The sequence below is a fragment of the Cellulomonas endophytica genome, assembly GCF_004123805.1.
GTDB lineage: Bacteria > Actinomycetota > Actinomycetes > Actinomycetales > Cellulomonadaceae > Cellulomonas > Cellulomonas endophytica.
The window spans coordinates 55,434-110,556 of sequence record NZ_RWJX01000004.1 but is presented as its reverse complement, the minus strand read 5'-3'; the positions used below and the strand labels follow the sequence as shown (position 1 = coordinate 110,556).

Annotated in this window: 55 protein-coding genes (1 of these 55 running past the window's edge); 23 read left to right on the top strand and 32 right to left on the bottom strand. The window is 76.5% G+C overall.

Annotation, left to right across the window (positions count from 1 at the left end; genetic code table 11):
* From EJA20_RS02555 to EJA20_RS19020, 6 genes are all read left to right on the top strand, one after another.
* Positions 1-171: the final stretch of an SDR family oxidoreductase gene (locus EJA20_RS02555; protein ID WP_129336606.1), read on the top strand. The gene continues 603 nt to the left of window position 1, outside the view; 171 of the gene's 774 nt are visible here — the last part of the coding sequence; the start codon falls outside the window, past its left edge; it ends in the stop codon at positions 169-171.
* A gap of 130 nt (positions 172-301) precedes the next feature.
* Complete coding sequence (locus EJA20_RS02550; protein WP_129336605.1) at positions 302-1,198, top strand: urea amidolyase associated protein UAAP1; 897 nt, start codon at positions 302-304, stop codon at positions 1,196-1,198.
* On the top strand, positions 1,195-1,866 hold the full coding sequence (locus tag EJA20_RS02545) for an urea amidolyase associated protein UAAP2 (protein WP_129336604.1): 672 nt from the start codon (positions 1,195-1,197) through the stop codon (positions 1,864-1,866). Before EJA20_RS02550 ends, EJA20_RS02545 begins: the two co-directional genes overlap by 4 nt.
* Entirely contained in the window at positions 1,866-5,516 is a 3,651-nt protein-coding gene (gene uca, locus EJA20_RS02540) for an urea carboxylase (RefSeq protein WP_129336603.1), read from the top strand. The genes EJA20_RS02545 and uca overlap by 1 nt, the downstream gene beginning before the upstream one ends.
* The gene (gene atzF / locus EJA20_RS02535; RefSeq protein ID WP_205687325.1) at positions 5,513-6,868 is read left to right on the top strand and encodes an allophanate hydrolase; all 1,356 of its coding nucleotides are present in this window, start codon (positions 5,513-5,515) and stop codon (positions 6,866-6,868) included. The genes uca and atzF overlap by 4 nt, the downstream gene beginning before the upstream one ends.
* Positions 6,865-7,290 (top strand): allophanate hydrolase-related protein, encoded by a 426-nt coding sequence (locus EJA20_RS19020; protein WP_205687324.1) that lies wholly within the window; start codon positions 6,865-6,867, stop codon positions 7,288-7,290. The genes atzF and EJA20_RS19020 overlap by 4 nt, the downstream gene beginning before the upstream one ends.
* A 33-nt stretch (positions 7,291-7,323) precedes the next feature.
* On the opposite strand, the gene EJA20_RS02530 is transcribed toward EJA20_RS19020, so the two are convergent.
* From EJA20_RS02530 to EJA20_RS02520, 3 genes are all read right to left on the bottom strand, one after another.
* Entirely contained in the window at positions 7,324-7,836 is a 513-nt protein-coding gene (locus tag EJA20_RS02530) for an ATP-binding protein (protein WP_205687323.1), read from the bottom strand.
* A 111-nt stretch (positions 7,837-7,947) separates the two neighbouring features.
* The gene (locus EJA20_RS02525) at positions 7,948-8,934 is read right to left on the bottom strand and encodes an aldo/keto reductase (RefSeq protein WP_129336602.1); all 987 of its coding nucleotides are present in this window, start codon (positions 8,932-8,934) and stop codon (positions 7,948-7,950) included.
* 167 nt (positions 8,935-9,101) lie between these two features.
* On the bottom strand, positions 9,102-10,736 hold the full coding sequence (locus EJA20_RS02520; protein WP_164983806.1) for a methyl-accepting chemotaxis protein: 1,635 nt from the start codon (positions 10,734-10,736) through the stop codon (positions 9,102-9,104).
* A gap of 130 nt (positions 10,737-10,866) precedes the next feature.
* Here EJA20_RS02520 and EJA20_RS19015 point away from each other — a divergent pair, with 130 nt between their 5' ends.
* Positions 10,867-11,910 carry a response regulator transcription factor gene (locus tag EJA20_RS19015; protein WP_205687322.1) on the top strand — a complete coding sequence of 348 codons (1,044 nt, stop codon included), beginning with the start codon at positions 10,867-10,869 and terminating at the stop codon, positions 11,908-11,910.
* Positions 11,911-12,035: 125 nt separating this feature from the next.
* Here the strand turns inward: EJA20_RS19015 and EJA20_RS02510 are convergent, their stop codons facing one another.
* Positions 12,036-12,467, bottom strand: coding sequence for a VOC family protein (locus EJA20_RS02510; protein ID WP_129336600.1), 432 nt, complete (start codon positions 12,465-12,467; stop codon positions 12,036-12,038).
* 106 nt (positions 12,468-12,573) lie between these two features.
* Here EJA20_RS02510 and EJA20_RS02505 point away from each other — a divergent pair, with 106 nt between their 5' ends.
* The 3 genes from EJA20_RS02505 to EJA20_RS02495 all read left to right on the top strand — a co-directional run bounded on the left by EJA20_RS02505 (position 12,574) and on the right by EJA20_RS02495 (position 15,063).
* Complete coding sequence (locus tag EJA20_RS02505) at positions 12,574-13,623, top strand: helix-turn-helix transcriptional regulator (RefSeq protein ID WP_129336599.1); 1,050 nt, start codon at positions 12,574-12,576, stop codon at positions 13,621-13,623.
* Positions 13,624-13,714: 91 nt separating this feature from the next.
* Complete coding sequence (locus EJA20_RS02500; protein ID WP_129336598.1) at positions 13,715-14,584, top strand: trypsin-like serine protease; 870 nt, start codon at positions 13,715-13,717, stop codon at positions 14,582-14,584.
* A 98-nt stretch (positions 14,585-14,682) separates the two neighbouring features.
* Entirely contained in the window at positions 14,683-15,063 is a 381-nt protein-coding gene (locus EJA20_RS02495; protein ID WP_129336597.1) for a VOC family protein, read from the top strand.
* A 136-nt stretch (positions 15,064-15,199) separates the two neighbouring features.
* On the opposite strand, the gene EJA20_RS02490 is transcribed toward EJA20_RS02495, so the two are convergent.
* Complete coding sequence (locus EJA20_RS02490; RefSeq protein ID WP_240674916.1) at positions 15,200-15,559, bottom strand: DUF202 domain-containing protein; 360 nt, start codon at positions 15,557-15,559, stop codon at positions 15,200-15,202.
* On the bottom strand, positions 15,556-15,945 hold the full coding sequence (locus EJA20_RS02485) for a YidH family protein (RefSeq protein ID WP_129336596.1): 390 nt from the start codon (positions 15,943-15,945) through the stop codon (positions 15,556-15,558). Before EJA20_RS02485 ends, EJA20_RS02490 begins: the two co-directional genes overlap by 4 nt.
* Before the next feature lie 158 nt (positions 15,946-16,103).
* On the opposite strand from EJA20_RS02485, the gene EJA20_RS02480 reads away from it, so the two are divergent.
* On the top strand, positions 16,104-16,757 hold the full coding sequence (locus tag EJA20_RS02480; protein WP_129336595.1) for a class I SAM-dependent methyltransferase: 654 nt from the start codon (positions 16,104-16,106) through the stop codon (positions 16,755-16,757).
* Positions 16,758-16,803: 46 nt separating this feature from the next.
* Here the strand turns inward: EJA20_RS02480 and EJA20_RS02475 are convergent, their stop codons facing one another.
* On the bottom strand, positions 16,804-17,493 hold the full coding sequence (locus tag EJA20_RS02475) for a hypothetical protein (RefSeq protein ID WP_129336594.1): 690 nt from the start codon (positions 17,491-17,493) through the stop codon (positions 16,804-16,806).
* Between the two features lie 125 nt (positions 17,494-17,618).
* On the opposite strand from EJA20_RS02475, the gene EJA20_RS02470 reads away from it, so the two are divergent.
* Entirely contained in the window at positions 17,619-18,482 is an 864-nt protein-coding gene (locus EJA20_RS02470) for an AraC family transcriptional regulator (RefSeq protein ID WP_129336593.1), read from the top strand.
* A 43-nt stretch (positions 18,483-18,525) separates the two neighbouring features.
* On the opposite strand, the gene EJA20_RS02465 is transcribed toward EJA20_RS02470, so the two are convergent.
* Positions 18,526-19,803, bottom strand: coding sequence for a cellulase-like family protein (locus tag EJA20_RS02465; RefSeq protein ID WP_129336592.1), 1,278 nt, complete (start codon positions 19,801-19,803; stop codon positions 18,526-18,528).
* Between the two features lie 252 nt (positions 19,804-20,055).
* On the opposite strand from EJA20_RS02465, the gene EJA20_RS02460 reads away from it, so the two are divergent.
* Positions 20,056-20,355, top strand: a complete 300-nt coding sequence (locus EJA20_RS02460) for a DUF4287 domain-containing protein (protein WP_129336591.1) — start codon at positions 20,056-20,058, stop codon at positions 20,353-20,355.
* 14 nt (positions 20,356-20,369) lie between these two features.
* Here the strand turns inward: EJA20_RS02460 and EJA20_RS02455 are convergent, their stop codons facing one another.
* From EJA20_RS02455 to EJA20_RS02440, 4 genes are all read right to left on the bottom strand, one after another.
* The gene (locus EJA20_RS02455) at positions 20,370-21,290 is read right to left on the bottom strand and encodes a carbohydrate ABC transporter permease (protein WP_420836396.1); all 921 of its coding nucleotides are present in this window, start codon (positions 21,288-21,290) and stop codon (positions 20,370-20,372) included.
* Positions 21,287-22,222, bottom strand: coding sequence for a carbohydrate ABC transporter permease (locus EJA20_RS02450; RefSeq protein WP_129336590.1), 936 nt, complete (start codon positions 22,220-22,222; stop codon positions 21,287-21,289). Before EJA20_RS02450 ends, EJA20_RS02455 begins: the two co-directional genes overlap by 4 nt.
* Before the next feature lie 88 nt (positions 22,223-22,310).
* Positions 22,311-23,687 carry an ABC transporter substrate-binding protein gene (locus EJA20_RS02445; RefSeq protein ID WP_129336589.1) on the bottom strand — a complete coding sequence of 459 codons (1,377 nt, stop codon included), beginning with the start codon at positions 23,685-23,687 and terminating at the stop codon, positions 22,311-22,313.
* Between the two features lie 139 nt (positions 23,688-23,826).
* Entirely contained in the window at positions 23,827-25,377 is a 1,551-nt protein-coding gene (locus EJA20_RS02440; protein ID WP_129336588.1) for a glycosyltransferase family 39 protein, read from the bottom strand.
* 136 nt (positions 25,378-25,513) lie between these two features.
* Between EJA20_RS02440 and EJA20_RS02435 the strand changes: the two genes are divergently transcribed.
* Positions 25,514-26,392, top strand: coding sequence for a class I SAM-dependent methyltransferase (locus tag EJA20_RS02435; protein ID WP_129336587.1), 879 nt, complete (start codon positions 25,514-25,516; stop codon positions 26,390-26,392).
* A 30-nt stretch (positions 26,393-26,422) separates the two neighbouring features.
* Here EJA20_RS02435 and EJA20_RS02430 read toward each other — a convergent pair whose 3' ends face one another.
* From EJA20_RS02430 to EJA20_RS02420, 3 genes are all read right to left on the bottom strand, one after another.
* Complete coding sequence (locus tag EJA20_RS02430; protein WP_129336586.1) at positions 26,423-27,103, bottom strand: hypothetical protein; 681 nt, start codon at positions 27,101-27,103, stop codon at positions 26,423-26,425.
* Between the two features lie 96 nt (positions 27,104-27,199).
* Positions 27,200-28,690: a mannitol dehydrogenase family protein gene (locus EJA20_RS02425; protein ID WP_129336585.1), complete on the bottom strand. Its 1,491-nt coding sequence runs from the start codon at positions 28,688-28,690 to the stop codon at positions 27,200-27,202.
* 81 nt (positions 28,691-28,771) lie between these two features.
* Positions 28,772-29,470, bottom strand: coding sequence for a nucleoside/nucleotide kinase family protein (locus EJA20_RS02420; protein ID WP_240674914.1), 699 nt, complete (start codon positions 29,468-29,470; stop codon positions 28,772-28,774).
* A gap of 238 nt (positions 29,471-29,708) precedes the next feature.
* On the opposite strand from EJA20_RS02420, the gene EJA20_RS02415 reads away from it, so the two are divergent.
* On the top strand, positions 29,709-30,437 hold the full coding sequence (locus EJA20_RS02415) for an SDR family oxidoreductase (protein ID WP_129336583.1): 729 nt from the start codon (positions 29,709-29,711) through the stop codon (positions 30,435-30,437).
* A gap of 62 nt (positions 30,438-30,499) precedes the next feature.
* Complete coding sequence (locus EJA20_RS02410) at positions 30,500-31,474, top strand: LacI family DNA-binding transcriptional regulator (protein WP_240674918.1); 975 nt, start codon at positions 30,500-30,502, stop codon at positions 31,472-31,474.
* 121 nt (positions 31,475-31,595) lie between these two features.
* On the opposite strand, the gene EJA20_RS02405 is transcribed toward EJA20_RS02410, so the two are convergent.
* From EJA20_RS02405 to EJA20_RS02350, 12 genes are all read right to left on the bottom strand, one after another.
* Positions 31,596-32,498 (bottom strand): tagatose-bisphosphate aldolase, encoded by a 903-nt coding sequence (locus EJA20_RS02405; RefSeq protein WP_129336581.1) that lies wholly within the window; start codon positions 32,496-32,498, stop codon positions 31,596-31,598.
* 118 nt (positions 32,499-32,616) lie between these two features.
* Positions 32,617-33,981: an FGGY-family carbohydrate kinase gene (locus EJA20_RS02400; RefSeq protein ID WP_129336580.1), complete on the bottom strand. Its 1,365-nt coding sequence runs from the start codon at positions 33,979-33,981 to the stop codon at positions 32,617-32,619.
* A 189-nt stretch (positions 33,982-34,170) separates the two neighbouring features.
* The gene (locus EJA20_RS02395) at positions 34,171-35,175 is read right to left on the bottom strand and encodes an ABC transporter substrate-binding protein (protein ID WP_129336579.1); all 1,005 of its coding nucleotides are present in this window, start codon (positions 35,173-35,175) and stop codon (positions 34,171-34,173) included.
* Positions 35,176-36,288, bottom strand: coding sequence for an ABC transporter permease (locus tag EJA20_RS02390; RefSeq protein ID WP_129336578.1), 1,113 nt, complete (start codon positions 36,286-36,288; stop codon positions 35,176-35,178).
* On the bottom strand, positions 36,285-37,052 hold the full coding sequence (locus EJA20_RS02385; protein WP_129336577.1) for an ATP-binding cassette domain-containing protein: 768 nt from the start codon (positions 37,050-37,052) through the stop codon (positions 36,285-36,287). Before EJA20_RS02385 ends, EJA20_RS02390 begins: the two co-directional genes overlap by 4 nt.
* A 136-nt stretch (positions 37,053-37,188) precedes the next feature.
* Positions 37,189-38,202, bottom strand: coding sequence for a LacI family DNA-binding transcriptional regulator (locus EJA20_RS02380; RefSeq protein ID WP_164983805.1), 1,014 nt, complete (start codon positions 38,200-38,202; stop codon positions 37,189-37,191).
* Positions 38,203-38,462: 260 nt separating this feature from the next.
* Positions 38,463-39,017 (bottom strand): P-loop nucleotide/nucleoside kinase family protein, encoded by a 555-nt coding sequence (locus EJA20_RS02375; protein ID WP_164983804.1) that lies wholly within the window; start codon positions 39,015-39,017, stop codon positions 38,463-38,465.
* Between the two features lie 65 nt (positions 39,018-39,082).
* Positions 39,083-39,724: a DivIVA domain-containing protein gene (locus tag EJA20_RS19285; RefSeq protein WP_129336574.1), complete on the bottom strand. Its 642-nt coding sequence runs from the start codon at positions 39,722-39,724 to the stop codon at positions 39,083-39,085.
* A gap of 316 nt (positions 39,725-40,040) precedes the next feature.
* Complete coding sequence (locus tag EJA20_RS02365) at positions 40,041-40,853, bottom strand: DNA polymerase beta superfamily protein (RefSeq protein ID WP_129336573.1); 813 nt, start codon at positions 40,851-40,853, stop codon at positions 40,041-40,043.
* A 97-nt stretch (positions 40,854-40,950) separates the two neighbouring features.
* Positions 40,951-43,566, bottom strand: coding sequence for a polynucleotide kinase-phosphatase (locus EJA20_RS02360; RefSeq protein ID WP_129336572.1), 2,616 nt, complete (start codon positions 43,564-43,566; stop codon positions 40,951-40,953).
* Positions 43,563-45,050 carry a 3' terminal RNA ribose 2'-O-methyltransferase Hen1 gene (locus tag EJA20_RS02355; RefSeq protein ID WP_240674911.1) on the bottom strand — a complete coding sequence of 496 codons (1,488 nt, stop codon included), beginning with the start codon at positions 45,048-45,050 and terminating at the stop codon, positions 43,563-43,565. The genes EJA20_RS02360 and EJA20_RS02355 overlap by 4 nt, the downstream gene beginning before the upstream one ends.
* A 177-nt stretch (positions 45,051-45,227) precedes the next feature.
* Positions 45,228-45,674: a MarR family winged helix-turn-helix transcriptional regulator gene (locus tag EJA20_RS02350; RefSeq protein WP_129336571.1), complete on the bottom strand. Its 447-nt coding sequence runs from the start codon at positions 45,672-45,674 to the stop codon at positions 45,228-45,230.
* Positions 45,675-45,740: 66 nt separating this feature from the next.
* Here EJA20_RS02350 and EJA20_RS02345 point away from each other — a divergent pair, with 66 nt between their 5' ends.
* Complete coding sequence (locus EJA20_RS02345) at positions 45,741-46,133, top strand: VOC family protein (protein WP_129336570.1); 393 nt, start codon at positions 45,741-45,743, stop codon at positions 46,131-46,133.
* 58 nt (positions 46,134-46,191) lie between these two features.
* A complete protein-coding gene (locus EJA20_RS02340; protein WP_129336569.1) occupies positions 46,192-46,755 on the top strand; it encodes a GNAT family N-acetyltransferase in 564 nt (187 codons plus the stop codon).
* Positions 46,756-46,824: 69 nt separating this feature from the next.
* Here EJA20_RS02340 and EJA20_RS02335 read toward each other — a convergent pair whose 3' ends face one another.
* The 3 genes from EJA20_RS02335 to EJA20_RS02325 all read right to left on the bottom strand — a co-directional run bounded on the left by EJA20_RS02335 (position 46,825) and on the right by EJA20_RS02325 (position 48,789).
* Positions 46,825-47,313, bottom strand: a complete 489-nt coding sequence (locus EJA20_RS02335) for a MarR family winged helix-turn-helix transcriptional regulator (protein ID WP_240674910.1) — start codon at positions 47,311-47,313, stop codon at positions 46,825-46,827.
* A 4-nt stretch (positions 47,314-47,317) separates the two neighbouring features.
* The gene (locus tag EJA20_RS02330) at positions 47,318-48,076 is read right to left on the bottom strand and encodes an FMN-dependent NADH-azoreductase (protein ID WP_129336568.1); all 759 of its coding nucleotides are present in this window, start codon (positions 48,074-48,076) and stop codon (positions 47,318-47,320) included.
* A gap of 95 nt (positions 48,077-48,171) precedes the next feature.
* The gene (locus tag EJA20_RS02325) at positions 48,172-48,789 is read right to left on the bottom strand and encodes a DUF4240 domain-containing protein (protein WP_164983803.1); all 618 of its coding nucleotides are present in this window, start codon (positions 48,787-48,789) and stop codon (positions 48,172-48,174) included.
* A gap of 201 nt (positions 48,790-48,990) precedes the next feature.
* Here EJA20_RS02325 and EJA20_RS02320 point away from each other — a divergent pair, with 201 nt between their 5' ends.
* The 5 genes from EJA20_RS02320 (at position 48,991) to EJA20_RS02300 (ending at position 53,848) form a co-directional block, all read left to right on the top strand.
* Positions 48,991-49,917 (top strand): ABC transporter ATP-binding protein, encoded by a 927-nt coding sequence (locus tag EJA20_RS02320; RefSeq protein WP_129336566.1) that lies wholly within the window; start codon positions 48,991-48,993, stop codon positions 49,915-49,917.
* On the top strand, positions 49,914-50,798 hold the full coding sequence (locus EJA20_RS02315; protein ID WP_240674908.1) for a hypothetical protein: 885 nt from the start codon (positions 49,914-49,916) through the stop codon (positions 50,796-50,798). The genes EJA20_RS02320 and EJA20_RS02315 overlap by 4 nt, the downstream gene beginning before the upstream one ends.
* Before the next feature lie 83 nt (positions 50,799-50,881).
* Positions 50,882-51,640 (top strand): hypothetical protein, encoded by a 759-nt coding sequence (locus EJA20_RS02310; protein ID WP_240674906.1) that lies wholly within the window; start codon positions 50,882-50,884, stop codon positions 51,638-51,640.
* Positions 51,641-51,716: 76 nt separating this feature from the next.
* Positions 51,717-53,165: a sensor histidine kinase gene (locus tag EJA20_RS02305; RefSeq protein WP_240674905.1), complete on the top strand. Its 1,449-nt coding sequence runs from the start codon at positions 51,717-51,719 to the stop codon at positions 53,163-53,165.
* Positions 53,162-53,848, top strand: a complete 687-nt coding sequence (locus tag EJA20_RS02300; RefSeq protein ID WP_129336563.1) for a response regulator transcription factor — start codon at positions 53,162-53,164, stop codon at positions 53,846-53,848. The genes EJA20_RS02305 and EJA20_RS02300 overlap by 4 nt, the downstream gene beginning before the upstream one ends.
* On the opposite strand, the gene EJA20_RS02295 is transcribed toward EJA20_RS02300, so the two are convergent.
* Together EJA20_RS02295 and EJA20_RS02290 are read right to left on the bottom strand one after the other, a co-directional pair.
* A complete protein-coding gene (locus EJA20_RS02295; RefSeq protein ID WP_129336562.1) occupies positions 53,806-54,621 on the bottom strand; it encodes a GGDEF domain-containing protein in 816 nt (271 codons plus the stop codon). The two genes, EJA20_RS02300 and EJA20_RS02295, sit on opposite strands and share 43 nt — an antisense overlap.
* 9 nt (positions 54,622-54,630) lie before the next feature.
* Positions 54,631-55,017 carry a DUF7793 family protein gene (locus EJA20_RS02290; protein ID WP_129336561.1) on the bottom strand — a complete coding sequence of 129 codons (387 nt, stop codon included), beginning with the start codon at positions 55,015-55,017 and terminating at the stop codon, positions 54,631-54,633.
* Between the last annotated feature and the right edge of the window lie 106 nt (positions 55,018-55,123).

Genomic DNA, 55,123 nt, shown 5'->3' with positions numbered 1-55,123 from the left:
CTCGACGCGTTCGTCGCGGAGGTGCTCGAGATCCTCGAGCGGGACCCGGAGCCGACCGAGGTCCTCGTCGAGCGCGTGGGGTTCCTGCGCGGGGCCGAGGCGCGCGGGGAGTACGCGCAGGTCGTCGCGGCCCTCAACGCCTCCGACCCGCACGCGTCCCCCGAGCGGTAGGCCGAGCGGCAGGCGTGCCGGCGACGAGGCGTCGGTCGAGCGGTAACGCGGTCGCAACACGCGCCTCATCCGCCCGACACAGCGGTGCGGTTCCCTCCTTTCTGTCACCGGACAGAAAGGGGCGCCGCCCATGACGGGAACGGCCATCGGCACCGGCACCACCGGCACCGGCACCGGCACCACCGCGGGGGCCCGTGCGCACGCCCGCGAGCAGGAGGGGTCGGCCGCCGCCGCGGCCGTCGCGGAGCGGCCCTGGCTGCCGGCGCCGGCCGCGCCCGTCGACGGGCTCGTCGGCGGCCTGCCCGACGGGGTCGGGCCGGCGGACCTCGTGTGGGCCGAGCGCGTGGCCGCGGGCGGGTACACGCACCGCGAGCTCGCCCGCGGCACGCACGTGCGCCTCACCGACGTGACCGGCGAGGCCTGCGCGTCGGTGCTGCTGTTCAGCGCCGGCCGCACGCACGAGCGGCTCAACGTCGCCGACACCGTCAAGGTGCAGTGGCAGGTCTACCCCGGCGCCGGTTACCTGCTGCTGTCGGACCAGGGACGCGTCCTGGCGTCGCTCGTCGAGGACACCTCCGGCCGCCACGACGCGGTGTTCGGCACCTCCACGGCCGCCCGCAACGCCGAGCGGTACGGCGACGGCAGCCTGCAGGGCCCCTCCCCCGCCGGGCGCGAGCTGCTCGTGCTCGCCGCCGCCAAGCACGGGCTCACGCGCCGGGACGTGGCGCCCTGCGTCTCCTTCTTCCAGGGCGTGCGCGTCGACGAGGCCGGCGCCGGCGTCTTCGAGGGCTCGGCCGGCCCCGGCGCGTCCCTCGTGCTCCGGGCCGAGATGCCGCTGGTGCTCCTCGTCGCGAACACGGCCCACCCGCTCGACCCGCGGCCGGCCTGGACGTGCGGCCCCGTGGAGGTGACCGCCTGGCGCGGCACGCCGACGACGCCGGACGACCCGCTGTGGGACGCCACCCCCGAGGGCCGCCGCGCCTTCGTGAACACCGCCGACCACCTCACCGCCCGGGGGACCGCATGAGCACCACGACCGTCCCGGCCGCCGGCACCCCCGCGGCCGGCGACGACCACCCCTTCGGCCCGGAGGTGCACCGCGCGACCGTGGCGCCGCGCGCCCCCTGGTCCTGGACGCTGCGGGCCGGGCAGGTCCTCACGATCGTCGACGTCGACGGCAACCAGGCGGTCGACTTCCTCGCGTACGACGCCCACGACACCGCCGACGCCTACAGCGCCCAGGCGACGGTGCAGGCGCAGGGCTCGGTGTTCCTCACCCTCGGGTCCGTGCTGCTCAGCGCCGAGGGGAACCCGCTGCTGACGGTCGTCGGGGACGACGTCGAGCGGCACGACACCCTCGGCGGCGCGTGCTCGAAGGAGTCGAACACGCTGCGCTACGGCCACCACACGTGGGCCCAGCACGCGTGCGCGGACAACTTCCTCGCCGAGCTGTCCCGGTACGGGATGGGCAAGCGCGACCAGGTCTCGAACGTCAACTGGTTCATGAACGTGCCGGTCGACCCCGACGGCGCCCTCGGCATCGTCGACGGCATCTCCGCCCCCGGCCTGTCCGTGAGCATCCGTGCCGAGCGGGACGTGCTCGTCGTCGTGTCGAACTGCCCCCAGGTCAACAACCCCTGCAACGGCTTCGACCCCAGCCGCGCGGAGATGGTCGTGCGGGCGGGGGCGCTCTGATGGCCCGCTTCGACACGCTCCTCGTCGCCAACCGCGGCGAGATCGCCGTCCGCATCCTGCGCTCCGCGCGCGAGCTCGGCCTGCGCACCGTCGCGGTGTTCTCCGAGGCGGACCGCGGCGCCCTGCACACGGAGCTCGCCGACGAGGCCGTCCCTCTGGGACCCGCGCCCGCCGCCGAGAGCTACCTGCGCATCGACGCGGTCGTCCGGGCCGCGCAGGCCACGGGTGCCGGCGCGATCCACCCCGGCTACGGCTTCCTGTCCGAGAACCCCGAGCTCGCCCGGGCGTGCGAGGCCGCCGGGATCGTCTTCGTCGGACCGACGCCCGAGCAGCTCGAGGTGTTCGGCGCCAAGCACACCGCCCGCGCCGCCGCGCACGCCGCCGGCGTCCCGATGCTCCCCGGCACGGGCCTGCTCGACACCCTCGACGAGGCCGTCGCCGCCGCGGACGCCATCGGCTACCCCGTCATGCTCAAGGCCACGGCCGGCGGCGGCGGCATCGGCATGCGGGCGTGCGCCGGCCCCGACGAGCTGCGGCTCGCCTGGGACGACGTCCGCCGGGTGGCCGGCGCGGCCTTCTCGTCGGGGGCGGTGTTCCTCGAGCGGCTCGTGCCGCGCGCCCGCCACGTCGAGGTCCAGGTCTTCGGCGACGGGGCCGGCCGCGTCGTCACGCTCGGCGACCGCGACTGCTCCCTCCAGCGCCGCAACCAGAAGGTCGTCGAGGAGACGCCCACCCCCGGGCTCCCCGAGGCCGTGCGCCGGCAGATCACCGACGCCGCCCGCGACCTGTGTGCCTCGGTGGCCTACCGGTCCGCCGGCACCGTCGAGTACGTCTACGACCCCGACCGCCAGGAGGCGGCGTTCCTCGAGGTCAACACCCGCCTGCAGGTGGAGCACCCGGTGACGGAGGCGACGCACGGCGTGGACCTCGTCGCCTGGATGCTGCGCCTCGCGCAGGGCGAGACCGCCGTGCTCGACGAGGTCCCCGCCGCGCCCGTCGGCGCCGCCGTCGAGGCCCGCGTCTACGCGGAGAACACCGACCTCGGCGGCCTGCCGAGCGCCGGCACGGTCACCCACCTCGCCCTGCCCGAGGGCGTGCGCGTCGACACGTGGCTCGAGGTCGGGGCCGAGGTCAGCACCCACTACGACCCGCTGCTGGCCAAGGTCGTCGTGCACGGCCCGGACCGCGAGGCGGCGTGGGCGGCGCTCGGCGCGGCGCTGGCCGCCACCCGCGTCGACGGCGTCGCGACGAACCTCGGCCTGCTGCGCACGGTCGCGGCGGACCCCTCGGTCGCCGCGGCGACGCACTCCACGCGCACCCTCGACGGCCTCGAGGACGCGACCCCGCGGTTCGAGGTCCTGCGCCCGGGCATGCTCACCACCGTCCAGGACCTGCCCGGGCGCGTGGGGCTGTGGCCCGTCGGCATCCCGCCGTCGGGGCCGATGGACGCCTGGAGCTTCGCCGCCGGCAACCGGGCGCTGGGCAACAGCCCGGGCGCCCCCGGGCTGGAGTGCACGATGACGGGCCCGGCGCTGCGCTTCCGCACGGCGGCCCGCGTGCTCGTCGCCGGGGCGCCCGTCCCCGTGGACGTGGACGGGACGCCCGTCCCGCAGTGGGAGCCCGTGGCCGTCCCCGCCGGGGGCGTGCTGACGATCGGCACGACGACCGCCGGGATGCGCGCCTACCTGCTCGTCGAGGGCGGGCTCGACGTCGTCCCCGTCCTGGGCTCGGCGAGCACCTTCGACCTCGGCGGCATGGGCGGGGTCACGGGCCGCGCGCTGCGGCCGGGCGACCTCGTCCCCCTGGCGACCCCCGCGCAGCCCCAGGACGTGCGGCCCGTCCCCGACGGGGAGCGGCCCGTCATCGGCGACCGCTGGGAGGTCGCCGCCCTCGAGGGCCCCCACGCGGCACCGGAGTTCTTCCTGCCCGAGGACGTGGAGGCCTTCTACGCCGCGGAGTGGGAGGTGCACTTCAACTCGGCGCGCACGGGCGTCCGGCTCACGGGGCCGCGCCCGCGCTGGGCCCGCCCCGACGGCGGCGAGGCCGGCCTGCACCCCTCGAACATCCACGACACGCCCTACGCCGTCGGCGCCGTCGACTACACGGGCGACCTGCCGATCCTCCTCGGCCCCGACGGCCCGAGCCTGGGCGGGTTCACCTGCCCCGCCACGGTCGCCAGCGGGCACCTGTGGAAGCTGGGCCAGCTGCGCCCCGGCGACCGGGTCCGCTTCGTGCCCGTGTCCGACGACGAGGCCGCGCGCCTGTCGGCCGACCGACTCGCCCCGGCCCTCGCCGACCGGCCGGCGGTGGGCGACGGCGGCATCCTCGGCGGCCGCCCGGCCCTCGACGGCGCCCCCGCGCTCACCCTGCGCCGCAGCGGCGACGCGAACCTCCTCGTCGAGTACGGGCCCATGCGCCTCGACCTCGGCGTCCGGCTGCGGGTGCACGCCCTCATGGAGGCGCTGGAGGCCCGCCGCGCCGCGGGCACCCTGCCCGGGGTCGTCGAGCTGACCCCCGGCATCCGCTCCCTGCAGGTGCACCTGGACCCGACGACGACGAGCGTCGCCGCCCTCGTCGAGGCCGTGCGCGACGCCGACGCGGCGCTGCCGGCCACGACCGACCTGCGCGTGCCGAGCCGCACCGTCTGGCTGCCGCTGTCCTGGGACGACCCCTCGACGCGCGAGGCCATCGAGCGGTACATGAACGGCGTCCGCGACGACGCGCCCTGGTGCCCCTGGAACATCGAGTTCATCCGCCGCATCAACGGCCTGGACTCGGTGGACGACGTGCACCGGGTCGTGTTCGACGCGGAGTACCTCGTCATGGGACTCGGCGACGTCTACCTCGGCGCGCCCGTGGCGACGCCGCTGGACCCGCGGCACCGCCTCGTCACGACGAAGTACAACCCGGCACGCACCTGGACGCCGCAGAACGCGGTCGGCATCGGCGGCGCCTACCTGTGCATCTACGGCATGGAGGGCCCGGGCGGCTACCAGTTCGTCGGCCGGACGGTGCCCGTGTGGTCCACGCTGCGGCAGAAGGGGGCGTTCGAGCCGGGGACCCCGTGGCTGCTGCGGTTCTTCGACCGCATCCGCTGGTACCCCGTGACGCCCGACGAGCTGCTGGAGCTGCGCGCCGACATGGCGGCGGGCCGGCTGCGGCTGCGCGTGGAGGACGGCGAGTTCGCGCTCGCCGACCACGAGCGGTTCCTGGCGGAGAACGCGGCCTCGATCGAGGCGTTCCGGGAGCGGCAGGCCGCGGCGTTCGGCGCCGAGCGCGCCGCGTGGGAGGCCGCCGGCGAGTTCGACCGCGTGCACGAGGAGCCCACGGCCGTCGGCGCCGGGCCGGCCGTGGAGCTGCCGCCCGGGGCGGTCGCGGTCGAGGCGGCCTTCGCGGCGAACGTCTTCCGCATCGACGTGGCCGTGGGCGACGAGGTCGCGGAGGGCCAGACGCTGCTGGCGGTGGAGGCCATGAAGATGGAGGCGCCCGTCGTGGCGCCGGCCGCTGGGCGGGTGCGGCAGGTCGTCACCGCGCTCGGCGCGCAGGTCGGGCCCGGCAGCGTGCTCGTCGTGCTGGACGGCCCCGGCGACGAGGACGGCCCCGAGGGGCCCGGGCTCCCCGACGACGCGCAGGACGAGAGGGCGGCATGAGCACGACGACGACCGCGGCCACCCCCGGGACGAACCGGGTGGTCCCGCTCCCCGACGACCCTCGCGCGCACGTGGCGGAGCGGTACGCGCGCCTGGCCGCCGCCGACCGGCCCGAGGTGTGGATCACCCTGCGCCCGGAGGCGGAGGTGGCCGACGAGCTCGTCGCCGTCGTGGGACGGGTCCGGGGCGGCGAGGAGCTGCCGCTGGCCGGCGTGCTCCTGGCGGTGAAGGACAACATCGACGTGGCGGGCCTGCCGACCACGGCCGCGTGCCCGGCCTTCGCGTACCGGCCGGGGCGCGACGCCGTCGCGGTGGCCCGGCTGCGGGCGGCGGGCGCGGTCGTCGTCGGCAAGACGAACCTCGACCAGTTCGCCACGGGCCTCGTCGGGACGCGCAGCCCCTACGGCGCGGTCCGGCACGCCACCCACCCGGACCGGGTCTCCGGCGGCTCGAGCAGCGGGTCGGCGGTGGCGGTGGCGCTCGGGCTCGTCGACGCGGCGCTCGGCACGGACACCGCCGGCTCCGGACGGGTGCCGGCGGCGTTCCACGGCCTGTGGGGCGTCAAGCCGACGAAGGGCACGGTCCCCGCGACGGGCGTGGTCCCGGCCTGCCGCACCCAGGACGTCGTCACCGCGATGGCGGCCGACCTGGACCTGGCACGGCTCGTCGCGACGACGATGACCGGCCCCGACGCCGGCGACCCGCTGTCGCGCCCGGTGCCCACCGGACCCCTGGGCTCGGTGCCGGGGACCGCGGTCGCGAGCGCCCCGCGGCTGGGCGTCCCGGCGACCACCGCGGACCTGGGCGAGCTCGCCCCGGGCTGGGCGGAGGCGTACGAGGCGGCGGTGGCCCGGGCCTTCGCCGCCGGCGCCGTCGCGGTGCCCGTGGACCTGGCGCCGTTCCTCGCCGTCGCGCGGATGCTCTACGAGAGCACCTTCGTCGCGGAGCGCTACGCCGCGGTCGGGGCCTTCGTCGACGCGCACCCCGACGCGGTGGACCCGACCGTCGGCCGCATCATCGGCGGCGCGCGGGACCTGCCGGCGTGGCGGCTGTTCGCGGACCTCGAGCGCCTCGACGCCCTCCGGGCGGTGGCGGACGGGGTGCTGGCGGGCCTCGACGCCCTCCTGCTGCCGACGACGACGCAGCACCCGACGCTCGCCGCCGTCGCGGCGGACCCCGTCGGCGTCAACACCGCGCTGGGCCGGTTCACGAACTTCGCCAACCTGCTCGACCTCGCGGCGCTCGCGGTGCCGGCGGGCAGGGTCGACGGCCTGCCGTTCGGCGTGCAGCTCGTCGGGCCGGCGTTCTCCGACGAGCGGCTCGCCGCCGTCGCGCGGACGGTGCTGGCATGAGCGCCGCCCCCGGGACCTACCCCGACGTGCTGCTCGCGGTCGCCGGGGCGCACCTGCAGGGGCAGCCGCTGCACCACCAGCTCCTCGACCGCGGCGCGGTCCTCGTCGGGGCGACGAGGACCGCTCCGACCTACCGCCTCCACGCGCTCCCGACGGACCCGCCGAAGCCCGGCGTCGTGCGGGTCGCGGACGGCGGCGCAGGGCTCGAGGTCGAGGTGTACCGCCTGACGGCGGCCGCCTTCGGGGACCTCGTGGCCTCCCTCCCGCAGCCCATGGCGATCGGGCGGGTCGACCTCGCCGACGGCACCGCGGTGGCGGGCTTCCTCGTCGAGCCCGTCGCGGTCGCCGGCGCCGCGGACATCACGGCCCACGGCGGCTGGCGCGCCTACCTGGCCTCCCTCGCCTCCCTCGCCTCCCGCTGAGGACCGGACCCGTCCCGGCCGGAGGACCACCGGTCAGCGGGACGGGCCCGCCGGCGTGACCTCCGGGACGGCGGGCGAGCCGGCCGGCGGGGTGATCGCCGGCAGCGTGAACAGCGCCCAGACGTGCTTCTCCCCCGGCGTCCGGTACCAGCCCACCTCGTCGGCGAGGAGCCGGGCGAGCCGGATCCCGAAGCCGCCGTCCCCGGCCGTCCGGTCGCCGGCCTCCTGGGGCTCGGACGCCGGGTCGTGGTCGCTGATCTCGAGCAGGAACGCGGCGCCGTCGCTGGACAGGCGGGTCGTCGTCGGGGGCGCACCGTGCTCGAGGGCGTTGGTCGCGAGCTCCGTCGCGACGAGCGCCATGTGCTCGGGCACGTCGTCGAGGTCGACGTCCTCCGCCCGGCCTGCGACGGTGTTGATCTCCGCCCGCAGCTCGCCGCGCAGCGCCCGCAGGGTCCGGGTGCTGTCGAGCAGCCACTGCCGCAGCACCGGCCACCGCACCGGCACCTCGGCATACCTCAGGACGGCGTCCTGCCCCTCCGCGACCACCGGACCCCCTGCGTCGACCCCTCGTCAGGCCGTTGCTGGGCCGTCCCGCCATCGTGCCCGCGCCCCCGGCGGCCCGCCAGCGCGGCGGCCGGCGGGACCGCGCGCGTGCCCTCAGAGCGGGGCGTCGAGCCACACCCGCGACGGCGGCAGCAGGGCCTCGAGCTCCGGCCACAGCGCGTCCGGCAGCTCCGCCGCGGCGGCCGCGACCACGTCGTCGACCCGTGACGGCCGGCTCATGCCCACCACCGTCGTCGTGAAGCGCGGGTCGCGCAGCGAGAACTGCAGGGCCGCGGTGGCCAGGTCCGTCCCGTGCGCGGCGCAGACCGCGTGCATCGCGGTGACCGCGTCGAGCACCTCCGGCGGCGCCTCCCGGTAGCCGTAGCGCGCGGGCATCCCCTCGGGGCCGCGCGCGTGGGGCCCGGCCGCGAGGATCCCGCCGCCGTAGATCGCCGCGTTGACGAGCACGAGCCCGCGCCGCCCCGCCTCGTCGAGCAGGTCCCCCGCGCTCCGGTCGAGCAGCGTCCAGCGGTTGTGCACGAGCAGCGCGTCGAACACGCCGAGCGCCAGGTAGCGCGCCATCTCCTGGACGCGCCCACCGGCGAGGCCGATGGAGCCGACCACACCCGCGTCGCGCAGCCCCACGAGCGCGTCGACCGCGCCCCCGGGCCGCGTGATCTCCTCGAACGGGAAGTTCTCCGGGTCGTGCAGGTGCACCAGCGGCAGGTGGTCGATGCCGAGGCGCTCGCGGCTCTCGTCGACGGAGGCGCGCACCCGGTCGCCGGAGTAGTCGCCGTCGCGGGGGTCGACCTTCGTCAGCACGACGACGCCCTCCGGCAGCCCGCCGGCCTGCGCCAGCGCGGTCCCGATGCGCCGCTCGCTCTCGCCGTCGCTGTATCCGTTGGAGGTGTCGATGGTGCGGACGGCGCTGGCCAGGACGGCGTGCACCGTCGCGACTCCCTCGTCCGCGCTCACGTCCCGGCCGAAGAGGTCCGGCATGCTGCCCAGGGGCGCACCGCCGGCGGTGACGGCGGAGACCTGCACGCCGGTGGTGCCGAGGGGGCGCATCCAGCCGGGGCCGCCGGGACGGGGAGAGGTCATGGCGGGCTCCTGGGCTCGTCGGGCACGTCGGCGGGCGCCCGGCCGGCACGGGGCCGGACGGACGCCCGCGAGTCTGCCCCAACGCCCGCCGCCCCGCCCCGCGCGGACGCGGGACGGGGCGGCGGGGCCGGCCGGGGCCGGGTCAGGGCCGGTCGGGGCTGGTCGGGTCAGACCCGGAAGCGCCCGACGAGGGACTGCATCTCCGAGGCCATCGACGACAGCTCCTCGGCCGCGCGGGCCGTGGACTCCGCGCCGTCGGTCGCGCCGCGGGCCGCGTCGGCGACCGCCGAGACGTTGCCGGCGATGCCCTGCGCGCCCGACGCCGCCTCCGCGACGTTGCGCGAGATCTCGTTCGTCGTCGCCGTCTGCTCCTCCACGGCGGCGGCGATCGTCGACTGGTAGTCGTTGATCCGCGAGACGGTCTCGGAGATGCGGCCGATGGCCGCCACCGCCTCCTCCGTGTCGCCCTGGATCGCCTGGATGCTGCGGGCGATGTCCTCCGTGGCGCGCGCGGTCTCCGACGCCAGCTCCTTGACCTCGGCCGCGACGACCGCGAAGCCCTTGCCCGACTCGCCCGCCCGCGCCGCCTCGATGGTGGCGTTGAGCGCCAGCAGGTTCGTCTGCTCCGCGATGGACGTGATGAGCCCGACGATGCTGCCGATCTGGGCCGACGAGGCGCCCAGGCGCGTGACCGTCTCCGTGGTGGCGCCGGCCTCGTCGACCGCCTGCCCCGCGACGCGCGCGGCCTCGGAGGCGTTCGTGGCGATCTCGCGGATGGAGACACCCATCTCCTCGGCGCCGGCGGCCACGGTCTGCACGTTGCCCGAGACCTGGCTCGCGGCCACGGACACGGACTGGGCCTGGCCGGAGGACTCCTGCGCGGCGCGGGTGAGGCCCGACGAGGTGCCGGTCAGCTGCACGGCGGCGCCGGAGAGCCTCGTGACGTTCCCGCCGATGGTCACCAGGGACTCGCGCAGGGAGACGCGGGCCTGCTCGAGGGAGGCGGCCATCTCGCCGACCTCGTCGCCGGAGCTCACGGTGGTGGGCGTGGCGAGGTCGCCGTCCGCGAGGCGGCGCAGGCCGTCCTGCAGGCGGCGGACCGACCCCGTCACCCCGCGGGCGACGAGGAGCGCCGTCCCGAGCGCGGCGGCGAGGCCGACGACGAGCAGCAGCGCGCTCGTCGTGCGCGCCGAGCGGTAGGCGGCGGCGGCGTCGGCCGCGCTCTGCGCCGCCTGGGCGTCCTCGCTCTCGACGAGCGCGCCGAGGGCGCTGCTCACGGCCTCGGCGAGCGGGGCCGCCTCGGAGTTGTTCGTCGCGAGCCAGCCCTGGCCGTCCTGGGTCTCGACGTAGGGCATGAGCAGCGTCTCGACGCCGTCGATGTAGGCGACGAAGCCGTCGCGGATCTCCTCGACGCGGGCCTCGTCCTCGGCCGTGACGCCCGTGGCGACGTAGGCGTCGAGCTGGTCGAGGAAGGTCGCCTGCAGGTCGGCGTACTCCTGCGCCGTCGCCCCCGCCTCGGGGCCCTCGCCCGCGAGGAACACGTCGCGCACGCTCAGCGAGATGCTCTTGCGCGTCACGGACAGGGCGTTGAGGGCCTTGATGCCCTGCAGGTTCTGGTCGTACATGTCCTGGCTGCGCTGCGCGCTCGCGCTGAGCGCGGAGGCGCCGGACAGGCCGACGACGAGCGCGACGCCGGCGCCGACGAGTGCGGGCGTGAGGACCTTGACGCGGACGGAGCGGCGCGACCACCAGCCGGCACGGGGGCCTGCCTCGTCGTGCCGGGGGTGCGGGAGCGGCGGCATGGGACACCTCGGGGACGCAGGGGCACACCCGGAGGACCCGGGCTCTCCCCCCTCTATCGGCCGCCGGGAGCGGGACTGGAGCCCGACCGGCGACCGGTGCCACTGCCCCGGCCGGTGCTCTACTGGACGCGTGCTCCCCGACGCGCGCTGGCGGACCGTGCAGGCGGTCGGCCTCGAGCTCCTCGAGGTCACCGACCCGCAGGAGCAGGCGACCGCCGCCCTGCACGCGCTGCTGCGCCTCGTGCCGGCGGACGTCGCCGGCGAGCTCGTCATCGACCCCGCCGCGGGCCGTGCCGTCGCGCGCGAGGTGCCGGACCTCCTCATGCCCGCCGCACCGGCCGAGGGCCTCGACGAGGTCCTCGCCACGAACCCCGCGGTCCCCCACCTCCTGCGGCACGGCACCCTGCCCGCCACCCGTGTCGAGGACCTGTGCGGCCCCGAGGCCTGGGCCCGCAACCCCATGCGGCGCGAGCTGCTCGACCCCCAGGGCGTCCCGCACGCCGTGCTCACCGCGCGGGTGGAGGCGCCCGCCGGCGGCCCGGGCGTCGTCCACGGCTTCGGGCTGAACCGCAGCAGGCCCTTCTCCGACGAGGAGCGCGACGTCCTCGGCGCCTTCGAGCCCTACCTGTGGCTCGCGCTGCGGCAGCGGCGGCGCCTGGGGCTCCTGCACGACCTGGAGCTGGCGGTGGCGGGCGGGGGCGGGCTCCTCGTCGTGCGGGGCGACGGGGGCCCGCCCCATCTCAACGCCCGGGCGGACGAGCTGCTGCAGCGCCACGGCCTGACGCCCGCCGACGTCGTGCGCCTGTGCCGGACGGCGGTGCCGCCCGGCGGGCAGGGGGCGCTGCGGACCCGGCACGGCGTCCTGCGGCTGCGGCGTCGCCCGGCGGAGGCGGGCCGGCTCGCGGTCGTGCTCGACGAGGTGCGGGCCGCGCCCGGCACCGCCGCCGGCGAGCCCCTGACCCGCCGCCAGCACGTCGTGCTCTGCCACGCCTCGCACGGGCTCACGGCCGCCGCGATCGCACGGCGGCTGGGGCTGCGTCCCCGCACGGTGGAGAAGCACCTCGAGCACGTGTATCGCGCCCTGGGGGCGAGCGACCGTCTCGACGCCGTACGACGGGCGCGCGAGCGGGGCCTGCTGCCCGTGCTCGACGGGTGCGACCACCTGCCGGGCTGACTACGTACTTCTACGTAACCGCTCGCCCGACGGGCCCGCGGGGGCGTGTACTCCTCCCGCACGACGGGTCGGGCCCCGGCGGGCCCGCGCGCAGGGGGCGCGGGCCCGTCGCCGACCCCCGCGGCTCAGGCCGCGGGCGCGGCCGCCACGTCGAGGACCCACGTGATGCCGAAGCGGTCGGTCACCATCCCGAAGAGCGGCGAGTAGCCGGCCGGCGCCAGGGGCGTGCGGACGGTGCCGCCCTCGGCGAGCCCCGCGAAGGCGCGGGCGATCTCGTCGGCGTCGTCCCCGCGCACGGAGACGAACACGGGGTCCTGGCCGCGGTCGAGGGGCCGGGCGGCCGGCACGTCGTAGGCCATGACGGCGAAGCCCGAGGGGGCGCTCGCCTGGCCCCACTTGACCTCGTCCGGGCGGGCACCGTCCGCGGCGTCGCGCTCGTCGCCGGCCTGCGCGAAGGGCAGCGCGACGACGCTCCCGCCGAAGGCGGCGGCGTAGTGCTCCAGGGCCTCGCGGGCCTGGCCGCGGAAGTTCAGGTGCGTGGTGGTCGTGATGCTCACGGTCGTGTCCTCTGCTCGTGCCCGACGGCGTGTCCGTCGGCGGCAGGGACGACTCTCGTCCGGGTTGCGGTCAGTTCCTGTCCGCGACCTCCACCACACTGCTCCCATGAGCGGAACCCCCGGCCGGCTGCTGTCCCTGCTCTCCCTGCTCCAGGCCCGGCGCGACTGGCCCGGCGGGGTCCTCGCCGATCGCCTCGAGGTGAGCGCGCGGACCGTCCGGCGCGACGTCGACCGGCTGCGCGAGCTCGGCTACCCCGTGCGCGCCACCACGGGCCCGGACGGCGGGTACCGGCTCGAGGCCGGCGCCCACTTGCCGCCCCTCCTCTTCGACGACGAGCAGGCCGTCGCCCTCGCGGTGGCGCTCCAGACCGCCGCCGGGGGTGCCGACGCCTCCGACGCCGCGTTCCGCGCCCTCGCGACCGTCCGCCAGGTGCTGCCGGCCCGCCTGCGCCGGCAGGTCGACACCGTGCGCGTGACCGCGGCGCCCACCCCGGGCGTCCCCGCGGCGGCCGTGGACCCGGCGGTGCTGCTCGCCGTCTCCGCCGCCGCCCGCGACCACCGGGTGCTGCGCTTCGCGTACGCGGCGACGGCCCGCGACCGCGCCACCGCGACGGACGACGGCGCGCCCGCGGAGCACCTCGCGAGGGACCCCGCGACGACCGCCGCGCCCCGACCGTCCCGCCGCGTCGAGCCCCACCACGTCGTGAGCCGCGGCGGTCGCCTCTACCTCCTGTGCTGGGACCTCGACGCCGACGCCTGGCGCACCTACCGGCTGGACCGGCTGTCCCCCGGCGTCCCGCTCGGCCCCCGCTTCGTCCCCCGGCCCGTGCCCGGCGGCGACCCGGCCGCCTTCGTCGCGGCGCTGTTCCGCGGCGCCGCCGACCCCGGCCGCGACGACCGCTGGCCCTGCCGCGGCGAGGTCGTCCTGCACGCCTCCGCGGCCTGCGTCGCGCCCCACGTCGAGGACGGCGTGCTCGAGCCGCTCGGACCCGACCGCTGCCGGCTCTCGGTCGGCGCCTGGTCGTGGCGGGCGCTCGCGGCGACGCTCCTGCGGTTCGACGCCGAGGTCGAGGTCGTCGGCCCGCCGGAGCTCGCCCGGGCCTTCGCCGACCTCGCGGGCCGCTGCGCCCGGGCCGGTGCCGGCGCCACGCCCTAGGTGGGTCCGCAGGTTCACCCGGAGGGCCGGCACCCTGCGGCATCCTGTGCTCCCGGCCGCCCCGGCCGGCCCTCGGACGAAGGACGTGCACATGAACGGACGTCTCCGCGCCACCGCCGCCGCCCTCGGGCTCACGGTCGCCCTCGGCATCGCCGCCGCCGCCCCCGCGACGGCGATCACGGGCGGCACCGTCGACGACGAGAACCTGTACGACAACGTCGGGATGCTCCTCTACTACACGGAGGACGGCCGCTTCCGGTGCACGGGCACCCTGGTCTCGCCGACCGTCGTGCTGACCGCGGCGCACTGCACCGACGGCACCCTCGGCCGCACGCTGGTGACCTTCGACCCGCTCGTCGACGAGGAGGCGCCGCTCGACGAGCTCCCGGCCGCCGAGGACCCCGCCGCCGGTTTCACGGACGGCACGGAGCTGCCGCCGCTCGCGGTGCTCGGCACGGCGTTCACGCACCCGGACTACAGCGACTTCACCGACCTAGCCACGTGGAACGACGTGGGCGTCGTCGTGCTCGACGAGCCGCTCGAGGGCATCGAGCCGGCGGGCGTCGCGCCCACGGGCTACCTCGACCGGTTCCGGCCGAACGTCCTCAACAAGACGCTCTTCACGGTCGTGGGGTACGGCACGGAGGTGCGCCAGGCGCTCACCGGGCCGCAGAAGCCGACGCCGATGTCCTACCCGATCGTCCGCCGCTACACCGAGGAGGTGGGGCAGAAGCTGACGCCGCAGATCCTCCAGGTCAACGGGAACGAGAACGACAACCGCGGGGGCGGCGGCTCGTGCTTCGGCGACTCCGGCGGCCCGTCCTTCACCGGCGGCTACCTCGTCACGGTGACGAGCTACGGCTACACGGACAACTGCCGCTACCTGGGCGGCCTGCAGCGGGTCGACATCCCCGAGGTGCAGGACTGGCTCGCCGGGTTCGGCGTGGTGCCCGCGGCCTGACCTGACGACGACGGGCCCCGTCCTGCGGGCGGGGCCCGTCGCCGTGCGCCGGTCCGGAGGTCTTCCGCGCACGGCTCGTGCGGTGGCACGCTCGCGGCGTGGGCAGCCCCGTCGTGCACGTGGAGTTCATCGGTCCCGACCCGGCGCGGCTGCGGGCGTTCTACTCCGCGCTCTTCGGCTGGGACGCGCCGCCGGGGGCGCCGGTCCACCCGGCGGTGTCGGACGAGGACCGGTACGCGTTCGTCGAGCCGGACCCGGACGCCGGGCCGGCCGCCGGCGGGATCGGCGGCGGGCCCGGCTTCGCCGCGCACGCGATCGTCTACGTCGGCGTGCCGGACGTCGGCGCCGCCCTCGCCCGCGCGGTCGAGCTCGGCGGCACCCTCGTCCTCGGACCCGTGCGCAACGAGGGCGGCGCCGTGACCGTCGGCCACCTCCGCGACCCCGCGGGCACGCTCGTCGGGGTGGCCGGCCCCCGCTGACGGCCGCGCCGTCGCCCGAGAGCCCCACGACGAGATGCCGCTCCCGGCCGCTGCCCGGAGACCCAGGGCGGCCGGGAGCGGCATCTCGTCGGAGGGGTTGCCTAGGAGGACCGTCCGGCGGAGGTGTCCGGCCGGGCTACTCCGTCCCGGCCGCGAGCGAGAGGGTGGCGACGAGCGCGAGCGCCGCACCGCCCGCGGCGAGCGTCGCGACCGCGGCGAGCAGCGCACCGGCGCCGGGCGGCGGCCGGTCGGCGCCGAGCGCCACGGCGACCGCGCGCTGCCGCCGGGACGCCAGCACGGCGAGCACGAGCCCCGCCAGCGTGCCCCCGACACCGAGGGCGACACCCCAGGCGCCGAGGACGGGCGGCAGGACCCGGAGCGAGAGGACGCCGCCGAGCGTGAGCGCCAGGACGGTGCGGCGCCAGGCCAGCACGGTCCGCTCCGGCTGCAGGCCGGCGTCGAGCACCCCTCGCGGGGGGCGCGGCGCGACGGTCACGGCCCCAGGAGGAGGGCGACGAGCACGAGCACGCCGACGACGGGCAGGCCCGCGGCGAGCAGGACGGTGAGCACCGGGCTGGGCAGGGGGTCGCCCCGCCGCATCGCCCGCTCGGTCCGCCCCCAGTGCACCCAGGCCGCGGGCGGCACGAGCAGCGCCAGGACGAGCAGCGCCACGCTCGCCGTCAGCCGGAGCCGGGCCTCCAGCGGCAGCGCGAGCGCCTCGAGCGCGACCCCCGCGGCGAGGAGGGCCAGGGACGTCCGGGTCCATGCGAGGAACGTCCGCTCGTTGGCGAGGCTGAAGCGGGGGTCCGGCTCGTCGCCGTGCCGGTGCACCCAGTCCGGGAAGCGTCGCCGCGGCGACGGTGCGGACGGGCCGGGGGTCATGGCGGTGGCCTCTCGTCGTGCGGGTCGTCGGCAGGTGGGGGCCGGTGTCGTCCCGTCGAGCCTGCCAGTCCCCCGCCACCCGGCGTGCGCGGTGCGGCGCACCCGGCCGGCGGGGGTGGTCCGACCTCTGCCCGGCACGTCCGTGCGAGGGTGGGGCGGTGACCAGCAGCACCGAGCACGGCCCGGGCGGGCACAGCACGGCCGCGCCCCTCTCCCCCGACGCCTGGGACGCGCGGTACGCCGGCGCGGAGCGCGTCTGGAGCGGCGACCCGAACGGCGCGCTCGTCGCGCTCGCGGGCGACCTGCCGCCGGGGACCGCGCTCGACGTGGGCTGCGGCGAGGGCGCGGACGCCGTCTGGCTGGCGGCCCGCGGGTGGCAGGTGACCGCGTGCGACGTCTCGGACGTGGCCCTCGACCGCGCCCGGGCGGCCGGCGCGGCGGCAGGCGTCGACGTGACCTGGCGCCGCGCCGCGCTGGAGGACCTGCCGCTGCCCGCGGACGGGTTCGACCTCGTCTCCGTGCACTACCCCGCGCTGCTGCGGACGCCCGGTCGCACCGCCGAGCGGGCGCTGACCGCCGCCGTCGCGCCGGGCGGGCTGCTCCTCGTCGTCCACCACGCCGGCGTGGACGAGGCCGCCGCGCGGGAGCACGGGTTCCGGCTGGCCGACTACGTGGCGCACGAGGACGTCGTCGCCGCGCTCGGCCCGGGGTGGACGGTGGAGGTCGACGAGGTGCGCCCCCGCACCGGCGGCGGCGGCGGCGGCGCGCACCACCGGGAGGACCTCGTCCTCCTCGCCCGCCGCGGGCGGTAACGGGCCCGTCCGCCGCCGACCCGGGCGACGTGCCGGCGCGCGACCCTCATCCGCCGGAGGGCGCGGTCAGCGAGGCGCCGAAGGCCACGAGGGACGCGACCGCCGCGAGGGCGACGGCTGCGGCCCCGCAGGCCAGCGCGACCCGGAGCCGCTGCTGCGAGCGCGCCGCGTGCCGCAGCTCCGCGAGCCGCATCTGCGAGGGCGTCCCGATCTCGCGGAACGACCGGGGCAGACCGACCGCCGCCCAGCCGGCGAGCGCGGTCGCGTCCAGGGCCAGCGCCAGCGCGAGCGACACGACGACGAGGAGTGCCACCTGCGGCGCCCCCTCGGGGACCGCCCTCGCCCCGCCGTTGCCCCCGGCCACGCCGAGCACGCCCCCGGCCAGCGCGGTGAGAGCGGCGAACAGGTCGCGCCACCGGCCCGCCGTGGCACGCGTGCGCTCGAGGTAGCTGCCGCGCAGCCCGTCGAGCCGCTCCGTCCACAGCCGCACCTGGTCCCCGTCCCAGTCGGGGATGAGCAGGTCGTCCGGCACCCTCTCCGGCGGGCGGCCCGGCCGTGACCACGGGGTGCCGTGCCGCCCCTCGGCGGTCGGGACGTGCCGCGTGATGAGGGCCCGGGCGATGTCGTACCGCTCGTCACGCTGACGCCGCTCGAGCAGCCGCGCCGTGCCCAGCGCGGCAGCGGTCACGACGACCAGCGCGCCGACCGGCACCCCCCACAGCAGCACGACGTCCACGTCCCGACCCTGCACCGCGCCGCGACCCCGCGCCAGGGTCCCGGCACCCGCCGTCCGGCCGTCACCCCGAGGCCGGGCAGGCCTGGACGTTCCGCCGACCTCTGCCGTCGCGGCATGATGGCGCCGTGCCCCTCGCCGACGGCTTCGACCACGAGCGCCTGTCCGTCGTCCCGCGGCCGGTCGTCGCCGAGGCGCTGACCCGCCCGGTGACCCGGCGGCTCGTCGTCACGGACGCGGGCTGGTTCCCGGAGGCCGCCCAGCACGAGCGCCGACGCCCCCAGGGCATCCCCGAGGCCGTCGTCATGGTCTGCGTCGCCGGTGGCGGGTGGGTCGAGCTCGGCGGCGTCCGCTCGCGGGTGGGCGTGGGCACGGCGGTGCTGCTGCCGCCCGGGCTGCCCCACGCCTACGGCGCCGACGACGACGCGCCCTGGACGATCTGGTGGCTGCACTGCCGCGGCGCCGACGTGCCGGACCTGCTGGCCGCCGCGGGGGTCGGGCCGGAGCGCTGCACGGTGGCGCTGCGCCACCTCGACCGCTGCGTGGCCCTGCTCGACGAGACGGTCGCCGCCGTGGAGCGCCAGCACGCGTCGGCGGGCCTGCTGCTCGCCGCGGGCGCCGCGTGGAAGCTCCTCACGCAGATCGCCGTCGACCGGCTGCTGCCGGAGCCGCACGACCCCCTGGAGCGCGCGATGCGCTACCTCGCCGACCGCCTCGACGCGCCCGTGCGCGTCTCGGAGCTCGCGGCCCTCGTCGGGGTGTCCCCCTCGCACCTCGGCGCGCTGTTCCGGCGCGCGACGGGCGGCGGCGTCCTCGCCCACCACACCGCCCTGCGGATGGCCCGCGCCCGCCAGCTCCTCGACCGGACCCGGCTCACCGTGCAGCAGGTGGGCGCCGAGGTGGGCTACACGGACCCCTTCTACTTCTCCCGGCACTTCCGCCGCACCCACGGGGTGAGCCCCCAGCAGTACCGCGAGCACCGCAAGGGCTGACCCGCGCCCGACCGGCCGGCCGGCCGGCCCGACGGTCCGTCCGTCAGGCGGACGTGACCAGCGCGTTCACCCGCCGCTGCCACGCGACGTCCGCCCACAGGGGGTGGTGCGGCGCGGCGTTGGAGGTCGGCACCACGCCCCACGCCCCCAGCCTCAGCGCGCGCCGCACGCCGCGCTCGGCCAGCGCCCGCCCGACGGGCCCCTCCTCGAACGTCCCGTGCAGCGGGGTGTACCCGATCCAGCCCTCGCCCACGACGAACGGCACCCCCTGCCGGCGCGCCCACGCGGCGACCGCGCCCAGGCGCGCGTCGATCGCCTCCTCCATGGCCCGGCGGTGCTCGCCGTAGTGCTCGTAGAGCCACAGGTCCCAGCGGTCGGGGTCGATCCAGTCGTACCCGTGGACCATCTGCCCGGTGATGACGGTGGCCTCGAACCGCCAGGGCTCGGGACGGCCGTAGGCCTCCGGCGTCGGGGCGTCGTCGCGCAGCAGCGCCCGCAGGGCGGCGTTGGGGAAGCCCTCCGTGCCCTCCGCGCGGATGTCGATCCGCGCCTGGAGGGCGTCGAGGACGCCGTAGGCGTAGACGTGGTGCTGCGCGACGTCGAGTCCGGTTCCCAGCGACGCCATGTCCAGGTGCGGCGGCTTGCCCCAGCTCGCGGTGACGAGGTGCTGCGGGTGCCGGCCCCGCAGCCGCGCCAGCGCCGCCGCGCCGCCCTCGTCCCACGCCGGCACCAGGGAGAAGTCGACCTCGTTGTGCAGCTCGACGAACGCCACGACGACGTCGAGCCCGGCGCTCCGCACGTCGACGAGGAGCCGGTCCCACGCGTCCGCGAGCACGTCGTACCGCTGCGCCACGGGCACCGCGTCCATGGCCCGCCACCACCGCTCGTCGGCGGCGAAGGCGCTGGACTGCTGGTACTCCCACGACGAGAGGACGACGACGAGCCCGTGCCGCCGCGCCGCCGCCAGCAGCTCCAGGAGCCGCTCCCGCACGTCGAGCGCGTAGCCGCCGGGCGCGTCGTACCAGCGCGTGCCGCGGCCGTAGACCCCGCCGTCGGGCGCGGTCCCGAGCCCGGAGAACGCCACCCGCGGGTCGAGGCCGAGCACCCCGGAGGTGAGCAGCGGCGCCGCGCAGATCCGCAGGGCGGTGTACCCGCGCTCCACGGCCTCCGCGCAGGCGGCCTCAGGGTCGGCGAAGGGCTCGCCCTCGCCGGCGCGGGTGTACCAGGAGAAGTCCCAGAGGGTGATCGCCAGGCGGCGGCGCAGGTGCGGCGGGATCCGGTCCGCGCCGAGCAGGGTCGACGGCGTCGTCGCAGGGGGCATGGGCCGAGGCTAGGAGGACGCCCGCCGGGGCGGCCATGGTCGGTCGGCGTGCACCTCTGGACGGATCGACGGTCGGCCGATGAGTGCGGCCCGCCCACCGGGTCAGAGGGTGCGGCGCAGCAGCACGCCCCCGCACGTCACCGCACGTCACCGCACGTCACCGCACCGACCGCACCGATCCGCGCCGATCCGCGCCGATCCGCGCCGATCCGCGCCGATCCGCGCCGACACCCACCGACCCGGAGGACCCGCATGTCGTTCCAGGCCTACCTCGACACCGTCGAGGACCGCACCGGCCGCACCCCGCGCGAGCTGCTCGACCTCGCCCGCGAGCGCGGCCTCGACCAGCCGGGCGCGAAGGCGGGCGACGTCGTCGCCTGGTTCAAGGACGACTACGGGCTGGGCCGCGGGCACGCCATGGCGTTCTGGCACGTCCTGACGAAGGGCCCGACCATCGCGGAGAAGCACGTCGGCACGGACGGCACCCACCGCGACGCGACCACGGAGCTGTGGCTCGACGGGAGGGCGACGAGGCCCGTCCCCGTCGGCTGAGGCCGGGCCCGTGCTCAGCCCTTCGTCGCCCCTGCCGTCAGGCCCGCGCGCCAGAACCGCTGCAGGCCGAGCATGACCCCGGCCAGGAGGACGGCGGACACGGCGGACCCGGTGACGACGAGCTGGTAGAACACCGGGTCGCGCTGGGTCTGCGAGTTCCAGAGCGTCAGCCCGAGGGTGACGGGGAACCGCGTGGGGTCGCTGAGCATCACCAGCGGCAGCAGGTAGTTGTTCCAGATCGCGACGAACTGGAAGAGGAACACCGTCACGAGGGCGGGCGTCATCATGCGCGCGGCGATCGTCAGCGCGATGCGCACGTCCCCGGCGCCGTCGAGCCGCGCGGCCTCGATGATCTCGTCGGGCACGCCGCTGGAGGCGTAGATGCGCGCGAGGTAGACGCCGAACGGGCTGACCATGCCCGGCAGCAGCACGCTCCACACCGAGCCCGTGAGCCCGACGGTGTTGAGCAGGAAGTACATGGGCAGCGCCACCACCGTCGGCGGCACGAGCACCCCGCCGAGCACGAGCCCGAAGAGCGCCTCCCGGCCGCGGAACGGGTACTTCGCCAGGGCGTAGCCGGCGCCGCCGGCGAGGAACGTCGCCGCCAGCGCGCCCACGCCCGCGTACAGCAGGCTGTTGAGCAGCCACCGCCCGAAGGCGTTCCCGTCCTGCGTGAAGAGCAGCCGCAGGTTCTCGCCGAGCTGCGGGGAGTCCGACAGCCAGAAGCCGGAGGTGCCGAACAGGTCGCCGGCCGACTTCGTCGAGGACAGGAGCACCCACGCGACGGGCACGAGGAAGTAGATCGCGGCGACGACGAGCGCCAGCGGCACGAGGACGCGGCCGACGGACGGGCGCCCGCGCGGGCCGGCGGGCGGACGGGGCCGGCGCAGGGCGCGCGGGGCGAGGGCGCGGTCGGGCGCCGGGGCGGCGGTCACCACGCGCGGTTCCCCTTCCGGTTGACGAGGCGCAGGAAGCCGAAGGAGAAGACGAACGCGACGAGCGCGAGCACCACGGCCATGGCGGCGGCGGTGTTCGAGTCGTTGCCCGCGAACGCCGCGTTGTAGGCGGCGAGGTTCGGCGTGAACGTGGAGGAGATGGCGCTGGTGAGGGGGCGCAGCACGAGCGGCTCGACGAAGAGCTGGAGGGTGCCGATGATCGTGAACACCGTGACGAGCACGACCGTCGGCCGCAGCAGCGGCAGCGTGATGTGCCGGATGATCGCCAGGTCGCCCGCGCCGTCGAGCCGCGCCGCCTCGTACAGGTCCCCGGAGATGGACTGCAGGGACGCGACGAGGATGAGCATGTTGTAGCCGGCGAAGCTCCACAGCGCGATGTTCGCGATGGACAGCAGCACGGAGCCGGAGGCCAGCGGCGTCACGGTGAGCCCCAGGCGGTCCAGCCCCTGGAGGATCGGGCTCGTCGAGGGCACGTAGAGGAAGCCCCACAGCAGCGAGGCGACGACGCCGGGCACCCCGTAGGGCAGGAAGAAGACCGCGCGGAAGAGCCGCGGCCACCGTGCCCTGCCGGACTCGAGCAGCAGCGCCAGCGTCAGGGAGACGCCGACCATGAGCGGCACCTCGATGGCCGAGAAGACCAGCACCCGCCCCAGGCTCGCGACGAAGTCCCCGGACGAGAGCACCTGGAGGTAGTTGCCCAGCCCGACGAAGCTGCGCGTCGGCGGCCCGAGCCCGAGGCCGCTGGACCGCACGGCGAACAGGCTCTGCACCACGGCGTAGACGATGGGGGCGACGAAGAACGCGACGAAGAACAGCGTGAACGGCAGCACGAGGACCGCGAGCGGGCCGCGGTGCCGGGTGCGGCTGCGTCGTGCCGCGGCCGGCGCGGCGGTGCGGGCGGTGGTGGTCATGCGGTCCCTCCCGGGGGCGGGCCCGGCGGCAGGCCCCGCAGCGTCCGGTGGACGTGCGCGGGCGGCCTGCCGCCGGGCCCGGTGGTGCTCAGGACGTGACGTTGATGCCCTTGGCGTCGAGGGCGGCGACCATGTCCTCCTCCGTCGCGGCGAAGGCGTCGACGAGCGGGGTGCCCCCGTCGACGGAGGCCTTCACGTTGTCCGTCAGCGAGGAGTAGAGCGTCGAGACGAGCGGCGGCCACTTCCACGAGGTGTCGACGTTGGCGTCGGCCACGGCGAACGTGTCGTAGATGTTCTGGCCGCCGAAGAAGGCGAACGTGTCGGGGTCGTCCTGCAGGCTCTCGATGGCCGAGTGGTCCGCGACCGCGGGCCAGCCGGCGCCCACGCTGTTGAGGATGCTGACGCTCGCCGGGTCGCTGTTGAGCCAGAGCGCGAACTCGGCGGCCTCGGCCACGTGCGCCGACCCCTGGAGCACGACGTTGGCGGACCCGCCGCCCCAGCTCGCGGACACGTGCTCCCCCGCGGTCCACTGCGGCATCTCCGCGGCGGCCCAGGTGCCGGCCGTGTCGGGCGCGTTGCCCTCGAGGATGGCCGCGGCCCACGAGCCGCTCATCCAGCTGACGACGTTCCCGGCCTGGAGGTCGGCGTACCACTCGTTCGACAGGTCGGGCTCGACCTTGACGAGGTCCTCGTCGACGAGCCGCTGCCAGAACTCCGCCATCCGCTGCGTGTCCGGGTCGGTCAGGTCGACCTTCCAGGAGTCGCCCTCGACGGTGAACCACTGGGCGCCCGACTGCTGGGCGAGCGCGATGAGCCAGGGCGCCTGGTTGTAGGCGAAGGCGGCGATGTAGCGGTCGGGCGACGAGGCGCGGATGGCCTTCGCCGCCGCGTAGTACTCGTCCCAGGTGGTGGGCGCCGCGAGGCCGAGCTCGTCGAAGACGTCCTTGCGGTAGAACTGCCCGACGGGCCCGGAGGCCTGGGGCACGGCGTGGACGCGGTCGGCGAAGACGCCCGACTGCCACTGCCAGGCCGTGAAGTCGCCCTCGGCGTCGCCGACGTGGTCCGTGATGTCCGCGAGCGCGCCGGCCGTCATGAAGTCGGGCAGCGAGTCGTAGCCGACCTGCGCCACGTCCGCCGGGTTCCCGGCCTGCACCGCCGACAGCATCTTGGCGTAGCCGCCGTCGGGGCCGGCCGTGATGGTCTCGAGCGTGACCTCGATGTCGTCGTGCGCCGCGTTGAAGGCGTCCACGGCCTGGTCGATGTTCGGCACCCAGGACTGGTAGATCAGCTCGACGGGCGCGCCGGACGCGGCACCGGTGTCGTCGCTGCCTCCGCCGGAGGACGACGAGGAGGAGTCGCCGCCGCCCGAGCAGGCGGTCAGCGCGAGGCCCAGCGCGAGCGTGGTGGCGGTGACGGCGAGGGTGCGCCGCCGGCGGCGACCCGGGGGGTTCAGGGGGTGGGACATGCGGCGCTCCTTCGCGACGAGGCGGCGGGAGACCTCTCCGACCGCCCCTGCGACGCTAGGCACGCCCCGCCGCGCGGCCCATGGCGGTCCTGCGCGCATGCCTGGACGAATCGACGCGCGGTCGCCGCCGCGGCGCCCGTCAGGCCGCGAGCCGGCGCACCCTCGGCCAGACCTCCGCCCAGGTGCCGGCCGGCCCGGAGCACACGGCGACCGGACGGCCGCGCTCCTCGTTGTCCACGCCCGCGGCGTTGTCCAGCGTCGCGACCGTCCGGCACCCCCGCGCCCAGGCCGGCACCTCCCGGAACCCGACGAGCACGACGGGCCCGGCCGGCGCGTCGGGCGGCGGCCCCCAGGCGGCGTACCCGTTGTGGCCGCTGTGGACCGGCACGTCGATCCCGTACCACTCCAGCGCCCCGGCCTCGCCGTAGTTGGCCGTCACGACCAGCACGGCGCCCGAGTCGTCGACGACCTCCCGCACCGTCGCGACCACCTCGGGCCAGCCGATCATCTGCCCGCCCTCCTCGACCACGTCGTGCAGCACGGACGTGCCGTAGACGCCGGCCGGCAGGAGCGGGAGCGCCGCCGGCCACGCGACGGCCGCCACCGCGGCGAGCACGACGCCCGCCCGCCGCACCCGCCGCGCGGGCCACCGGGCCTCGAGCCCGACGGCCCCGAGAGCGACGAGCGCGGGCACCACGCCGACGAGGTAGTAGGCCTTGCCACCGGTCGTCGCGTAGAGCACGACGAGCGCGGCAGCCGCCACGACGACCGGCCGCGCGCGCACGAGGCCCGGGTCCCGCCAGGGCCGGGTCGCGCCCCACCCGACGAGCACCGTCGCCGCCGGGCTGAGGAGCACGAGCAGCAGCGCCACGAAGAGCCCCCGCTCCCCCGCCGTCCCGAACTCCTCCTGGATGTCGGCGGCGAGCGCCCGCTGCGGCCAGCCGTGCGCCGCCTGCCACGCCAGGTTCGGCGCCCACAGCGCGAGCGCCACGGCCGCCCCCGCCCAGGCCCACGGGGACCGGAGGTGGTGCCGGGTCCCGCGCGTCGTCGCCACGCCCAGGACGAGGGCCGCGAGGAGCAGCGCGACGAGGTGCTTGTTGAGCAGCCCGACCCCCGCCACGACCCCCACGAGGGGCCACAGCCGGGGCGCGTCGCGCCGGAGCACCCGCACGACGAGCCCCACGAGGAGCGCCTGCAGGAGCATGTCGGTCGTCGCGGTCGAGAGCATGTGGCCGAGGACGAGCGGCGTCGCGCCGGTGGCGACCGTGACGGCGGTGATCACCTGCGCCGCCCGTCCCCCGCCGAGCTCGCGGGCCGTCAGGGCGGCCACGAGCACGACGCCCGCCGCCAGCAGGGCGGCCACCGCGTGCAGCGCGACGAGCGAGCCCGGCGCGAGCACGTCCGCGACCCGGGCCAGCAGGGGCGTCAGCGGCGGCTGGTCGGGGTACCCCCAGGCGAGCCGCCGCCCGGCCGCGACGAAGTAGAGCTCGTCCCGGTGCGGCCCGTACCGCCCCGCGAGCGCCAGCAGCACGACGAGAGGCACGCCGGCGACCGCCAGGACCGGCCCGACGGCCAGGGGCGGGACCCCGCCGGGGCGTGCTGGGAGGGGGGTCCCGGGCCGCGCGCCGCCGCCCGGTGCCGGGCGCTCCCCCACGGGCGCGGAGTGGGGCTCACGGTCGGCTCCGGGCATGCCCGAGCGTCCCACCCGGGCCGGGGGACGTCACGCACCGCCGGACGGACGCGCGCGGTCGCGACCGGCGCGACCGGCGCCACCGGCGGGGGTCATCGGGGACGGGGCGGGACGCCGGCGCTGCTAGCGTCCGCGCGTGCCCGACGACGAGTACCTCGAGGTCAACCGCCGGAACTGGGACAGCCGGGCGGTGGTGCACGCGCGCGCCGGCTACGGCGCCGACCGGCTGCTGGCCGACCCCGCGCACCTGTCGTCCGTGGTGCGGTTCGACCTCCCGCGGCTCGGCGACCTCACCGGGCTCGACGTGGTCCACCTCCAGTGCCACCTCGGCACGGACACCCTGAGCCTCGCGCGCCTGGGTGCCCGTGCGGTGGGCGTCGACCTCTCCGGCGCCTCCCTGGCCGCGGCCCGCGACCTGGCCGCCCGGGCCGGCGCGGCGATCGAGTACGTGCAGTCCGACGTCTACGCCGCCCCGGAGGCGCTCGGCGGGCGACGGTTCGACCTCGTCTACACCGGCATCGGCGCGCTGTGCTGGCTGCCGAGCATCGACCGGTGGGCGCGGACCGTGGCGGCGCTGCTGCGCCCCGGCGGCCGGCTCGTCGTGCGGGACGGCCACCCCGTCCTCAACGCGGCGATCGCGATGACCGTCCGCGACGAGCACGCCGACCGCGCGCAGCAACCCGCGATCACCGGGCCCGGCGGCCTCACGCCCGCGCTCGAGCTGTCCTACTTCGAGCGGCCGGAGGCGACCGTCTGGGAGGACGAGCACACGTACGGCAGCGACGAGCGGGTCGAGCAGCCGCGCTCCATGGAGTGGAACCACGGCCTCGGCGAGATCGTCACCGCCGTCCTCGACGCCGGCCTGGAGCTGACCTCCCTGACCGAGCACGACAGCGCCCCCTGGGACCCGCTGCCGGGCCTCATGGTCCTCGACGGGGCGCTCGAGGAGTACCGCCTGCGGGACCGGCCCGAGCGCCTCCCGGCCACCTTCACGCTCACGGCCCGCCGGCGCTGACGGCTCGAGCCCGGGGGTGCGGCGCGCCGTTCACGGCGGCGGCCGGCGGACGCGTCCGCGCGCGCTGAGGGCGAGGTACGCCTCGCCGCGGGGGCTGAGGGCGTAGCCGACCGCGAAGCTCTCGGTCAGGCCCAGGGCCTTGAGCTTGCGGACGTCGATCTTGAAGGCGTCGCGCTCGCGTCCGAGCTCGGCGGCCAGGTCCGGGGCCCGCACGTGGGGACGCCGGGCGACGAGGTCCAGCGTCGCCGCGGTCCACGGGCCGTCCGCCGCCGCGCGGTCCAGCCGGTCGAGACGGGCGTCGAGGCGCCGCACCTCGTCGTCGGAGAGGTCCGCGGCCCGCCGCAGCTCGACGCGGGGGTCGGGCCCGGCCCACGCGAGCCCCACGCGGAACACCGGCCAGGCCGCGACGCCGCCGGCGTCCTCGTCCGGCTGGGCTGCCCGGCCGTACCGCGCCGACCGCCGGCGCCGGGCGACGACGTCGGGGTCGAGGAGGGTGCGCAGCGCGTCCGCGTCGGTCAGCCCGGCGGCGCGCGCGTCCTCGTCGGTCAGGGCGGCCGGGTCCTCGACGAGGTCCACCGAGGTCACCTCGACCACGCCTGCCGGCGTCACGAACCGCGAGCCGGGCCGGACGCCCGGCCGCCGCCACCGCCGGAACGCGAGGTGCACGGCACCGGCGGCGACACCGGCGGCGACCCCGGGCGGCAGCAGCACGGCACGAGCGTGCCGCACGCGCCGGGCCGCCGCCAGGCCCGCCTTCCCCCACCGAGGACGGGCGCCGGACGACGGGCGCCGGCGCGGCGCCGCCGGTCAGGGCGTGGCGCCCGCCGCGACCTCGGCGAGGACGGCCCGGGCGCCCCGGTCGACGAGGGCCGCCCGGGCCCGCAGGTAGGGCTCGACGAGACGCAGCTCGTCCCCGAGGTCGCCGAAGACGGGACGCAGCCGCAGGAGGGCGCCGGGGGAGGCGGCCTCCCCCGCGACCGCCTCGAGCAGCGCCGGGTGCCGCCGGTCGGGGGCCGCGTCCTCCAGCCCCGCGGCGGCCCGCTCCAGGCGCACGCCCCACGCCGCGATCACGAGCGCCGCCACCTCGACGGAGCCGCCGGCGGCGAGCCGGTCGCGCACCACGGGCAGGAGGAACTTGGGGATGCGGTCGGAGGCGTCGACGACCTGGCGGTCGAGGGTGTCGCGGACGGCCTCGCTCGAGAACCGGGCGACGAGGCTGTCGCAGTACGCCCCCAGGTCGGTCCCCGGCACCTCGCCGAGCGTCGGGACGGCCTCCTCCTCCCAGTAGCGGCGCAGCACGCCGCGGAAGGTCGGGTCGCTGCAGACGTCGTGCACCCAGGTCCAGCCGGCCAGCAGGCCCAGGTGGCCCACGGCCTGGTGCCCCGCGTTGAGCAGCCGCAGCTTCATCCGCTCGAACGGCTCGACGTCCTCGACGACCTGCACGCCGACCGCGGCCAGGTCGGGGCGGCCGGCGGTGAACCGGTCCTCGAGCACCCACTGCCGGAAGCTCTCCGACCGGACGGGCCACACGTCCTCGACGCCCCGGCGCTCGGCGAGGTCCGCCGCGACGGCGGGCGTCGGCACGGGCGTGATCCGGTCGACCATGGAGGACGGGAACGCCACCTCGGCGGCGATCCAGTCGGCCAGGGCCGGGTCGGACGCGCGGACGAACGAGGTCAGCGCGGTGCGCGCGACGTGCCCGTTGCCCTGGATGTTGTCGCACGACATCACCGTGAACGGCACGACGCCGGCGGCCCGGCGCCGCCGCAGCCCCTCGGCCAGGAACCCCAGGGCGCTGCCCGGGGCGAGCCCGGGCGTGCCGGCCCCCGCCAGGTCGGCGAGCGTGAGCGCGTCCTGGGGGTCGAAGGCGCCCGTGGCGTCGTCGACGCCGTAGCCGCCCTCCGTCACCGTGAGCGAGACGATCCGGGTCGACGGCGCCGCCAGGACCTCGAGCACGGCCTCGGGGTCGTCGGGGGCGAACAGGTACCGCACGAGGCTGCCGACGACCCGCACCGCCTCCGACCCGTCCGGTGCGGTGGTGACCAGCGTGTAGAGCCCGTCCTGCGCGGCGACGGCGTCCCGCACACGGGCGTCCCCGGGCAGCAGCCCCACGCCGCAGACGCCCCAGCCGAGGTCGCCCGAGGCGAGCACGTCGTCGAGGTAGAGGGCCTGGTGGGCGCGGTGGAAGCCGCCGACCCCGAGGTGGACGACGCCCACGCCGACCGCGGCGCGGTCGTACGACGGCACGGCGACGCGGGGGTCCAGGTCGGCGAGCGTGCTCGGCCGGAGCTCGGTCATGGGGGTCCTCTCGAGGGCGGCGGCGGGGCGGGACGTGCGCAGGGAGGGCCCGCGGCGCGCCGGGGCGCCGGCGGGCGCCGGTCAGGCGGGTGCGGCGGGCGGGTCCGCGACGAGCTGCACGACGAGGTCCGCGGCAGCACGGCCCCGGTCGACGACGTCGCCGTTCGGGGCGTCGACGCCGAGCACCCAGGCCCGGGCCGTCGTCGCGTCCTCGCCGTGGCCCGTGCGGCGGGCGACGAGGCGCCGGACCCGCTCCTCGGGCGGCACGTCGAGGTACCAGACCTCGTCGAGCCGGCTGCGGACCGCCTCCCAGCCGTGCTCGTCGTGCAGGAGGTAGTTGCCCTCGGTGACGACGAGCGGCACGTCCGACGGCACCGGCACGGCGCCGGCGATCGCGGCCTCGATCGAGCGGTCGAACAGGGGCGCGTACACGACGCCCTCCGTCGGCCGGCGCAGGCGGTCCAGGAGCGCCACGTACCCGGCGACGTCGAACGTGTCGGGGGCGCCCTTGCGCTCCCGCCGGCCGAGCCCGCGCAGCACCTCGTCGGCCAGGTGGAAGCCGTCCATCCCGACGACGACCGCCCTCTGCGGCAGGGTGCCGGCGAGCGCGGTGCAGAGCGTGGACTTGCCCGCGCCGGGGGCGCCGACGATGCCGAGCAGCGTGCGGGGGCCGCGTGCCGCCAGACCCCGCGCCCGCGCGACGAGGTCCGCGACGGTCGCCCGCACCGGTGCGCCGGGCGCGAGCCCCTCGAACGCGCCCTGCTCGCTGTCGACGTCCACGTCGAGCCCTCCCTGTCGGTCCCCGCGGGTGGCCCGGCGGTGGACGTCCCGGTGCGCGCGACTCTGCGACCCGGGGTGCTGCCCCGACGCTAGGCCCGCCGTGACACCGATGTCAACGGTCGCCATGTCACCGGTGACATGACCGTCCCCGCTGTGGCAGCATCGCCGGGGACACCCCTCCGGCACGGCGGCCGACCGACGTCCGCCCGCGCCCGGGGACGACGAGAGGACGGACGTCATGAGCGACTTCGGCGGCAGGACGGTGCTGGTCACCGGCGCGGGCGGCGGCATCGGCGGGGCGATCGTGCGGCAGCTCGTCGCGGCCGGCGCGGACGTGGTGGCCAGCGGGCGGACGGCGGGGTCGCTCGAGGCGATCGTCGCCGAGACCGGTGTGCGCACCGCGGTCTTCGACCTCACCTCGGAGGACGAGATCGCGGCCGCGATCGGCGACCTCGACCTGTGGGGCGTCGTGAACTGCGGCGGCTTCGGCGGCGAGATCGCCAGCCCGATGGACACGGACATCGCCGTGTTCGACAAGGTCATGGCGATCAACGCGCGCGGCACGCTGCTCGTGACGAAGTACGCCAGCCGCACGATGATCCGCCTGGGCCGGGGCGGCTCCATCGTCAACGTCTCGAGCCAGGCGTCCCTCGTCGCGCTCGAGAGCCACATCTCCTACGGCTCGTCGAAGGCCGCGATGGACAACATCACCCGGGTCAGCGCGCTCGAGCTCGGGAAGTACGGCATCCGCGTCAACAGCGTGCACCCCACCGTCGTCATGACGGAGATGTCGGCGTTCTACTGGGGCCGCCCCGAGATCGAGGGCCCGTTCCTCGCGCAGATGCCGCTGGGCCGCTGGGCCACCCAGGACGAGGTCGCGGCGCCCGTCGTGTTCCTCCTCGGCGACGGCGCCTCCATGATCTCCGGGGCGCACCTGCCGATCGACGGCGGCTACACCGCCCGCTGACGACCGGCCGGGCAGGGCGGGGAGCGGCACGGCCGGGGAGGAGGGGGACGCCCGTGGTGAGCATGCGCGACGTCGCGGCGCGCGCCGGCGTGTCCGGCAAGACGGTCTCGCGGGTGCACACGGGCGACCCGCACGTGGCCCCCGAGACGCGCGCCCGCGTGCAGCGGGCCCTCGACGAGCTCGGCTACCTGCCGAACGCGCTGGCCACGACCTTCCGCGACGGGCGCTCCGCCGTCATCGGCGTCGTCGTCCCCGACGTCGAGGACCCCTTCTTCGCCGCGGTCGTGCAGCAGGTCGACCGCACGGCCGCGGCCGGCGGCATGCTCACGATCGTCGCCGGCACGGGCCAGGACCCCGCCGCCGAGCGGGCGCGCGTGCAGACGCTCCTCAGCCGGCGCCTCGCCGGGCTCGTGCTGGCCCCCGTCTCCGACGACCAGTCCTACCTGCGCCCCTGGGCGCGGTCGACGCCGGTCGTCCTCGTGGACCGGCGCCCCTCGCGCCTGACGGCGGACTCCTTCGCCAGCGACGACGAGCACGGGGCCCACCGGCTGACGGCGCACCTCGTCGAGCACGGGCACCGCGCGGTCGCCTTCCTGGGCGACACCGCCGCGCTGCCGACCACGGCCGCCCGCCTCGCGGGCCACCGCCGCGCGCTGGCCGAGACCGGGCTGCCCGAGCGGCCCGAGCTCGTCGCGATGGAGGGGGCGGACCGCGAGGGTGCGGCCGCCGCCGTCGCCGCCCTGCGCGCGCTGCCGGACCCGCCGACGGCCCTCCTGAGCTCGAACGCCCGCTGCACGATGGCCCTCGCCCCGCTGCTCGCGGACCTGGGCATGGCCGTCGTGTCGTTCGGCGACTTCCCGCTGTCGGACGCGCTCGTGCCGGGCGTGACGGTGCTCGACCAGCACCCGCGCCGGCTCGGCGAGCTCGCCGCCACGCGCGTGCTCGACCGGCTGGCCCACCCCGAGCGCCGCTTCCGGCGCCGGGAGACGGTCCCGGCCACGCTCGTCGAGCGCGCGAGCTGCACCCTCCCGTCCTGACGGGCGGCCCGTCCGCCGGACCCCCTCGTCGGGCCACGGACGCGGAACGGGACCGGGACGGGACGCCGACGGGCGGGCCCGGGCGCCGTGGCGGCCCGGGCCCGCCCGTGGGCGGGGGTCGTCAGGCGACGGCCGCCACGGGGGCGCCGTTCACCGCGTCGCGCAGCTCGGCCAGGCGCGGCTGCGCCCGCTCCGTGAGGAGCCGCTCGCGCTCGGCGGACGTCATCGCGAGGCTGTCCTTCCACAGGGACCGGCCGGCCATGGCGCCGCTCGCGCCGTTCGCCATCGCCGTGCCCACCTGCGCGATGAACGTGGAGTGGTCGACGCCGGCGGAGAGCACGGCCCACGGCACGCCGTCCGCGGCACGGGTCACCGCGGCGCAGGCCTCGGCCGAGCCCGGGAAGGCGAGCTTGAGGACCTTGGCGCCGCAGGCCACGGCCAGGGCGGCCCCGTCGACGACGAGGGACGGGAACGCGGCGGCGAACTCCTCAGGGCTCTCGTCCTCGAGCTTGTAGGTGAGCAGCTCGACGATGTGGAGCAGGCCCTCGGCCTCGCAGGCGGCGATGAGGTCACGCATCTCCTGCGCCACCCGCGAGGAGGCGTCCTGACGGTCGGGGCGCACGTACCAGAGCATCTTGGCGACGCTGCCGCCGAGGTCGCGGACCGTGCGGGGCGTGACGCCGGGCACGAACTGCGTGTGGCGCAGGCCGTCCACGGTCTCGAAGCCGGAGGCGTCCATCCCGACGACGAGCGCCGTCGAGGGGCTGAGGACGTCCTCGTCGACGATCTGCGGGAGGGCGACCTCGGGGTCGAGGAGGATCGCCGGCGCGTGGTTGCCGAGGTGGCGGACGAGGTCGCGCTTGGCGTCGGCGAGCTCGGCGGTGGTGATGGCGCCGGCGCCGTCCGGGTGGCCCATGACGGCCTTCATGCCGTTGCGCTGGTCGCCGGCGACGATGAGCATCGCGCCCTCCGGCGTGCTGATCGAGGCCATGGCGCGTCGCTCGAGCGTGTTCAGCGGGTTCATGTCGGTCTCCAGTCGTCCTGCGGTCGGGTCCTGGGCCCGCCGGTCCGGCGGGTGGTGGGGAGGTGCGGGTGGTCGTGGTGCCCGGGGTGGCCCGGGCCGGCGGGGACGCCCGGAGGCGTCAGCGGTCCGTGCCCGCCAGCGCGGCGGGCAGCAGGCGCGCGGCGAAGAGCGCGGCGCCGTGCGCGGTGTCCTGCGTGCGCGGCGAGACCTCGAGGCCGGGCAGGACGGCGGCGCGCTCCTGCCGGACGGACGCCATGGAGGCCCAGCCGCCCGCGAGCAGCGTCGTGCGCGCCGGGGGGATCTCCCGGTCCATGACGTCGACGAGCCGCCGGATCTCGTCGTTGCCGTGGCGCAGCACCGCGAGGAAGGTCTCGGCCGGGCTGACGCCGTCGGAGCGGACGGTGAGGCGCAGCACGCCGTCGTCGTTGCGGGCGCCGGCCACCTCGAGGCCGCCGGGCTCGAGGCGCGAGCGGCCGCCGAGGGCCTGCACCTCGTCGTCGAGCCGGTCCCGGCCGGTCGCGTCGTGGACGCCGACGAGCTGCAGCACCCGGCGCATGAGCAGCCCGGTCTTCACGCCGGCGACGAGGACGTGCTGGCCCGGCACCACGTGCCGGACGCAGTTGATGAGGGCCTCCCCCAGGCGGGCGCGGGCCGCGAAGGTCAGCGGCTCGTCGACGACCCGCAGGAGCACCTCGGCCGTGCCCATGGACACGTGGTACCGGTCCGCGGCGTCGAGGCCGCCGGCGACGGCGGAGACGAGGTGGTCGTGGCCGGCGACGGTCAGGCGCGCGCCGACGACGGAGGCGGGCACGGCACCGGGGGCCGCCTCCCCCAGGTCGGTGCCGGCGGCGACGGGCTCGGGCAGGAAGCCCTCGTCCACGCCGAGGTGGTCCAGCATGGCCCGCCAGGGGGCGCCGGTGTCCTGGTCGAGGAGCCCGGTGCGCGAGGCCAGGGACAGCTCGCTGACGAGCCGTCCGCCGAGGGCGTGCGCGACGTGCTCGGGCAGGTTGGCCCAGCGGGCGCCGGCCAGCGGCACGCCCTCCGAGCGCAGGTGGAGGATCTTGGCAACGGTCACCTGGACGCCCCAGGGGAGCCCGGTCCGCCCGGGGAACTCGGCGCGCAGCTCGGCGGGGAGGGCGTCGACCTGCTCGGCGCCGCGCGGGTCGAACCACGCCAGGCCGGGGGCCAGGGCCTCGCCGGCCGCGTCGAGCAGGAAGCCCGTCTCCCCCATGCCCGACACGGCGAGGGCACGGATGCGCGGCTCGCGGTCCCCGGCGACGGCCGGCAGCGCCACGTCGACGTCGTCGAGCAGGTCCCGGACGACGGCCATCAGGTCCGCCGCCCGCAGGTCGGTGGTGCCGCCGGGGCCGGCGACCCAGGGGGTGGGTCGCTGGCGGACCAGCACCTCCGTGCCGTCCTCGTCGGCGACCAGGACCTTCACCCCGGTGCTCCCGAGGTCCAGTCCAGCGACCAGCTGTCCCACGTCCGGGCTCCTTCGTCGGGACCGCGTCGGTGGCGGTCGGGGGCGGGCCGTGGCCCGTCGTTCGGTGTCGAGAGGGCCGGTCCTCCGGCCTGGGCGCCGCCCCGCCCGCGTCGGGCAGAGCGGGGCGGCGCCGATCAGGACGGCGCCGTCAGGGCGCCGGGTCGTGCGGAGGGTCCGACCGGTGAGGGGTCAGCACTCGGAGGCGTAGATCGCCGCCTGGCCCTCCTCGGACTCCAGGTTGTCCTTCGTGAGGATCGTGAAGCCCGTCTGGATCTGGGCCTCCGTGGCCTCGCCGTTGATGGCGGCCAGGGCCTGCTCGACGCCCTGGTAGCCGATGTCGTACGGCTGCTGGGCGATGACGGCCTGGACCGTGCCGTCGTTCAGGGCGTCGACCTGGGCGGGGCCGGCGTCGAAGCCGACGACCTGCACCTCGCCGGCCTTGCCGGCCTGCTCGATGCCCGTGGCCGCGCCCTCGGCGCTGAAGATGTTCGTCGCGAAGATCGCCTTGAGGTCCGGGTAGCGCTGGAGCGTCGAGGTGACGATCTGCGCCGCCTGGGCCGGCTGGTTCTGCGCGTACTGCACCCCGACGTACTCGAAGGCGCTGTCCTGCGCCGCCGCGTCCTCGAAGCCCTTGACGCGGGCGTCCGAGGTCGAGATGCCGGGCTGGTTGTCGATGACGAGCACCTGGCCGCCGTCGGGCACGAGCTGCTTGATGGCGTCGAACGCCGCCGCACCGCCGCCGACGTTGTCGGAGGAGATCTCGGACACCGCGAAGGAGGGGTCCTCCACGGTGGTGTCGACGAGCACGATCTCGGCGTTCGCCGAGGCGTCCTCGAGCGGCTTCTGCAGGGCCGTCACGTCGTTCGGGGCGATGAGGATCGCGTCCGGCTCCGTGGCGACGACCGACTGGAGGATCGGCTGCTGCAGCGAGGCGTCGAACTTCTGCGGGCCCTGGACGGTGACGGTGACGCCGCCCAGCTCCTCGGCCGCGGCGCGCACGCCGCACTCCATGGAGATGTAGAAGTTGTCGCCGATCACGCCCTGGATGAAGGTCAGCGCGACATCGCCGTCCTCCCCGGCGGCGGCCTCGGAGGCGGGGCTGCTGCCCTCCGGCGTGCCGGTGGAGCAGGCGGCGAGCCCGAGGGCGAGCGCGAGGGCCGACGCGGGGACGAGGGACTTGCGGGCGGGACGCATCTATGAGTCCTTTCGGGAGTGGCGGAACAGGCGGGCGAGCAGCTCCGGCCGACGCCCGCCGCGGGTCGCGGCGGAACGACGGATCTGGTCCGCGTACACGGCGGAGACGAGGAAGGCACCCACGACGACCTGCTGCCAGTACGGCTCGACGCCGAGGATGACGAAGCCGTTGCGCAGGGTGGCCGGGATGAGGAGGCCGATGACCGTGCCGAACACGGTCCCGATGCCGCCGAAGAGGCTGGTGCCGCCGATGACGACACCGGCGATGACGTCGAGGTTCGTGAGGCTGTTGCCGCCGATGGTCGTCGAGCGGAAGAACGTGAGGTTGAGGATCCCGGCCAGGCCCGCGAGGAGGCCGGCGAGGGCGTAGACCTTGATGATCTGGCCGTCCACGTCGATGCCGACGCGGCGGCAGGCCTCCGCGTTGGAGCCGACGGCGCTCGTGTGCATGCCGAACCGCGTGCGGTTGAGCAGGACGATGCCGATGATCACGACGACCGCCGCGACCACGACGAGGAGCGGCACGCCGAGCACGCTGCCGAAGCCGACGGAGTTCACGAGCACGTCGGGGACGATGCGGCGGTCGATGCCGCCGGTGAGCACCTGGGCGAGGCCGAGGGCCGCGCCGAAGGTGCCCAGCGTGACGATCATGGCGGGGACCTTCGCCTTCGCGACGAGGAACCCGTTGAGCAGCCCCCAGGCGGTGCCGGCGGCCAGCGCGACGACGATCCCGACCACCGCGGAGAGCCAGCCCTGCCCGCCCCCGACGCGCTCCATCACCATGGAGGACACGACGCCGGAGAAGACGAGGACCGAGCCCATCGACAGGTCGATGCCGCCGGTGACGATGATGAACGTGGTGCCCACGCCCAGCACCGCGAGGATCGAGACGCTGATGGCGATGTTCCGGAAGTTCACCGGGTCGAAGAACGAGCCGGGGGCCAGGGCGCTGAAGACGACGACGATCGCCAGCCACACGAGCACGATCTGCAGCGCCTGGGCGCGGACGCCGGCGCGCAGGCGCTCGCCGAGGCCGGGACGCGCCGGCGCCTCGCTGACGGGCACCTTCTGCTCCGGTGCCGGCGTCTCCATGGGGGGTGTCTGGACGCTCATGCCGCCTCCTTCCCGTCCAGCGCGCCGGTCATCGCACCGACGAGCTCCTCGACGCTGCTCTGCTTGGCGTCCACCACCGCGACGCGGCGGCCCTGGCGCATGACGTGCACCCGGTCGGCCACCTCGAGGACGTGCGGCATGGAGTGGCTGATGAGGACGACGCCGACACCCTTGTCGCGGATGCGCTTGACGAGGTCGAGCACGCCCTTCGTCTGGACGACGCCCAGGGCGGCGGTCGGCTCGTCGAGGAAGATCACCTTCTGCGCCCACGCGGCGGCGCGGGCCACCGCGATGGCCTGGCGCTGGCCGCCGGACATGCCGCCGACCGGCCCGTTGTAGTTGCGCACCGTGGCGCCCAGGTCGTCGAACGCCCGCTTGCCGGCGGCCCGCATGAGCGAGCGCTCCATGAAGCCGAGGCGGCCGAGCAGGCCGGGCTTCATGATCTCGCGGCCGAGGTACATGTTCTGGATCGGGTCGAGGTGGTTGGCGAGGGCCAGGTCCTGGAACACCGTCTCCACGCCGCGGTGGCGGGCCTCGGTGGGGTTCGTCAGGGTGATCGGCTCGCCCTCGAAGACGAGCTGGCCGCCGTCGGGCTGCTCCGCCCCCGACAGGATGCGGACCATCGTGGACTTGCCGGCGCCGTTGTCGCCGATGAGCGCGGCGACCTCGCCGGGACGGACGTCGAAGTTCGCGCCCTCGAGGGCGCGCACGCTGCCGTAGCTGCGGTCGACGCCCCGGGCCTCGTAGACGAACTCGGCGCTCATGCGAGCACCTCGACCCGGGCCACGGGCCCCGGTGCGCGCAGCGCCTGCCGGCACCCCGTCGTTGCGGTGGCCATGCTTCCTCCTGTGTCGGTCTCTTCGTCGAGCCCTGCAACCGGGGACGGCTGCCGGTGTGCGGCTAGGGCAGGAGCTCCCCCGAGCCCCGGGCGATGAGCCGCGCCGGGACGATCACGGTGGGGTCCTGCGACGGCTGGTCCCCGGGGGGGGCCAGCCGGGCGAGCATCGCGGCCGCGGCCGCGTCGCCCACCCGTTCCGGCGAGTGGTCGATCACCGTCACGGCGGGCGAGCGGCTCTCCGCCATCGCGAAGTCGCCGATGGCGACCAGCGCGACGTCGGTGCGGCCGCGCTGGTGCAGCGCGGGGACGACACCGAGGGAGAGACGGGTGTTGGTCGAGATGAGCGCCGTGGGCGGCTCGTCCATCCCGAGCAGGGCCGGCACGACGCGCATGACCTCGGCGGGCCCGGGGCAGTCCGTGCGCACGAGCCGCTCGTCGACCGGCAGCCCGGCCTCGGCCATCGCGGCCCGGAAGCCCTCGTGGCGCTGGCGGGTGGTGTCGATGACCGGGGTGTCGCTCAGCAGCGCGATGCGGGTGTGGCCGTGGGCGATGAGGTGCGAGGTGGCCGTGCGGCCGAAGCCCACGTCGTCGGACACGACCGACTGCGACCCGGCCAGCGTCCCGGCGCGGTCGACGAAGACCACGGGGACGTCCCGCATCCGCAGGTCCGCCAGGGTGTCCGGGCCGTTCGGCGCCACGATGACGCCCGCGCAGCGCCGCGAGACGAAGCTCTGCACGAGGTCGCGCTCGCGCACCGGGTCGCGGTTGCTCGAGGCGACGAGCACCCGGTAGCCCGCCGTGTCGAGGGTCGCCTCGATCTGCGCCACGAGCTGGGCGAAGAAGACGTCGCCGATGCTGTCGATGACCACGCCGACGAGGCGGTCCTTGCCGGCCCGCAGCGAGCGCGCGGCCGGGTCGGGCTGGTAGTCGAGGGCCCGCATCGCCTCCATGACCGCGGCCCGGGTGGGGGCGGCGACGGCGGGGTCGTCGTTGAGGACGCGCGAGGCGGTCTTGATGCTGACCGCCGCCATGACGGCGACGTCACGCAGCGTGGGCCCGTTGCCGGTCAGCGACATGCGGACCACCGCCCGGACGCGGCGACGAGGGGCGGCGAGCCGGACGTGGTCACCTGCGGCCGGTCCTGGGAAGGGCTGGCGGTCATCCTCGACACCTCCTCGTGTCATCGATGTCATCGTCGAACGGCACGACTATGCGCGACCGATGACACCGTTGTCAACGCCCATTCCGGACCGAGTTGCGACGGCGTGCGGAACAGGTCCTTCCCGCGGTCGGTCCGTGCGGCGGGAGGGGCGTCCCGGGCCCTGGCAGGGACGGGTCAGGCGAGGGCGGCGCGCAGCGCGTCGGCCTGCTCGGCGGGCTCGGCCGCGGCGTCCACCTCGACGAACGGGACCGCCGGTGCGGCGAGGTCGAGGCCGGCGACCCAGGCGCGGACGTCCGCCAGCTTGGCGGCGTCCCGGGCGGCCCCGCGCCCGACGAGGCGGCGCTCGAGCTCGTCGGGGGCGACCCGCAGCCAGGCGAGCCGGGCGCGACCCCCGGCCGCGGCCATGCGCGCCGCGAGCCGCCCCCAGGCCGCCGCGTCCCGCCGCTCGGTGGTGAAGGGCGCGACGAGCACCACGGGGACGCCGACGCGGAGGCAGTCCTCCGCGACGCGCAGCAGGCACTCGTACCGGGCGTCGCGGGTGGCGGCGGCCAGGCGCGGGTCGGCGTAGTCGTGCACGTCGAGCAGCCCGGCCACGACGTCGACCAGCGGGTTCGTCAACGTGTCCTGGTCGAGCAGCGCGGCGCCGGTCAGCCGCGCGTACGCGGCACCGGTGACGGACTTGCCGGACGCCGGGGCACCCGTGAGGACCACGACGAGGGGCTGCTCCACGGGCGTCACCCTAGCCAGGGACCCGACGCCGCCCGGCGGAGGTGCGCCGCGAGCCCGCACCCGGCTCAGGAGCGCAGCGCGACCACGACGTCGTCGACGAGCGCGTCGACCGCGCCGCGGTCGACGCCGGGCGCCCACCACGTCGGCGTCAGCCGCGTGCGCGCCACCGCGTCGGCGCCGGGCACGGCGCGCAGGCCCCGGGCGTGGAGGTCCAGCGCGTGCGCGGCGGACTGCAGGAGCTCCGTCACCTCCGCCGGGTCGTAGCCCGGCCGGAGCCGGCGCGGCCGGAGATCCCCCAGCGCGGCACGCACGGCGGCGGCGTCCAGGGGCGCGGAGGCGGCCTCGTCGTCGCCGTCGACCGCGTCGAGCCCGTCCACCTCGTCGAGCGCCTCGGCCTCGCTCCCCTCGTCGGCGGACGAGGGCGTGCCCTCGGCACGCTCGGCCTCGTGCACCCGCAGTGCCAGGACGACGCGGTCGAGGAAGTCGTCGACCTCGTCCTGGTCGTACCCCTCGCGGAACTTCGTGGCCTGGAACATGTGGTTGAGCACGTCGTCCGCCGTCAGGCCTGGGACCTCGCCGGCGTCGGCCGCCTCGAGCGCCGCGACCACGAGGTCGAGGAAGTCGTCGACCTCGTCCTGGTCGTACCCCTCGCGGAACTTCGTGGCGTGGAACCGGACGGCACGCACGCCGGCGGCATCGATCTGCATCGTGGACCTCTCGTCGGGACCGGGCGGGCCGGAGGGACCGGCGGGCCGCTCGCGCCGGCCCGGCACCGTCGCCCATCGGCGACCGGCACGCCCCCGTGACCACCGGCCGGACGGTTCACCCGCGCGTCCGCACCCGCGCCGCTCCCGCCGAGCCCTCGACCGCCGCGACGAACGGCCAGCCGGGCGGCGGCGCCGTCCACCTGGCCGCGAACGCCACCAGTGCGAGCGTCTCCGGGCCGGCGACGAGGGCTCGCGGGCGCCCGGGTGCCGTCGCGCACCCGGGCGCTCGAGGGGCGACGGCGGCTCCGGACGCCGCCTATCGGGCCGCGGCCGCCGCCCAGTGCCGCTCGTGCGCGCCGACGAGCCAGGCGTCGATGCGCTCCCGGTCCGGACGCTCGCGCAGCGGCGAGCGGCCGGACCGGATCGCCTCGTCGAGCCGGTCGCGCACCTCGTCGACGCGCCGCAGCGCCTCGTCGAACCCGACCTCACCGCGCTTGACCTCCATGCAGGCCGCGAGCGCGGGCCCGTCGACGGGCAGCGTGAGCCGGCCCTCCGTCACGACCTCCAGCCCCTGGTACCCCAGCCGCAGCGCGTGGCTGGCGTACTTCGTGTCGTAGCCGTGCGCCGCGACGAGCTCGGGGCGGTTCGGCACCCGGGACCGCTGGCCGCCGCCGAGCAGGCGCTCGCGCTGCCCGACGAGGTACCCGAGGAACCGCCGCCCCGCCTCCAGGGAGAGGATCACCGGCGCCAGCTCGCGCAGCTCCGTCCCCAGGGGCGTCTCGACGAGCACGGACCCGGCCGGGGCGAACAGCACCGTGAGGACCGTCGGGTTCCCCGCGACCGCCAGGCGCATGTACTTGCGCAGCGCGTAGACCGTCAGGTCGGTGTCGCCGGGGCCGGACCGCACGCCCTCGGGCTGCGTGCGCGAGACGTAGTGGTGGCTGCTCGGCGCGAGGCCCACGACCTGCTCGCGGGTCTCGACGTACACGCCCATCTCGTCGTGGTCGTCGTGCCCGGCGATGGCCATGCCGTGCACGCCCGAGCCGCAGACCGTCCGCAGGATCTCGTTCGCCAGCGCGACCTCGCGGTCGCCGACGTCGACGGGCGCCCTCTCGTCGAGGGCGGTCATGACCGGCTCCCGGCCTGGTTCTGGTGCGTCATGCCCGGGATCCTGCGGTCCGTGCGACGGCGCTGTCACGGTGATTGCGCAGGTTCACCCTGCCGCGTCAGAGCCGTGGGTCGACCGGCTCCGACTCCAGCGCCAGCACCGCGAAGACGGCCTCGTGGACGCGCCACAGCGGCTCCCCCGCGGCGAAGCGGTGGAGCGCCTCCAGGCCCAGCGCGTACTCGCGCAGCGCGAGGCCGCGCTTGCGCCCCAGGTGCCGCGAGCGCAGCCGCTCGAGGTTCGCCGGCTCCGTGTAGTCCGGGCCGTAGATGATCCGCAGGTACTCCCGCCCGCGGACCTTGATCCCCGGCTGCACGGAGCGCCGCGCGCCCTCGACGAGGTTCGCGAGCGGTTTGACGACCATGCCCTCGCCGCCGCCGTCGGTCAGCTCCCTCCACCAGGCGACGCCCTCGGCGAGGGACGCCTCGTCGTGCAGGTCGACGACGAGCCGCCGGGTGGTCTGCAGCAGCCCGGAGGGGTCGGCCGCGACGAGACCGTCGGCCACGTCCAGGTGCCACAGGTGGTCCCGCCGCTCGAACGTGGTGCCGGTGGCGCCACCTGCGGCGAGCACCTGGAAGGGCGCCAGGCGCACGCCGTCCAGGCCGTCCGTCGCCCAGGCGTAGCGCCGGTACGCGGCGGTGTAGGCGTCGGCGTTCGCGGCCCGGGAGCGGGTGCGGGCCTCCAGCTCGTCGACGGGCAGCCCGGCCGCCGACGCGGCCGCCAGGGCCTCCACCGCGGCCGGCAGCGCGGCACGCGCGGCGGCGCCGACGGCCGCGTACTGGTCCCGGAGCAGGTCACCGGCCTTCACCGACCACGGCAGCAGCTCCGCGTCGAGGAGCAGCCAGCCGGCCGGGAGGCCGTCCGCGCCCAGCCGGTCCCACAGCCCGGCCGCGTCGGCCGCACCCCGCACGCCCGCCAGGAGCGCCTCGGAGCGCGCGTCGGCGAAGAAGGGCCGGCCCGTGCGTGTGTGCACCACGCCCGTCATGCCGGCGGGCATGCCGAAGCGTGCGGCGGACGCCGTCTCGTCGCGGCACACGAGCACCACCGCCCGGGAGCCCATGTGCTTCTCCTCGCACACCACGCGGGTGACGCCGTCGGCCCGGTAGGCGCTGAAGGCCTGCTCCGGGTGCTCCAGCAGGTCGCCCTCCGGTGCGGTCGCGCAGGGGCTCATCGTCGGCGGCAGGTAGACCAGCCAGCGGGGGTCGACGGCGAAGCGGCTCATGACCTCCAGCGCGGCGGCGGCGTTCTCCTCGGCCACCGTCACGCGCCCGGCCAGCGCCGTCTCGACGACCCGCTTGCCGAGCACGTCCGTCACGTCCAGGACGTCGGGGTCCCGCCGGGCCCCCTCCGGTCCTGCCTCTCCGGTGCCCGGCGTCGCCGCTCCGCCGGTCGGGAACGGCTTCGCCGCCGCGTACCAGACCTGCTCGGCCGGGACGTGCACCAGCTCCTTCTCCGGGTAGCGCAGCGCCGTCAGCCGGCCGCCGAAGACGCAGCCGGTGTCCAGGCACATCGTCCCGTTCACCCAGGTCGGCTCCGGCGTCGGCGTGTGGCCGTACAGCACCATCGCCCGGCCGCGGTAGTCCTCCGCCCAGGGGTAGCGGACGGGAAGCCCGTACTCGTCGGTCTCCCCCGTCGTGTCGCCGTAGAGCGCGAAGGACCGCACGCGGGCCGAGGCGCGGTTGTGGAACGCCTCCTTCAGCCCCGCGTGGGCGACGACGAGCCGCCCCTCGTCGAGCACGAGATGGGCGACCAGGCCGTCGGCGAACTCCCGCACCTGCGCCCGGAACTCCTCCGGCTCACGCCCGAGCTGCTCGAGGGTCTCGGCCAAGCCGTGCGAGACCTGCACGGCGCGGCCGTCGAGCGCGCGCACGAGCTTGTTCTCGTGGTTGCCGGGCACGGCCAGTGCGTGCCCGGCGGCGACCATGCCCATGACGAGCCGCAGGACGCCCGGGCTGTCCGGGCCGCGGTCGACGAGGTCGCCGAGGAAGACCGCCCGGCGCCCCTCCGGGTGGACGGCGTCCACCGGGCGCCCCTGCTCGTCGCGCACCAGCGCGTAGCCGAGGCGTGCCAGCAGGGCCTCGAGCTCCCCTCGGCAGCCGTGCACGTCGCCGATGGCGTCGAACGGGCCGCGCTGGTCACGCAGGTCCGAGCGCAGCGGGACGCGGTCGATGACGGCGGCCTCGATCTCGTCCACGCCCCGCAGGACGTGCACGCTCCGGAACCCCTCGCGGGAGAGGCCGCGCAGCGAGCGCCGCAGCATGTCGCGCTGCCGCCGGACCACGTGCGGGCCGAACTCGCGGTCGCCGCGGGTGCGGTTCCGCTCGACGGCCACGTCCTCGGGCACGTCGAGGACGATGGCGGTCGGCAGCACGTCGTGGGCGCGCGCGAGCTCGACGAGGGACTTCCGCGCGGACTGCTGGACGTTCGTGGCGTCGACGACGGTGAGGAGGCCGGCCTCGAGGCGCTTCGCGACGATGTGGTTCAGCACCTCGAAGGCGGCCTTCGTCGCGGACTGGTCGTTCGGGTCGTTGGACACCAGGCCGCGGCACGCGTCGGAGCTGAGGGTCTCGTAGGGGCCGAAGTGCCGGGCGGCGAAGGTCGACTTCCCGGACCCGGAGGTGCCGACGAGGACGACGAGGGACAGCGCCGGGACGGGCAGCACCCGCGGCTCGCTCATCGGGCCGCCCCCGCGCGGAACAGCGCGAGCTGGGTCGGCGGGCCGACCTCCGGGTCGTCGACCCCGACCGGCCGGAGCTCGACCGTGTACCCGTACCGCTCGGCCGCGGCGCCTGCCCAGGCGGCGAACTCCGCCCGCGTCCACTCGAAGCGGTGGTCGTGGTGGCGCAGGTGACCGGCCGCGAGGTCGGGGTAGCGGACGTTGTGCTCGGCGTTGGGCGTCGTGACGACGAGGGTCGCCGGTGCGGCGGCAGCGAGCACGGCGCGCTCGAGCGCGGCCAGCCGGGGCGGGTCGAGGTGCTCGACGACCTCCATGAGCACGGCGGCGTCGAAGCCCCCGACGCGGGCGTCGGTGTACGTGACGGAGGACTGCGCCAGCTCGACGCGCGTCCGCAGGCGGTCCGGCAGCGTGTCGAGGTGGAGCCGGCGGGAGGCGCTCTGCAGGGCCCGCACCGACACGTCGACCCCCAGCAGCCGCTCGAACCCCTCGGCGAGCAGCAGGCTCAGCAGCTCGCCCTCCCCGCACCCCAGGTCGACGACGCTGTGCGCTCCGACCTCCCGCAGCACCGCGAGCACGGTGTCGCGGCGGAGCCGTGCCAGCGGGACCGGGGTGTCGCCCGCCGCGTCGAGGGTCAGCGCGTGCGTCGTCGCCTCCGACGGCCCCTCCTCGGGCGGTGATCCGGCGTCGTCGACGTCCCCGGTGGGCACCGCGTCGTCGAGGTCGTCCGGCGCCGTGTCGTCGACCTCCGCCAGCCGCGCCATCGCCGAGGCGGCGAGCGTGCGGCGGTGCGCCAGGTACCGGCGAGCGATCTCCTCGCGAGCCGGGTGGGTCGCGAGCCAGAGGCCGCCGGCGCGCACGAGCTTGTCCACCTCGTCGTCCCCCACCCAGTAGTGCTTGGCGGCGTCGAGGGTCGGGAGCAGCACGTAGAGGTGGGACAGCGCGTCGGCGACCCGCAGCGTGCCGGAGAGCCGCAGGTCGACGTACCGGGAGTCGCCCCAGGCCGGCACCTCGGGATCGAGCGGGATCGGCGTCGCCTCCACGTCCCACCCGAGCGGCAGGAAGAGCCGCTCCACCACCGCCGCTCCGCCCCGCACGGGCACCGCCGGCAGCCGGACCTCCAGCGGCCAGACGAGGTCGACGAGCTCCGGCCGCGGAGCGCAGCGTCCCCCGAGCGCCGAGCGGAACACCCGGCCCAGCGCGACGGCCAGCATCGACGAGGCCGCGTAGGGACGGTCGTTGACGTACTGCGCGAGGCTGAAACCCTGGTCCCGCTGCCCGTTGCCCCGGACGAGCGCCACCGGGTCGACCTCGAGCAGCAGCGCGACGGTGCACCGGTCCTCGTCGGCCCTCGGGTAGAACACCTGCGCGACGCCGAACGCCTGCTCGAACGCCTGCACCCGGGCGGGGTGCTTGTGCAGGAGGAAGCCCAGGTCGTCGGCACGGCCGCCCGCGACGGGAGCACCGGCGGTCATCGTCAGCAGCACCGGCCGATCCTCGCATCCGCGCAGGCGGCGTCGCTGCTGCTTCCGAGTGAGCGCCGAGCGTGCGGGCCTGTCGGTGGCGTCGCGGCGGACGACCCGCACCTGCTCCCGGTCCGAACGGACGCAGGTGAGAGGTGAGCTTCCAGGCCTCGACGCGCGTCCTCAACCCGGACTGCTCGGTCAGGAGCTCCGATCAGCGAGCGCCGCCGCCAGAGCGACCAGGTCGGCGTGCAGCCTGCGCTGCCCTGCAGGCGCGAGGTCCGCGACCATCGCGCGCTCCACCGCGGCGACGACGGCACTGGCGTCGGCGAGCAGGCGCGTGCCCTCGTCGGTCAGACGCGTGGGCAGGGCCCGGCCCTCCGGCGCCTCGGCGGCACGCTCGAGCAGGCCGCGGTCGAGCAGTCCCTGCACCAGGGTCTGCATGGACTGCCGGGTGACGAACGTGCCCCGCGCGAGCGCCGCGGCGGAGAGGCCGGGGCGTTGACCGAGCAGCTCGAGGCACGAGTACTGCGACACCGTCAGGTCCAGCGGTCGCAGGGCCGTCTCCATGGCGGCGCGCAGGGCGGCTGCCGCCTGCTTCAGCGCGTAGCCGATGGACGTGTCGAGGTCCACGCGGGGTTGCGTCATGTCAGGAGTCTGACATACCGTCGCCGTGTCAGATTTCTGACACCACTTCGACCGACCGGAGCTCCCATGGCCACCGTCACCGGACCCGACTTCCTCGCCCTGCAGGTGCGCGACGTGGAGGCCTCCGCCACCTTCTACGAGCGGCACCTCGGCCTGCGCCGCGCGCCCGTCAGCCCTCCGCACGCGGTCGTCTTCGCGACCTCCCCCGTCGCCTTCGCCGTCCGGGCGCCCCTGCCCGGGTTCGACCTCGACGCCGCCACCCCGCGCCCCGGCGCCGGGGTCGCGCTGTGGCTCCTCGCCGACGACGGCCAAGGCGTGCACGACGCGCTCGTCGGGGCGGGCGTCGAGATCCTCGTCGCCCCGGTCGACGGACCCTTCGGCCGCACCTTCACCTTCGCGGACCCGGACGGCTACGCGGTCACGATCCACGACCGCCCGCAGGGCCGACCGGTCGCCTGACCCAGCACGCCGCGCGCGGATCCGGCCGGAGGCCAGGGCCCGTGGCTACCGTGGCGCCATGGACATCGACGTCCGCCCGGCGACCGGGCGGTTCGAGGACGTCGCCACCGTGGTCGGCACGCAGCGCGCCGACGCCGGAGCGTGCTGGTGCATGAGCTACCGGGACAGCCGGGTCCGCAACCTCGACCGGCCGGCGTACCTGCGCGCCGAGTGCGCGGAGAGGCCCGGCCCGGGCGTGCTCGTGTACGTCGACGACGAGGTCGCCGGGTGGTGCTCCATCGCGCCCCGCAGCACCTACCGGCGGCTCGTGCACTCGCGCACCATCCCGGACCTCGACGAGCGCGACCCGTGGAGCGCCGTCTGCTTCGTCGTGCGGCCGGGGTTCCGGCGGCAGGGGCTCATGCACCACCTGCTCGCCGGCGCGGTCGCGCACGCCGCCGCGTCCGGCGCCGAGGTCGTCGAGGGCTACCCGGTGGACGTCGGGCCGGAGCGGGTGGACGTCGTCGCCGGCTACACCGGGACCGTGGCCCTGTTCGAGCGCGCCGGCTTCACCCGCGCCGCCGCGACGACCGCCCACTCGGGGCGCCGGCCGCGTGTCCTCATGCGCCGCGAGCTGCCCTGACCCCGGCGACGAGCCGCCGCCCGCGCAACCAGGGCCCGGAGGATCGGGGTCGGCGTGCTGCGACCCTCGTCAGCCGTCGAGCACGGTGAGGCAGGCGTCGACGGTCGGGCTCCCGGCCGTCGCGGCGGCCTTGCACAGGAGGCCCCGGAAGAGCTGCTGCTCGTCGGGCTGGAGACCGCCGAGCACGTGGCACTCCGCCTCGAGGACCTTGTCGTGCACGCGCTCGACCGCCTCGCGCCCACGACCGGTCGCGACGACCTGCCGCTGACGGCGGTCCTCGGGGTTGAGGCGGCGCTCGACGAGACCGGCCTGCTCCAGGGCGTCGATGAGGTAGGTCATCACCGTGCGGTCGATGCCCAGACGGCTGCCCAGCGCCTGCTGGGTGGGGCGATCCCCCTGGAGCACCTCGAGGACCGTCTGGTAGCCGCGCGGCCCCTGGGGGAAGTCCGCCAGCGCGGGCGCCACCACGTCCCGGTAGGTCCGCAGCAGCTCGCCCAGCGCCCAGCCGAAGTCGTTTCCGGTGGCCGGACCGCTCACGGGCGCACGGGGCGAGGGCACCGCGTCATGCTACTGCGCGGGGCACGACGGCGACCCGGGCGGCGACGCGCACGATCCGCCCCGGAGCCGCTGCGCGAGGCGCGGTCCCGTCGTCGCCGATGCCCTGGCGGACGGACCGGCGACCGCCAGGGCCGTCGGACCGGCCGATGCGCTCGGCCTTCTCGTGCGACTCGAGGAGCTGACGGCGTGCCAGGTCACGGAGCTCCGCCATCGCGGGGTTGACCTCCGCGAGGGTGAGCTCGGTCTCGATGACGTCGAGGTCGAGCCCCCAGAGGTCCTCGAGCACCCGGCGCATCCACCCGGTGGCGTGGTCCCAGCCCTCACGGGGCGTCCCCGGTCCGTACGCCCCGCCACGGGCGGTGACGAGGAAGGCCGGCCTGCCCGCGAGGGGCGTGCTCCCGGGCGTGAACCGCGGGTCGGTCGAGACGAGGTCGAACCACGTCTTGAAGTGCTGGGAGACGCCGTAGTTGTACAACGGCACGGCGAAGACCAGGGCGTCCGCCGCCACCAGCTCGTCGGCCAGCTCCGCGGCGACCCGGAGCGCGTCCACCTGCTCCTCGCTCCGCTCCTCGGCGGCCACGAACCCCGCGAGGGCCGCCGCACCCCACAGCCCTGCGGGGACGGGGAACGTGCCGACGTCCCTGCGGACGACGTGCGCCTCGGGCAGGTCCTCGACGATGGCCGCCTCGAGGGTGTCCGCGACCGCCCGGGTGACCGAACCGCCGGTCCTGATGCTCGCGTCCAGCCGGAACAGGGTGCTCATGGTGTCTCCTCGCCTAGATCCTCTGCGTTGCAGACAGTCTAGGCACACGATTCTCTGTCCGTGCGCCCTTCCGGGCATGTGCCGCGTGGGTGTCGTCACCGCCCTCGGCGCAAACGGGACCACCAGGAGCCGCGGTCGCCGGGCGCCGTCGGCGGGGTCCCGTCCTCGTCGTCGCCCTCGCCGTCGTCGTCGTCCTCGTCGTCCTCGGCGTCCTGCCGGCCGCGGGCGGTCATGCGCGGGAAGCGCGCGGGGAGGTCGTCCTCGCTCCACGGGTCGCCCGCGGGCTCGCCGGGGTCGTGGACCCCGGAGGCCGGGAGCTCCTCGCCGCCGGTGAGGCTCTCGTAGGCCTGGTCCGCCGCGTAGTCCAGCGTCTCGGCCTCGTCCGCCTCCGTCGGCTCCTCGACCCACGCGACGAGGCCGTCCGGGTCCGTGAGCGCGGTGCGGTAGGCGTCGGCGCCGCGCGAGATCACCCAGGAGCGGAAGTAGCTGAAGCCGTCGTCGCTGCACCCGCCCTGCAGGGCGTAGGCGGCGGCCCAGAGGTCCTGCCGGTACAGGTCGGCGCGCAGCTCGTCGTACCGCCGGGCGAACGCGACGACCTCCGCGACGGGACGGCGTTCGAGGAGCTCCTGCAGCACCTCGGCCTGCTGCTCGATGCTGCCGTCGGAGCGGTCGCGGGCCTCGTCGACGAGCGCCCAGAACGTGTCGGTGTCCACGCGCCCATCGTGGCCCTGGCGGCTGGCGCCCGGGGCGTCCCGCGACCACCGGGGAGGACGCCGCTCCTCCCGCGGGAGGAGGCGACCGGCGCCGCGATCTCGTCCAGCGGCAGGGCCTTGCCCGCGGCCCGTCTCCGTAGCGTCGCCGGCAGCCGGCCCGCAGGGGGCACGGAGAGGCACGGGCCCGACGGAGGAGACGCGATGATCGAGGTGGAGGCGCTGACGAAGCGCTACGGCAGCACGACGGCCGTGGACGGCCTGACGTTCACGGCACGGCCCGGGACGGTGACGGGGTTCCTCGGGCCGAACGGCGCGGGCAAGTCGACGACGATGCGCGTGGTCGTCGGGCTCGAGCGCCCGACGTCCGGCACGGCGCGGGTCGCCGGGCGCGCCTACGCCGACCTGCCCGCCCCCCTGCACGCGGTGGGCGTCATGCTCGACGCCCGGTCCGTGCACCCCGGCCGCACGGCCTGGAAGCACCTGCTGTCGATGGCGCAGACCCACCGGATCGGCAGGGCCCGGGTGCACGAGGTCATCGCGCAGACGGGGCTGGAGCCCGTGGCGCACCGGCGCGCGGGAACGTTCTCCCTCGGCATGGGGCAGCGGCTCGGCATCGCCGGCGCCCTGCTCGGCGACCCCGCCACGCTCGTCCTCGACGAGCCCGTCAACGGCCTGGACCCCGACGGCGTCCTGTGGGTGCGCCGCCTGGTGCGCGACCTCGCGGCCGAGGGCCGGACGGTGCTCCTGTCCTCGCACCTCATGCACGAGCTCGCGCTCTGCGCGGACCGGGTCGTCATCATCGGCCGCGGTCGGCTGCTCGCCGACGCCCCGGTCCAGGAGGTCGTGGCTCGCTCCGAGCGCGCCGGCACCGTCCGCGTCCGCACGACGGACGACGAGGCGCTGGTCCGCGAGCTGCTCGCCGTCGGCGCCCAGGTGACGCCGCAGGAGGGCGGGACCCTGCACGTGCGGGGCACGTCCGTCGACGAGGTCGGGACCGCCGCCCGGCGCTGCGGCGTCACCGTCCTGGAGCTCGCCGCCGAGACGGGGTCGCTGGAGGAGGCGTACCTGCAGCTCACCGGCGACGCCGTCGAGTACCGGACCGCCGGAGCCGCGGGCGGTGCCCGGTGAGCGCCGCGACGACGAGCGTGCCCGGCGCCCGCGCCGCGACGGCCCTGCGTTCCGGCCCCACGTCCGGACGCGTCGTCTCCGCCGAGTGGACGAAGCTCCTCTCGCTGCGCTCCCCCTGGTGGACCGCCGCCGTGACGGTGCTGGTGGCGGGCGTCATCACGTACCTCAGCGCGCAGGCGTCCTCCGTCGACCCGGGGTTCGACCCGGTGCAGTCCCTGCCCCTCGGCCTGGCGCTGGCGCAGATCGGGCCGCTCGTCCTCGGCGTCCTGGCCGGCGCCGGGGAGTTCCGCACCGGCGCCTTCCGCACCACCTTCGCGCTCGTCCCGCGGAGGTGGCCGGTCCTCGCCGCGCAGGTGCTCGTCGTCGGGGCCTTCGCGCTGGGGACGGCGGTGCTGACCACGACGGCGTGCGTCGTGGGGGTCCTGCCGTCGGCGCGGTCGCGTGGCATCGCCGTGGACCTGACCGCCGGCGACACCCCCGGGCTGCTGCTCGGCATGGTGGGGCTCGTCGTCGGGCTGGCCCTCCTCGGCCTGGCGCTCGGCGCGCTGCTGCGCCGGACGGTCCCGGCGCTGGTGACGGGGCTGCTCCTGGTGCTCGTGCTGCCGATCGTGCTCATGACGGCGGCCGACCCGCTGGCCGGCGGCGGCGACCCCGCCGCCCTGGGCGCCCTGGACGCGGCCGCGACCACCACGCCCCTCGGCACGCTCGCGGTGCTCACGCCGGGCACCGCGGCACAGCTCCTCGCCACCGAGGCCTCGGCCGGCCCGATGCCCGGCGCCCCGGACCTCGGCCCGGTCGGCGGCGGCCTCGTCCTCGCGGCCTGGGTGCTCGTCCTGCTCGCGGCGGCCGGCCTGCGCCTGCGCACCCGGGACCTGCGATGACGACCCTCGCACACGGGCACCGCTCCCCGCGGCGCGCGCCCGCCGCCGGAACGGCGGCCCGCACCGGTCCGACCCTGGTCGGCGTGACCCGCGCCGAGTGGACGAAGCTCACGAGCGTGCGGTCGCACCTGTGGCTGTTGCTCGGCACCGTCGTCGCGGCGGCAGCCACCGCCTCCGCCCTGGGCCTGTTCGTCCGGCCCGACGACGGCCGCTCCGGCTCCTGGGTGGTGACGTCCGGGTCCGTGCTCGCGCAGATCGGGATGCTCGTGCTCGGCGCGCTCGTCGGGACGTCCGAGCACACCACCGGCACGGCGCGGACGACGTTCGCCACCGTGCCCCGGCGCCTCCCCGTCCTCGTCGGGCAGGGGGTCGTCACCGCGGCGGCCGCCTGCACGACGGCCCTCCTCGCGCTGGGCGCGTCCGTCGTCGCGACGACCGGGGCCCGAGCCGGCGACGCGCCCGCGCTCGACCTCGCCGTGCCGGGGACCCTGCGCGCTCTCGCGGGGTTCGTGCTGGCCTCCGCCGGGGTCGCCCTGCTCGGGCTCGGGCTCGGTGCGCTGCTCCGCCGCCCCGCCGACGCGATCGTCGGCGCGCTCGTGCTCGCCGTCGTGGGCGACCACCTCCTCGCGACCGCGCCGGGCGTGGTCACCGACACGGTGCGCGCGTTCCTCCCCTCCTCGGGGGCCCGGCTCCTGCAGGACGACGCCGCGATCGCCGCCCTCGACGCCGCGACGCGCGGGCCCCGGCTCGGGGTGTGGGGCGGCGGGCTCGTCCTCGCCGGCTGGGTGGTCGTCGTGCTGGCGGCGGCGGCCTACCGGCTGCGGCGCCATGACGTCCGGTGACGGGCGCGGGGCCGTGACACCACGGGGCTCCCGGGAGCCGGTGCCCACGGGCCGGCGTGGATGGGAGGGTGGTCCGGTGCAGACCCGGCCCGCGACCGCCCCGCCGGCCGGGGCCACCCGCGTCCCCGACGCGCCGCTGCTCACGGCCGAGCAGGTCAGCGGCGGGAGCCCGGTCGCGCGGCTCGTCCACGCGCGGCCCTGGGTCCTCGACGTCACGGTGGCCGTGCTCATGCTGCTGGTCGGGCTCGTCGGCGCGGGCTTCGTCTGGGAGGCCGCCGTCGGCGCCCGCACCCTGGGCCTGTACCCGCCGGACTCGGCGGTGGAGCGGGCGGTCAGCGCCACCTGGCTCGTCGGGGCGTCCGGCGGTGCCGCGGCGCTCCTGCTGGGGCGCACCCGGCCGTTGACCGTCACCGCGCTGCTCACCGCCGCCGCCCTCGCATCGCTGCTGGTCGCGGGCGTGCTCGGCGTCCTCGGGGCGTGCCTGGCGTGCGCGCTCGCCGGGGTCGCGGCGGCCCACCCGCCCCGCACGGCCTGGACCGTGGCGGGTGTCGTGCTCGGGGTCGTCACGGCGGCGCTCTGGGCCTGGCAGGACCTCGGGCTCATCGAGATCCTCGCCTGGTACGGCGTCGCGACGAGCTCGCCGTGGCAGCCCGAGACCTCTCTCGCCGAGCCGCTCTTCTCCCCCGCCCGGCGGATGGGGTCCGTCCTCCTGCTCCTCGCCCTCGTGCTGCTCGGCGTCGCGGTGGGCTCGGCGGCCCGGGCCCGCCGCCTGCACGCGCACGACCTCGTCGAGCGCTACCGGGCGCTGGCGCGCGAGCGGGACCAGAGCGCCGCGCTCGCGCGGGCCGACGAGCGCGCGCACATCGCCCGCGAGATGCACGACGTCGTCGCGCACAACGTCTCGGTCATGGTCGCGCTCGCCGACGGCGCGGACGCCGCCTTCGAGCGGTCGCCCGACCGGTCCCGCGACGCCGTGCGCCAGATCGCCCGCACGGGCCGCGCCGCCCTCGCCGACATGCAGGGCGTCCTCGGGGCCCTCGGTCCCGCCCCCGCTCCCGTCGGCGACGCGCCCGACCGCCGGCCCGTCCCCACGGCCTCCGACCTGCCCGCCCTCGTCGAGCGGGTCCGGACCGCCGGGCTGCCCGTCCGCGCGACGGGCCTGGACACCGAGCTCGGCGAGGACACGTCGGTGCGTCTGGCCGTCGCGCGGATCCTCGGCGAGGCGCTCACCAACGTCCTGCGCCACGCGCCCGGCACGCCGTCGGTGGAGGTCGGCGTCCGCCGCACCCCGACGACCGTCGAGCTCCGCGTCCTCGACGGCGGCGGGACGCGCCCCGCGGCGGGCGGCGGCGGCGGGCGGGGCCTCGTCGGGATGCGGGAGCGGGCGGCGCTGCTCGGCGGGCACGTCGAGGCCGGTCCGCGGCCGGGCGGCGGGTGGCAGGTGCACGCGGTGCTGCCGTGCGCGTCGGCGCCGGAGGGCCCGGTCGCCGCGACCCCGACGACCGCGCCGGAGGACGCCCGGTGACCACCGTGCTCCTCGTGGACGACCAGGCGCTCATGCGCGTCGGGTTCCGGCTCGTCGTCGAGTCCGAGCCCGACCTGGAGGTGGTCGGCGAGGCCGCCGACGGCCGCGTCGCGCTCGACCAGGTCGCCGCGCTCGCCCCCGACGTCGTCGTCATGGACATCCGCATGCCCGGCATGGACGGCATCGAGGCGACCACGCGCATCGTCGCCGAGCACCCCGGGACCCGCGTGCTCGTCCTGACCACCTTCGACGTCGACGACCTCGCCTTCGCCGCCCTGCGCGCCGGCGCCAGCGGGTTCCTGCTGAAGTCCGCCCGTCCCGACGAGCTCGTCGACGCGATCCGCACGGTCGCCGCCGGCACCGCCGTCGTCGCCCCGCGGGTGCTGCGCCGCATGCTCGACCTGTTCGCGCCGCACCTGCCGGCGACCGGCGCAGCGGCCACGACGGCCGGCGGGGTCGACCCGCGCCTGGGCGCCCTGACCCCGCGCGAGCTCGACGTCCTGCGGCTCGTCGCCGAGGGCGCGTCGAACCCGGAGATCGCGGCGGAGCTCGTCATCTCGGAGACGACGGTGAAGACGCACGTCGGCAACCTCTTCGCCAAGCTCGGCGCCCGCGACCGCGTGCAGGCCGTGATCTTCGCCTACGAGTGCGGCCTGGCCGGCCGCGGGACCACCTCGCGCTGACGCGGGTCGTCGCCCGGCCGCGCGCCGGTGCCGACGAGGACGCAGCCGCCCTGCTCCCACCGCTTGGCCTCGTACATCGCCGCGTCGGCGGCGGCGACGAGCCCGTCGGCGTCGGTGGGCCCGTCCGGTGCGGCCGCGACACCGATGCTGGCCGGCGCGGTGACCGTGCGCCCCCCGAGGACGTGCGGCGCCCGGAGCCGCTGCTCGACACGCCGCGCGACGGCCAGCGCCGCCTCGCCCGAGACGACCTCGTCGAGCAGGACGAGGAACTCGTCACCGCCGACACGCGCCGCGGTGTCCCCTGCCCGGAGCTCCTCCGTCAGGCGTCGCGCCACCTCGACGAGCAGCCGGTCACCCGCCGCGTGGCCCAGGGTGTCGTTGACCGTCTTGAAGCCGTCGAGGTCGAGGTAGAGGACCGCGCAGCCCGTGCCGCGCCGGTCGGCGGCGGCCAGGCGCTGGGCGAGGCGCTCGAAGAAGGCGGCGCGGTTCGCCAGGCCGGTGAGGTCGTCGCGCAGCGCACGGCGGCGGAGCTCCTCGGTGGCGACCGCGAGCTCGGCCGTCCGCTCCGCGACCCGGCGCTCGAGCTCCTCGGAGAAGGCCTCGAGCTCCTCGCCGAGCGAGTTCACGCCGGCGGCCACCGCGTCGACGACGTCCCCCGCGGGGCCGACGGGCGCGCGGGCGCCGAACCGCAGGGCGGCGAAGTCCTGGATGACGGCGACGACGTCCTCGAGCCGGCGCTCCAGCCTCTCGACGCCGCCCACCTCGGGAGGCACCGGTCCCCCTCAGTCCAGGAACGTCGCGAGCCAGGCGCAGGCAGCGACCTCGTCCTCGAACGAGCGCGTCGCCACCTCGGGCCTGCTCACGTTGATGAAGAACGTCGCCATCATGCGGCTGAGCGGGTTCCCGACGACGAGCGCGACCGCCGACACGACCTCCTGGCGGCGGATGAACTCCATGCGTGCCGCGCGGTCCTGCGGGCCCGCGTCCGCGGTGTGCACCAGGAGCGGGGCGGCTCGGCCGCCGGTGAGCCGGGTCATCGCGTCGATGGCCGCGAGGGCGTCCGGGAGGCCCGACGGGACGTGCGGTGCCCAGGCGAGCTCGACGATGCCGTCCGGCCGCAGCCACATGCGGAACTTCTCGTGCGTCACCTGCTGGAGCTGGTCGCTCATCGGGCCACCCCACGGTCCGACGAGCGGGGGGCGGCGTCCCGGCGGTGCTGCGGCGCGCGGGTGCCCGCGGCGGCCGTGCTGCGGTTCTGAGGCGTGGTCACGGGTG

What these genes read in the sequence shown, in the direction of transcription:
- EJA20_RS02385 (WP_129336577.1), bottom strand. Translation starts at nt 37,052, where the DNA reads ATGAGCGCCGAGTTCGTCTACGAGGCCCGGGGCGTCGACCGCAGCTAC.
- EJA20_RS02415 (WP_129336583.1), top strand. Translation starts at nt 29,709, where the DNA reads ATGAGCGACTTCGGCGGCAGGACGGTGCTGGTCACCGGCGCGGGCGGC.
- EJA20_RS02445 (WP_129336589.1), bottom strand. Translation starts at nt 23,687, where the DNA reads ATGTCCCACCCCCTGAACCCCCCGGGTCGCCGCCGGCGGCGCACCCTC.
- EJA20_RS02465 (WP_129336592.1), bottom strand. Translation starts at nt 19,803, where the DNA reads ATGCCCCCTGCGACGACGCCGTCGACCCTGCTCGGCGCGGACCGGATC.
- EJA20_RS02320 (WP_129336566.1), top strand. Translation starts at nt 48,991, where the DNA reads ATGATCGAGGTGGAGGCGCTGACGAAGCGCTACGGCAGCACGACGGCC.
- EJA20_RS02550 (WP_129336605.1), top strand. Translation starts at nt 302, where the DNA reads ATGACGGGAACGGCCATCGGCACCGGCACCACCGGCACCGGCACCGGC.
- EJA20_RS02525 (WP_129336602.1), bottom strand. Translation starts at nt 8,934, where the DNA reads ATGACCTCTCCCCGTCCCGGCGGCCCCGGCTGGATGCGCCCCCTCGGC.
- EJA20_RS02390 (WP_129336578.1), bottom strand. Translation starts at nt 36,288, where the DNA reads ATGAGCGTCCAGACACCCCCCATGGAGACGCCGGCACCGGAGCAGAAG.
- EJA20_RS02350 (WP_129336571.1), bottom strand. Translation starts at nt 45,674, where the DNA reads ATGACGCAACCCCGCGTGGACCTCGACACGTCCATCGGCTACGCGCTG.
- EJA20_RS02485 (WP_129336596.1), bottom strand. Translation starts at nt 15,945, where the DNA reads ATGACCCCCGGCCCGTCCGCACCGTCGCCGCGGCGACGCTTCCCGGAC.
- EJA20_RS02345 (WP_129336570.1), top strand. Translation starts at nt 45,741, where the DNA reads ATGGCCACCGTCACCGGACCCGACTTCCTCGCCCTGCAGGTGCGCGAC.
- EJA20_RS02505 (WP_129336599.1), top strand. Translation starts at nt 12,574, where the DNA reads ATGAGCGGAACCCCCGGCCGGCTGCTGTCCCTGCTCTCCCTGCTCCAG.
- EJA20_RS19020 (WP_205687324.1), top strand. Translation starts at nt 6,865, where the DNA reads ATGAGCGCCGCCCCCGGGACCTACCCCGACGTGCTGCTCGCGGTCGCC.
- uca (WP_129336603.1), top strand. Translation starts at nt 1,866, where the DNA reads ATGGCCCGCTTCGACACGCTCCTCGTCGCCAACCGCGGCGAGATCGCC.
- EJA20_RS02410 (WP_240674918.1), top strand. Translation starts at nt 30,500, where the DNA reads ATGCGCGACGTCGCGGCGCGCGCCGGCGTGTCCGGCAAGACGGTCTCG.
- EJA20_RS02395 (WP_129336579.1), bottom strand. Translation starts at nt 35,175, where the DNA reads ATGCGTCCCGCCCGCAAGTCCCTCGTCCCCGCGTCGGCCCTCGCGCTC.
- EJA20_RS02380 (WP_164983805.1), bottom strand. Translation starts at nt 38,202, where the DNA reads ATGTCGCTGACCGGCAACGGGCCCACGCTGCGTGACGTCGCCGTCATG.
- EJA20_RS02405 (WP_129336581.1), bottom strand. Translation starts at nt 32,498, where the DNA reads ATGAACCCGCTGAACACGCTCGAGCGACGCGCCATGGCCTCGATCAGC.
- EJA20_RS02460 (WP_129336591.1), top strand. Translation starts at nt 20,056, where the DNA reads ATGTCGTTCCAGGCCTACCTCGACACCGTCGAGGACCGCACCGGCCGC.
- EJA20_RS02290 (WP_129336561.1), bottom strand. Translation starts at nt 55,017, where the DNA reads ATGAGCGACCAGCTCCAGCAGGTGACGCACGAGAAGTTCCGCATGTGG.
- EJA20_RS02330 (WP_129336568.1), bottom strand. Translation starts at nt 48,076, where the DNA reads ATGAGCACCCTGTTCCGGCTGGACGCGAGCATCAGGACCGGCGGTTCG.
- EJA20_RS02440 (WP_129336588.1), bottom strand. Translation starts at nt 25,377, where the DNA reads ATGCCCGGAGCCGACCGTGAGCCCCACTCCGCGCCCGTGGGGGAGCGC.
- EJA20_RS02450 (WP_129336590.1), bottom strand. Translation starts at nt 22,222, where the DNA reads ATGACCACCACCGCCCGCACCGCCGCGCCGGCCGCGGCACGACGCAGC.
- EJA20_RS02365 (WP_129336573.1), bottom strand. Translation starts at nt 40,853, where the DNA reads ATGACCGCCCTCGACGAGAGGGCGCCCGTCGACGTCGGCGACCGCGAG.
- EJA20_RS02360 (WP_129336572.1), bottom strand. Translation starts at nt 43,566, where the DNA reads ATGAGCGAGCCGCGGGTGCTGCCCGTCCCGGCGCTGTCCCTCGTCGTC.
- EJA20_RS19285 (WP_129336574.1), bottom strand. Translation starts at nt 39,724, where the DNA reads ATGCAGATCGATGCCGCCGGCGTGCGTGCCGTCCGGTTCCACGCCACG.
- EJA20_RS02545 (WP_129336604.1), top strand. Translation starts at nt 1,195, where the DNA reads ATGAGCACCACGACCGTCCCGGCCGCCGGCACCCCCGCGGCCGGCGAC.
- atzF (WP_205687325.1), top strand. Translation starts at nt 5,513, where the DNA reads ATGAGCACGACGACGACCGCGGCCACCCCCGGGACGAACCGGGTGGTC.
- EJA20_RS02520 (WP_164983806.1), bottom strand. Translation starts at nt 10,736, where the DNA reads ATGCCGCCGCTCCCGCACCCCCGGCACGACGAGGCAGGCCCCCGTGCC.
- EJA20_RS02425 (WP_129336585.1), bottom strand. Translation starts at nt 28,690, where the DNA reads ATGACCGAGCTCCGGCCGAGCACGCTCGCCGACCTGGACCCCCGCGTC.
- EJA20_RS02500 (WP_129336598.1), top strand. Translation starts at nt 13,715, where the DNA reads ATGAACGGACGTCTCCGCGCCACCGCCGCCGCCCTCGGGCTCACGGTC.
- EJA20_RS02340 (WP_129336569.1), top strand. Translation starts at nt 46,192, where the DNA reads ATGGACATCGACGTCCGCCCGGCGACCGGGCGGTTCGAGGACGTCGCC.